This window comes from Planctomycetaceae bacterium (genome assembly GCA_041398785.1).
Lineage (GTDB): Bacteria > Planctomycetota > Planctomycetia > Planctomycetales > Planctomycetaceae > JAWKUA01.
The window spans coordinates 1-57,671 of the sequence record JAWKUA010000006.1; the positions used below are offsets into that span (position 1 = coordinate 1).

Genomic DNA, 57,671 nt, shown 5'->3' on the forward strand with positions numbered 1-57,671 from the left:
TCACGATCGGACGATTGTCAGCCCTGGCGTGATCCTGCCGTTTCTGACACCACCTGCCTCGCATCGCGCATCCAAAGTCCCGCGAACAGCGGGATCAGCGCCAGTGCGGCCCACTGGTAACCGGTCAGTCCCGCCCACATCCGAGCTTCCGGTCGGATGAACTCCGTCGCATAGCGGTACGCGAGGTAGGCGATGATGTACAGCTTGATGAGTTGACCTTTCAGCAACTGTCGCCGCCACATGACGAACAGAATTCCGGCGGCCGTCAGATGAAAAATCGCTTCATAAATCTGAGTCGGGTGACGTCGTAGTGCATCGGTCGCGGGAAACACGCACCCCCAGGGAAGGTCGGTCGGTGTGCCGAAACAACAGCCGCCGGCGAAACACGCCAGCCGACCGATTCCCACACCAACAGCGACAGGAACAGCGAACGAGTCACCTGTTTTTGTGCGAATGTTGAGGTGCTTTTTGGCGAGTTCGACGCCGAAATACCCACCAACAAGTCCACACAGAATCGTCTTGCCGCTGGAAAACCATGCCGTTCCGGACAGCAGGCCGTCGACGTCCGACAGCAGGAACGGCAGCTTCGCTCCCAGCATCGCGCCACAGAAGCCGCCGAGTCCCACGAAAATCCGCTGCGAACGAACCAGCGGCAGGTCTCGCTGAGTGAACCGGCTGATGATTGCCGCGCTGCCGACGGCGGCCAGCATGATCAGCGGATACAGAGGGCTCACGCGACAGGCTCCGGCAGTTGGATCAGTTCCACCGGGTCGCGATTCAGAGCCGGCAGCGGGACGTGACCACTTCGATACAGCACGTTATACGCCGAAAACGGAATCACGTGCCCCGACGGAAGCACATGATGCACGCACGACTTCATCAGTTGGCGAATATCGAAGTTGTAGGCGTCCATGAACGATGTTGTCGTGATGCGAAACATATCTTCCGGATCGAGTGTCTCGGTCATGGCTCGCTGAAGAAAGTCCGCCGCCAGGCTCAGTTCCGTTTCGGAGATGTCGCGGTCTGAAGCGGAACGCGGGGTCGCGGCGCTGCGAAGAGAGACGGATTCTCCGCAGCCGCCCGCCCCGCAGCACTGGCGAGACAGATATTCGCTGATCAGCTCCTTCGCGCGCGGGCGATTGAAGGTGATTCGGCCGGACAGCAGGTCCAGGTGATTTTCGAAGTCAACAAAGCGAGCCAGCGGCAGCACGTGGTCACCGCTGCGGTAGGCATAGGCCAGCGTGTGGCCGTTGGGGTGAGCACACGGCAGCGGTGAAAAATCCGTTTCTCGCCACTGGCCTTCTGTCTGCGCCGCGACGCCGCGGATGACGTCGGGAAACGTGATGCGGCGTTCCAGAATTTCGGGCAGCACATATCGGCCGGAATACGTGGCCGGCTGAAAACTGACTCCCGTGATTGCCGGGCGAGCCGTTCCGAACTGCACCATCCGCCCCATCTGGTCTGCGTTGATGTCGGGTTGCAGCGTACAGACCAGGGTTGTTCTCAAGCCGGCTGATCCCAGAGCTTCGATGGCCCGGAGTTTCACGTCGACCAGCGGTTCTCCCCGAAGCACTTCGCATCCGGCATCGTCGAAACCGTCAAACTGAAGGTAGATTTCACACCGATGCCGCAGCGCGGCCAGTTGTTCTACGAATCGCGGATCTTTGGCGATGCGAATGCCGTTCGTGTTGATCATCACGATGTCGATCGGCTGTTCGCAGGCATATCGAAAGATGTCCAGGAACTGCGGATGAACGGTTGGTTCGCCGCCGGAAAGCTGCAGGATCTCCGGCTGACCTTCCACTTCCACCAGCCGGTCGATCGCCGCTTTGCATTCATCGAAGGTCAGGTGAGTGCCTCCCGGCCCGCTGACCGCGAAACACATCGGACATTCCAGGTTGCAGCTCGATGTGATTTCCAGCAGACCGATGCAGGTGTGCTGTTCGTGCTCAGTACACAGCCCGCAGTCGAAGGGGCAGCCGAGCTGCGGTTCGACGCCGAACGAGACCGGCACTTTTCCGGGAAGGCTGTAATCGGTGCGATCGAACCAGTTGACGTCACTGCAGACAAAGTCTTCGCGAGCCCCGTGCTGAGAGCAGTTCTTGCGGAAGTAGACACGCTCGCCGCGAGTCACGATCTTGGCGGGCACAAGCGTCAGACAATCCGGGCAGAGACTCTGCGTCGTGCCGAGAAACGTGTAGTCGCGATACTTCATTTTGAGTAGGCCCTCCAAAGTGCCTTGCGGACCGCCGATGTCACAAGAACCCCGATGACAGGTGATATCGCCGCCACCAGAGCGGCGGCGATTTCTGCTATGGCCCACCCGGAAATCACGCCGCCAACAAGACATGTGGCTCCGAATGCGAACAGACCGGCAATGATCGAAACCAGAGCGATCCAGATGACCGCGATGGCTCCCGGCTTCCGCGATTCGTCGACCGGAGTCGTTGTCTCGCGGGGCGCTTCGTAGGGGTTACGGTCGTTGGTCATGAGAAGTCCGCCTGCCGCCGGGATCTCGCTGCAGGGAAAACTGTCTGCTCAGCAGGCGTTCCGTCGTCTCACCGACACGCCACGCGATTGCGACGCCGACAATGAACGCCACAGCGTTGGATTCCCAGCCGAGATGCTCGATCAGGTCGATGCCAAGCCACGCGCATACTATAAACGTGAGCACTGCTGTGCACATCGAACTGACTTCAACCACGAAAATCTCGAACGCAGACATTGTCGCTGAATCCTGCCCGGCAGTCGGTTCAGTGTCCGGCGCTTCGAATGGTGCTTTGTAGGGATTGTCGGACACTGTGCGAATTGACTCCCGGCGAAGAAACGGCAGACTGAACGAGGCCCGCGTTCATGGAATTGGCACTCAGTGCGGGCGTCATTCCGGCACCGGACGCGTCGGATGCCGCCATGATCCGGCAAATCCGGATTCCATCCAGGCCCTGAGTGAATCGACAATTCGATAGTCGGTGCGATCCTTCATGACGGCATCGTCAGTGAGTGATACAAACAGGACCTGCGCGTCGAGCGGATTCGAAAAGTGTTCGTAGATGCTTCGCTGCTGATCCGGCGTCAGTTTCCAGACAGCGCGACCCGGCAAGTCGAAGTTGTCACCCACGCCAATCGTTTGTCCGTAGAAGTTGACAAGTGCCATCGTGGCACTGGGCGACCAGACGTGATCGTGCGATCCTTCAACGTGCGATTGATACCATTTCGAGCATGACGTTTCGTTGTAAGTGCTTGCAGATGACCGAAGCCGCGACCTGTAATCCGCGCGCTCAAGCCGGCAAACGACGCAGGTGAATCGATGGCGATAGCCGTTGTAAGACCCCAGCAGCAGGTGACCGATCGCGACCAGGGTGACTGCGGCGATCGCGTATTCGAGGCGTTTGCGACGAGACGGCATCTGGTGCAGTGCATCCTCGTTCGTTGCGGTCGCGTTGGTCAAAGCAATTCTCATGGCGTGACTCCGGCTGGAAACTGTTCCACGCCGCGGCGACAACCAACGATCGATCAGAAGACCGCCCGACTGTGCCGCTCCGGCTTGATTCCGTGAATCTGATGTCGCGGCCCGGCATCGGTCCCTTGAGTCTACCGCGGAACGCGGGGGTTGAGAATCGGTTCCTGGCCGGTTCGATGTTCACGGCGGGGTGGCCAGTTGACCTTCAGGAATTCGCCCCGCGCAGCTATTGTCCGTGGCTTCTCTGATGCTTAGTTTGGCCACGGAACGACAGACGACATGACGGAACCAGCTTCCACCGAACGCCGCGATTTCGTGCGGCAGATTATCGAAGAAGACAATCGCACGGGAAAATGGGACGGGCGTGTTCACACGCGTTTTCCTCCGGAACCCAATGGTTATCTGCACATCGGGCACGCCAAGTCGATCTGCCTGAACTTCGGCATCGCTCAGGAATACGGCGGCCTGTGCAATCTGCGGTTCGACGACACCAACCCCGAAAAGGAAGACACCGAATACGTCAATTCCATCATGGAGGATATCCGCTGGCTGGGTTTCGACTGGGAAGACCGGCTGTTCTACGCGTCCGACTACTTTCAGCAGATCTATGACTGGACGGAACAGCTCATTCGCGACGGGAAAGCCTACGTCTGCAGCCTTCCGCTGGAAGAAATCCGCACCGGTCGGGGAACGCCGGCGGAACCGGGGACCGACAGTCCGTACCGCAGCCGTTCCGTCGAGGAGAATCTGGACCTGCTGCGGCGTATGAAGGCCGGTGAGTTCCGTGAAGGCGAACACGTCGTCCGCGCGAAGATCGACATGGCTCATAAGCACATGCTGCTGCGCGATCCGATCATGTACCGCATTCGCCACGCCGAACATCACCGGACCGGCAGCGACTGGTGCATCTATCCGACCTACGACTGGGCTCACGGGCAGTCGGATTCCATTGAAGGCATCACGCACAGCATCTGCACGCTGGAATTTGAAAACCACCGTCCGCTTTACGACTGGTACTGCGACGCTCTGGGAATCCACCATCCGCAGCAGATCGAATTCAACCGTCTGAATCTGACGTACACCATGATGAGCAAGCGGCGCTTGCTGCAGCTTGTGAACGAAGGCCACGTCACCGGCTGGGACGATCCCCGAATGCCGACGCTCAGCGGATTGCGCCGGCGCGGTTATACGCCGGAGGCCATCCGAAAACTTTGTGCCTACGTCGGTGTGACGAAACAGAACGCCGTTACGGACATGGTCGTGCTGGAAAACCATATTCGCGACGATTTGAACAAGCGCGCCGATCGTCGGATGGCCGTGCTGAATCCGCTGAAAGTTGTGATCACCAACTATCCGGAAAATCAGACGGACGAGCTGGATGCCGTCAACAACCCGGAAGACGAATCCGCAGGTTCGCGTCGGGTGCCGTTCGGCCGCGAGTTATTCATCGAACAGGACGACTTCATGGAAGACCCGCCGAAGAAGTTCTTCAGGCTGGGGCCGGGCCGTGAAGTCCGGCTGCGGTGGGCCTACTTCATCACCTGCACCGATGTCGTGAAGAACGCCGACGGCAGCGTTGCCGAAATTCACTGCACTTACGATCCGGAAACCAGAGGCGGAGACGCTCCGGATGGCCGCAAAGTGAAGGCGACACTGCACTGGGTCAGCGCGGCTCACGCGGTTGACGCCGAAGTGCGGCTGTATGACCACCTGTTCGTGAAGGAAGACCCGGACGATGTCGACGACGAATCGCTCGACTGGAAGAGCAACCTGAATCCGAATTCTCTGCAGGTGGTAACCGGAAAGCTGGAACCGGCGCTCGCAAATCCGGAAATCGGTTATCGCTGCCAGTTCGAACGACTGGGCTACTTCTGCGTCGACCCGGACAGCACGAACAAAAAGCCAGTCTTCAATCGCACGGTGACGCTGAAGGATCAGTGGACGAAGCAGCAAAAGAAGGGCTGAACGCAGGAGGTCCCGCTCAGATCCATCCGGCGCTCTCAGTCGTTGACGCCCGGTCTGCGCCGCGACTGTTTCTTTTCTGACTGCTGCCGCTTGTTTTGAAGTCGGCGCTGCTGCGCGCCTTTGCCGGGTTTCGTCGGCCTGCGTTTTTTGGGAGTCACAGCCGCTTCCAATATCAGTGCCCGCAGCTTTTCCATGCAATCCAATACGTTGCGGCCCTGGTCGCGATAGCGCTGGCTGTTCAGCACCAGGATTCCGTCGGTTGTCAGTCGACGGCGGAAGCGTTCCAGAAATCGTTCCTTCACCGCCTGTGGCAGCGACGGACTTTGCGTGACATTCCAGTGCAGGATTGCCTTGGAATTCACCTTATTGACATTCTGACCACCAGGCCCGCCGCTTCGTGCGAACGAAAAGCTGAATTCCGTATCGGGAATCTGAATCGTATCGGTAACCGTCAGCATGAATGGACTTCTCCGCCAGTCGAAAATTGCATCAGCGGCCAGACTGGGCAGAGCCGACGCGGGACGCTATGGTAGCCGCCGCGCGCCGGGAAGGCGCTTGAGTCACGTCCGCAACAGCACTCAAAGGAACGAATCCTATGGCTCAATCGGAAGAAAACCCCTTCGCCTATGATCCTGATCGGCAGGAACCACATAATCCCTATGCGGCACCGGCGTCGATGGGTGACGTCGCCACGGAATCCGGACCGCCGCTGGCAGATCGCCTGGCCAGGTTCGCGGGTGCGTTTGTGGATGGACTGACGATGATTCCAGGCATTGCGATCATTTTTTACTTGTCATTCATTTCCGGGGCGGAACGCTGGTTCGTCGAAGATTCCCTTGTTGCCGGCTTTATGCTGGACATCGCCGGTGCCATCATCGCAGCGGCGATGTACCTGCTGATCAATGGTTATCTGCTGGCAAAGCGAGGTCAAACCGTTGGAAAACTGGTGGTCGGCACTCGGATTGTCGATTCGGAGACCAACCAGATCATTCCGCTGGGACGTCTGTTCATCAAGCGGTTTTGTACATCCAGTTGTTCGGGCTCATTCCGTTTGTCGGAGGGTTCATTGTACTTGCCGATGTGCTATCTCATCTTTCGTGAAAACCGTCGGTGCCTGCACGATGACTTTGCCGGCACGAAAGTGATCAAAGTCTGACGAGAGCGAAACCGCACCCGATCGTCTGGTTCCTGCGATTCCACCTGGTGAACCCGGATTATTCACGGGTTTGTGGACGGGACTGCGATCCCATCGATATGCAGCGACGGGATCGGAGTCCCATCGTAAAGTGTGGAGTTCGCCGACTCGACATGACCACCATCTCCAAGACGCCTGACGTCGGGAAATCCTGATCGCGTAAATAATCCGGGTCAGCCGCTTGCCAGTCCGGAGCCCAGTTTGAATGCAAGGACGACGGAACCGATTGTGATCAGAATCGGTCGGAACGGCATGAGCAGGCTGAGCAGACCCCAGACCACTGCCGCACCCAGGCGAAACTTCCCGGATTCGTCCCTGCGTTCATCGAGACTTACGACCTGGTCGCGGATTTCCTGTTCGACGGCAGAGCGTCGGCTGGCCTTTTCGTCATCAGGCATTTCGGCCCACCGCTTTGACGCCTCGTCGCGGACCACCGGGTGAATCCGTTCCAGGGGATTTTCTGCCGTGTTGGTCTGATGATAATGAAGATTGATCTGGTCGTAGGTGACACCGGCCGTGGTCAGCCAGGCCTCGTTTTGTTGAAGTTCGTGCGACAGCGTCTGAGTCATGACCGTATCGGACGTCCGCCGCTGAATCAGGCTGGCCAGTGATTCTTCGTCGATGACGCCTTCGTCAAGCAGCAACTGCAGCCGACGGTCTTCCGTCCGATCTGCCTGGATTTCCGGCGGCAGTGAATTCCATCTTCGTTCGCCTTCGGCCCAGACAATCGGGCTGTACATATCCCGTCCGGGGACGTCTTCCCAGTCCTCGTCCTCGTCAATGTCCAGGTCAGCATAGAAGTTGTCTTCCGAGATTCCGTTTCCGCGCTGCCATTGGTCGTCATAGGCAATCTCGTCCTCGATGATCTGAGTGATCATGCCATCGGGAGAGATGCGGGAATCTATGTCCTGCCGGATTTCGTCGGATGTGCGATTGCTGTCCGCGGTGATTTCCGCGATATCCGGATCGACATAATAGGCTCCGATGCGGCCCAGAAAGATGGCGGGAACGGCGATGGCCACGGCGACCAGTCCTGGTCCCCAGCCGTCGGTGGTGCCAGCCATCGCGCGGATAGAACCGCCGATCAGGCCCGCGCTGACGAATGCCGACAGGATGATCAGCAGGGAGATTCCTGTGAACCCAAGTGCAACCGTGAGTCCAAAAGACAGGATTCCGGCGACCACTCCGGCTCCGATCCATGCGACCGGATGCCCGACGGCAGCGGCAACGCTCTTCCCGGAGGTTCGCTTCTGTTTCGAAGTCTGCTTTTTGTCGGATTTCGGTTTCCCGCCGCGGGCCGGCTGTTTTTTCGCGGAAGACTTTGGAGGTTTGCTCCAGTCGTCGTATTGCCCGGCGTCCTCCCGGCTGCCATCACCAAAATCATCGTCCAGCCAGTTGTCGCCGTAGTCTTCGTCGTAGCCATCGTCGTACGCGTCATCCAGGGCGTATGCGTCATTGGCGGCAGGCGCTCCGACATTTTCGTCGGGCTCGCTGTCGGCGGAGTCCCAGTCATCGTCCAGAAACTGTGCCTGGTGTTGCGGACGATTCTTTCCCGAAGTTCGCTTTGGAGGAGCGGTACTTTTGCCGGATCGACGGTTGCGCGCGGCAGTCTTATCCGCCGGTGTCGAGCGGGTTGCGTCGAGATGCGATGCGGGATCGTCGGCGCGTGCGGACTTCTTTCGGGACGGCGCCGGCGCTGCTTTCGGGGTCGGCGACGGCGCGGTTGTGTTCGCATTCGACCGGAAGGAAGTACCGCATTCCGGGCACCTGAGTCCATTCAGCAGTGCCGGCCTGCCGACCCTCAGCTTCCGTTGGCAGCCCGGACATCGAATCACGACACGCTCGGTCATGGTCGAATCACTTTCGCTGAAGTTCCTGGACGGCCCGCTTGGAAACCTGCGCGATTCAGAATACCGTTGCCGTGCCGCCGTGCAACTGACGCGGCACGAGAACCGGAGTCGCGGGATTCCGGTTGCAGACGCCCGATGCAGATTGGGGCTCGGGTCCCGGAGCGGCATCGAGCGCCGTGCGGACTGTGCTCACCCGGAACCAAAAAAGGGAGCGATCGCTGCGGTGTGGGACGCAGATGTGCCGATCGGCGTCAGCAGCGTCAGACGTTGAACAGGAAGTGGCAGATGTCACCGTCGCGCATGACGTATTCTTTGCCTTCGACACGCAGCTTTCCGGCGGCCCGGATTTCCTTTTCACTCTTGTACGTTTCCAGATCCTGCAGGCTGTAGACTTCACAGCGAATAAAGCCTCGTTCGAAGTCGCTGTGGATGACGCCGGCGGCCTGGGGCGCGGTGGCTCCGATGGGAACCGTCCATGCCCGCACCTCCTTTTCGCCTGCCGTAAAGTAGCTTTGCAGGCCGAGAGTCTTGTAGGCGGCTCGGGCAACGGTGCCGAGAGCGGGTTCGGTCAGGCCGGCGGACCGCAGCATTTCCAGGCGGTCAGCGTCATCCAGTTCGGCAAGTTCGGCTTCGAACCTGGCGCAGACGGGCACCACGCCGGCTTCCGACTTCGCGGCGTAATCCTTCACCTTTTGCACCAGCGGACCGTTGCCGGCGACATCGTCTTCGTCGACGTTGGCGATGTACAGGACCGGCTTGGCCGTCATCAGCCCCAGTCCGCGGACGACGCGTCGTTCATCGGCGGGAAACTGCAGTTGCCGCAGCGGCTGTTCGGTATTCACGTGAGCGATGCACTTGTCGATCACGGAGACTCGCAGTTTTGCATCCTTGTCGCCGCCCCGCGCGGCTCGATCGGCTTTGGGACGGGCGTTGTCGAGCGTCTGCATGTCGGCCAGCAGCAGTTCGGTTTCGATGATTTCAATATCCGACAGCGGGTCGATGCTGCCGGAAACGTGGGTCACGTCTTCGTCTTCAAAGCACCGCACGACCTGCAGGATCGCGTCGACTTCCCGAATGTGGCTCAGGAACTTGTTTCCCAGACCCTCGCCTTCGCTGGCGCCCTTGACGATTCCGGCGATGTCCACAAGTTTCAAAACGGCCGGAATGACCTTCTGCGGAGGAATGTACTTTGTGATCGTCTCCAGACGGCTGTCGGGAACGCTGACGATGCCTTCGTTGGGCTCAATGGTGCAGAACGGGTAATTCGCACTTTGAGCCGCAGCCGACATCGTCAGAGCGTTAAACAGCGTACTCTTGCCGACATTGGGGAGACCGACGATACCGGCGTCCATGGAATTGTTCCGAATCGAAAGAGGAGAATTCACGCGGCATGACGAAAGGCTTCCTGCCGCGAGGAGCGTTTGACCGCGATTCGGCGCGTAACGTAGAGTCAGCCTGGCGGGATGGCAACGAACCCGCCGCCGTCTCTGCCGGGTACCTCGAAACGAGAAAAGCGGGGCATCCACCGGCCCAACCAGCCGAACTCGCAGTGGTGTCGCGGGCATTTCCGAAGCTGGTTCGGAATGCGAGGTTGCCGTGGGACTCGCGATGGCCGAAGTCGCTTCGGTCCCGCTGCGGTCATTGAGAGTTGCGACGATTCTGCCCGGTCAACTGGAACGGAGATTCTCGGCAATGTCTGATCAGCCGGCGCTAACCCGCACACAGACGATCGTCCACGACGTGACGGCCGGACTGGTGGTGTTTCTGGTGGCTCTGCCGCTTTGTCTTGGCATCGCTCTGGCGTCGCGACCGAACCTTCCCGATCAGCCGGAACTGACAGTGCCACTGTTTGCCGGATTGCTGGCGGGGATTATCGGCGGACTGGTCGTCGGCGCCATCAGCGGGTCCCACACCAGCGTCAGCGGTCCGGCGGCCGGGTTGACGGCTGTGGTTGCGATGCAGCTTCAGGCACTGGGTTCATTCGAAGCTCTGCTGCTGGCTGTGTTTCTGGGCGGTTTGCTGCAAATTGGAATGGCCGCCGCCGGAGCGGGCTCGATTGCCGCGTTCTTCCCGACGAGTGTGATCAAGGGGCTGCTGGCTGCAATTGGGATCATTCTGATTCTCAAGCAGATCCCTCACCTGTTCGGCCACGACACGGACCCGGAAGGAGAAATGTCGTTTCAGCAGCCGGACCATGAGACCACCTTTTCGGAACTGGTGTCGACCATCGGCGACCTGCATGTGGGAGCAGCAACGATCGGCATTATTTCGCTGGGAATGCTGGTGATCTTCGGGCGAAGCCAGTTCCTGGACAGATTGAACATCCCGGCGCCGCTGGTGGTTGTCGTCGCGGGCACGCTGTTGAACATGAGTTTCCAGCAATTTGTGGCGGCCGGCTGGCTGGATTCGAAGTTTAGTATTGTGGCCGACGTTGAATCCGGAACCGCCAGCCATCTGGTGCAGGTTCCCGTGGCGAACAACCTTTCGGAATTCACGCAATTTCTGACGATGGCAGATTTTTCGCAGATGCTGAATCCGGCCGTCTACCTTGCCGCAGTCACAATTGCTCTGGTGGCTTCACTGGAAACACTGCTGAATCTGGAAGCCGTCGACAAGCTGGACCCGCAGAGGCGTATGTCGCCACCGAACCGGGAACTGCTCGCTCAGGGCGTCGGCAACGCCTGCGCCGGAATGGTAGGCGGACTTCCGGTGACATCGGTGATTATCCGCAGCTCGGTCAACATCAACGCCGGCGGCAGGACAAAGCTGGCCACGCTGGTTCACGGACTTCTGTTACTGGGCTGCGTTCTTCTGCTGCCAACGGTGCTGAATCGAATTCCTCTGTCCTGCCTGGCGGCGATTCTTCTGGTCACGGGAATCAAGCTCGCCAGTCCGTTTCTGGTTCGTCAGATGTTTCGTGACGGCTGGAATCAGTTCATCCCGTTTGCCGTGACGGCACTGGCAATCGTGTTTACGAATCTGCTGCAGGGGATCCTGATCGGTCTGGGCGTGGCCCTTGCGTTCATCCTGCACAGCAACCTGAAACGGCCGCTGCGGCGAATCATGGAAAAGCATGTGTCCGGCGACGTGATGCGGATTGAACTTGCCAACCAGGTCAGTTTTCTGAACCGCGCCAGCATCGAACAGGCACTGAACGACATCCCGGAAGGCGGCCATGTCCTGCTGGACGCAAGAAACACCGTGTACCTGGATCCGGACGTTCAGCAACTGATTCACGACTATGCCCGGAATCAGGCACCGGCTCACGGGATCAGAGTCAGCCTGCTGGGTTTTCGAAAAAAGTATCAGATCGAAGATCAGATTCAGTACGTCGATTACACGAATCAGGAGATCCAGGAGAAGCTGACTCCGGATCAGGTGCTGCAGATTCTGGTGGAAGGCAACCGGCGATTCCGGACCGGACAGCAGCTGACCCGAAATCTGTGGCGGCAGGTTGAAGCGACGTCTCAGGGACAGTTTCCGATGGCTGTCGTGCTGAGCTGTATCGATTCGCGGACTCCGGCTGAGCTGATTTTTGACCTTGGACTGGGTGACATATTCAGTGTCCGGGTCGCCGGCAACATCATCAGTGCCAAAGTTCTGGGAAGCATGGAATACGGCTGTTCCCAGGCCGGTTCGCGACTGGTTCTGGTGCTGGGCCATACCCGGTGCGGGGCGGTGACGGCGACCGTGAATCTGGCGTGTCAGGCAACAACGGCCAGGCAGGCGACCGGGTGCGAACACCTCGACAGTATCGTCAGCACAATAGGCGAATCGATCTGTGACCAGGATCGCCGAATCCTTGCTGAGTCGAGTCCCGAAGAACATGTCCGGCACATCGACGATATTTCCGGTCGCAACGTTCTGCGAACGGTACAGTTGATTCGGCAGCGCAGTGCGACGCTGCGGCGGCTGGAGGACGAGGGCCGGATTGCGATCGTCGGCGCCATGTACGACGTGGAGAGCGGGAAGATCCGCATTCTGACCGGGGAGACTCCCGTCGGAAATGCCGAATGATTCTGTGCCAGCCGGTCTTTCAATTCTGATTTGGCGGCGGTATGATCGTCGCCCGCTTCCCGGGGGGTGAACTCCGGAAGCCCGTTGACGAGGTTCGCTTGAACCAGGTTTGGCACCACTACCGGCCGTGCATGATCTGTTCCGCCTTACGATGCAGCAGCCTGACAACTGTGCAGAAGTATGACGAACGTTTCCAGGTTTCCGCGTGTGGTTAAGGTGGCTCCCGTCAGGTTGTGTTTTCTGCATTGCTGATGTGATAGCAGTGCTTCAGTGTGTGTGCTGAGCCATGTAGCTCGAGGGTTTTGATGAGTAAGAACATCTTTGTGGGAAGCCTGTCATGGGATACCACGTCTGAAGGTCTGGAAAGGGCCTTCAGCCAGTTCGGAACGGTGACTTCCGCCAAAGTCATCAGTGATCGGGACACTGGTCGCTCAAAGGGATTTGGATTTGTCGAAATGGACAGCGGTGGTGATGAAGCCATTGAAGCACTGAACGGATCACAGCTCGACGGTCGTGAGATCGTCGTGAATGAAGCTCGCCCCCGCGAGAACCGCGGCGGTGGCGGCGGGCGTGGTGGATACGGCGGCGGCGGTGGTCGCGGCCGTTATTGATCAGAACGGCTGAAGTCAGTCAGTTGCGGGACGGTCGCTTTGCAGCCATCGACGTGACAGAAAATTGAATTCGCCACCAGAACGCGACGGCGTCGGGCTTCCCCGCGCCGCCGCGTTGTTTGCTTTTGGTTCGAGTTTTCCAGCCTCATGTGTTTCTCAGGAACTGCCCGTGTTTCGTTGTCAAGTGTGTAAGACTGTTGTGCCCGCCGGAACCAAGTCGCAAAAGCTGACGGTGCGGGTGCGACAGAAGCTGTATCGCGGAACCGTCGAAGAGATGCCTCGCCGACGCGGCCGCGGCCGGTTTCCGGAACCTCGCGTGCCGCGCGATCGCGGCGGCAGCGGCCATGAAATCGTTCGTGAAATCACCGTCTGCGATAGCTGTGCTCGCAAATACGCGGAACGTCAGGAAGCCATGCTGCAGGCGGCCCGCGCGGACGCCTCCGCCCATCACCGTCGCGACGATGACGACGACGACTCCGACGATTGATCGCTCCTGATCGCGACAGTCCGATGGGCATTGACAACAGCGTGCGCCGGCCGCACTGCCAAATGTCAGTCGGTTTTGCTTGCGCTCGCGGTGCCATCCTTCGACCCTGGCTCACGCGTCAATCCACAGTTCGGCCAGCCGCAGCACAACAATTGTACTGGCCGAAAAGACCAGCAGGCTGAAGCCGATCTTCAGCTGCCGGCCCGGAAGTCTCATGCCCACTTCCGTTCCCAGCCGGGCTCCCAAAGTGCCGCTGACCAGCAGTGACAGCACCAGCAACAGATCGATGTGCCGGTGCAGACCGTGCATCACCGTCGCCTGCAGTGAGACCAGCCAGACGGTGACAATAGTTACCGTCGCCGCATCATGCACCTGCAGGCCCAGCAGAAAGACGGTCGCCGGAATCAGGACGAGTCCTCCGCTCATTCCCAAGAAGCCGGACAGCACGCCGACGGCATACCCGGTCCCTGCCAGCAGCACAATGGAATACCGGCCGGGGTGCAGGTCGGGAATTTCAGCAACCGGCGGCAACAGCCAGGAACTCAGCAGACCTTTCCTCCGAGTTCTTTCCGACGCCGAACGCCGCAGCGCATCTGTCAGTGATACGACAAAGATGGTCATCATCAGCGCCGCGTAGCTGGTCAGCACAATCAGGTCGACGGCAGGAAGCGCGCGGCCGAACACGTTAAGCTTTGGAAGGACTTTCAGATGCGCGATCGCGTAAGTGCCGGACAGCACGCCGGCAAACATGCCGCCTGAAAGGATCAGCGGAAGTTCAATGAAGCCCGCGGTCGGCCGGCGTGCCAGCATCGCTGTCGTCGCCGGCCCAAGCGTGTAGCACGCCGTCGAACCAATCGCTGTCGGCATGGGAACTCCCAGCAGGGCATTCAGCAGCGGAACCAGAAGGAAGCCGCCGCCGATACCGAACATCCCGGACAGAAATCCGACGACTCCGCCGAACGCGATCGCAAATAAAACGGTGGTGGATGTCCAGTGCATGAAATCTGGCGGACCTGGTGCTGAAACAATCGATCTTTCCGAGTGAAATGGTTCAGCACCGCTTTGGTTTTCGAGGAATCGCCGGACGTCGTGTGATCGTCCGATTCACCGGAAGTCGCAGGTTCCGTGAAAAGGAAAGCGGGTACAAGTCGCTACATTCCAAAGACGCCGCTTGATTGAGGCGGTCGGCAGAAGCTTCGCACCTCCGGACATCGGTCGCAGATCTGCATTCACCGATTCACGGCTGACGGAGTATTTGACCCCGAACAAAACTCAGGGCGCGCGTCAAATCGGGTGCGGAAACCGGTGTGTACCGATTTTCGTGAATTTGACATGCTCCGGCGATGCCGGATGCGCAGTGGTTCATTAGATTCGAACGAAGATGTTGACCTGGTCGATGTACTCGACGAGCGGGGTCGTCGGCGGTGGGCCGCATCCTGAAGCAGCTCGGATACAGCCTGCAATCGTACCGCAAGACACGTGAAGGAAAACAACACCCCGATCGTAATGCCTGGTTTGAACACATCAGCCGCCGGGTGAGGACCCGACAACACCGGAACGACCCGTCGATTTCGGTCGACACGAAAAAGTAGGTACCGCTCGGAAACCTGAAAACTCCGGGGAAATCCTATCGCCCGAAGGGGCGGCCGCTGGAAGTAGACGGGCACGACTTTCCAAACCCCGAAAAAGGAAAAGCCGTTCCCTGCGGCGTATACGACATTGGAGCCAGCCAGGCAGGCGTTTTGGTGGGGATCAGTCACGACACCGCTGAGTTTGCCGTCGCCGGCATTCGGCGCTGGTGGCAGAAGCTCGGACGCAAACGATACCCGCGCGCAAGACGCCTGCTGATCACCGCTGACAGCGGCGGCAGCAACAGCTCCCGCAGCCGATTGTGGAAACTCGAACTCCAGCGTTTCGCCAACGAAACCGGCATGACTCTCGAAGTCTGCCACTATCCGCCGTGAACCAGCAAATGGAACAGGATCGAGCATCGTTTGTTCTGCCACATCACGCGCAACTGGCAAGGCGAGCCGCTGGAAACTTTCGAGGTCGTCGTCGAGCTGACCGGCCACACAAAAAAAGTGAAGGCCCGGAGATGCATGCCCGGCTCGACGAATCAATCTATCAAAAAAGGGATCAAAGTCACTGACGCGGAACTGGCCGAATGCAGGATCAAACGAAACAAGTTCCATGGCGATTGGAACTATGAAATCCAGCCTCAGCCACAGTTTCACGCACGATATTTTGACGAGACTCTCTATTAGCCGCCGAAACACACAGCGGCCCGCTCTCACGCGACGGCTTCTTGCTTGAACCAGTGCTCGGGCACTTCACGCATCTGCGGTGCCGTACGCATCGCCAGGCGGCCCGGGATCTGAGTTCGGCGCCTACGTGCCGGCGCCGTGCCGCCCGCGGCGAAGCCTTGCGAACACAAAAACCGTTGCTCCCAACATCAGCCATAGTGCTTGCGGCTCGGGGACAGCAACGACGTTCAACGTGACGGAACCGTAGGCGGATGTATCGCCGACCTCCGGATCTGCAAGATAGGTCCCCACGTTGAGATCGCTGAACTGGAGTCCCGGAAGAACCGCAGCAGCAGGAATGCAACGGAGTTCGGCCCTGGATGGCTCATCGAGTGAATGGACTTGGTCCGATCCACTGATTCGATTCCGAATTCGACTGGCGTTCAGGCGTGATGTCGAAGTCAGTTTCCGGTGGCGACGGGCCGGTTGGTCGACGCCGGTTGGTCGACGTCGGTTGTGTCGGTGCGGATTCAGGTCAGTGAGATGTGCAGTTTCATGCCGCGACCGTTGGCGAGTGTTGCGACGCATTGTTCCAGACGGCTCAACTGCTGGCGGGCCGCTTCGCTGGTGCCGGTTGATCTGCACGCACCGCGCGGAGTGCGATTGCTGTCGTCGCTCTCCGCCATGTCGGCTCGACGTGTGGCGTCCAGGACCATTTCGCGAGCTGTATGGTCCCGTCCGGCGCTTCGTGAGCGTTTGAAGACCAGCGGAAGGTCCGGACTCATGATTGCTGATTGCAATAGTTGAGCCTTGAAGACAAACCATCTATCGAGTGAATCGTCACCAATTGCATTCATACATCCGCGGTCGTCTGCAACATACAATGGCTGGCGGGAGAACACATCGAGAGCAATGATGGCCGTTTCATTGGACGGTTGCCGTCGGCCGATCAAATGCTGCCTTGGTTCGCGGCAATCGGTCACTTCAAATCGCAGGCCGGCACCGCCAAGCTCACGGTTGTATTTCGACACTTCAAACAGCAGCAGGCCGATTTGCAGAGAACTGCATTTGGCCGGAATCAGCAGCAGGCTCAGCGGCGATCCTCCGGCGGCAACAACTTCGTCCGGCACGTGAACCGGCTGCCGTCGAATTTCGGTCCGGTTTTCGGACAGTCTTCGCAGCGCCGCCGGAGTCTGTCCGGATACTCCCGAAAGTTCGTCCCACAACGCCTTCAGCACTTCCGCTTCACGCGCCTGCTGCCGTCGCCATGCGGACTGTTCCGCCTCAAATTCGTCGATCGCCTGCTGTAGCTGCTGCAACTGCTGCGTGAGAAATCGCTCCGTCCGTCGACCGCAGTCGTCCAGGTTTCTTGCGAGTTCCAGAAGCTGAAGGCGGTGCGGTTCGGGAAGCGATTCGCACGAAGCCATCGGCGTCGGCTGACGACTTGCCGGACGTATTGTTGTTGCTGTTGTTGTTCCGAGCGGAATGCCTGTTTCTAGTCGACCACGCATGGGAAACGCCGGGGGGTTAGGTGTTGAGTTGTCAGTTGTCAGTTGTCAGGGGTCAGGGGTCAGAGCTGAGGGATTGGGTGTTGAGGCGGGGGGACGATTTGGGCTGGAGCCGTGATGGGGCCTTATCGTCCTTCAAGTCGTTGCCAGAGTCTTGACAGGCGGCCGGAAAGAGATCGTTCCTGTCGCTCGCGTTCTTCCTGTTCATGAATGTCCTTCAGGTGCGAACGCAGTGCCTGAAATCGTTCCGTGGAATCCTTTGCGGCAACCGGTTGAGCCTTTTGTTCGCACTGAAGCTGGAGTTCCTGTCGCTGCCGAGCCAGTTCCGCTCGCTCCTGACAAAGACGCACGGCTTCTTCGCGGGACACGGACTTGCCAAGATCATCGAGTTCTCGCTGCAGTCGTTTGTTTTCGCGTTCAGCAGCTTCCAGATTTCGGTGCAGCGATTCCGCTTCTTCGCGCTGAGTCTGCAGAGACCGCTGCAGGACTTCCACCTGTGCATTGGACGCACTTGACGTCAGCGACGCTTCCGCCTGGTTGCGTTCGATCGTCAGTTTCGCGATCGTCTGCTGTTGCCGATCTATTGCGGCCTGCCATTCCTGTTCCCGATCGCCGAACCGTTTCTCGATGTCGCTGATCCAGGAATCCAGGTGGCTGCGTTCCTGTTCCTGAGCGCTATTGGCTTCCTCCGCCGCCTCCAGCAATTCCGTCAGCATGGCGGTCTGTTCATCTTTCTGCTGCAACTCCTGAAGCAACTGTTCAAGTCGACACACCAGTCGTTCGGCTTCATCGCGGTCAATCGTATCCGCATCGTCGCGGGTAACGGCCGAAGCGGAAACCGCCGCCTGGTCGCGCGCGGCGAGCGCTGCCTGAAGCTCCACGACTTCTTCTCGAAGCAGAGAAATCGTTTCGTCGCGTTCCGGGTCAGGTTCCGCGACGACGGCATGAGAAGCCGCAAACTGCAGCCGGTCTCTCAGAACTTCAATTTCGGCATTCGCGCGTTCCAGCTGTTCCTGCAGCACTTTCGCAAGAGTCTTCGCTGCCGGCGCTGACGTCTCTGGCAGCGGCGTGTCCTTCACATGCATCCGGTTTTCTGCGGCTTTCGGTTCGCCAGCCGGAGCCTTCGCGAGCGCGGAACATTGCGGCTCTGCATGGACGGAGCCATCGTCGAATGGCTCATCCGCGGAGTCACCGGTGGATGCCAGATTGCTAAATCGGACCAGCAGCCGGAAGTCACCAACACGAACCTCCGCGTGCGACCGAAGCTGAACGTCGCTGACTCTTTGACCGTTGACGAACGTGCCGGATTCCGAATAACAGTCCTTTACGCTCACACTCGATTCATCCGCGCGCAGCATGCAGTGAGCGGCGGAGATCCCTGGACCGTCAATGCATAATTCCGCGGATGGTTCCGATCCAACGAAAATGCTCTCACCCGTCCGAAGTTCGCGGGTTTCGCGCTGGCCGTTCGGATCGATCAGCGTGAGCACCGCGACGGTGCTTCTGTCGACAGTTTCGGAAGTCAGCATTGCGGACATGAGAAGTGCCTTGTCAAGAACCGGTCAGTGACGCGGCTTTCTGAAAACGACCAGACCAGGCGCGGCTTCAAATTCGTCCCGCCGCACACAGTCCATCGCGGTGAACGCTGTGACGTCGCCGTGAACAATTCTTTGCATCGGTGCCGGTCCGTCATCGGGAGACGGCAAGTTCCTGTTCGAGTTCCTCCAGCATGGTTTCGGCGGGACTGACGGCTTCGGCGGCGTTTCCGTCAATGGCTCGCAGAATGTCGGCTCGCGAATACGGCCTGCGAATCTGTGGATAGGATTTCAGGCCGTCCGCCAGCGGCCTGTCATCGCCGTGTTCCGGAAGAATCAGAATCACCGAATCAACGCCGGCCAGCGCCTCCGGTGATCGCAGTTTTTCGGGGATATTCAGTTCATCGTCGCCATCGACACTCAGCAAAATGACGCTTGGTTGTTTTCGTTTCAGCATGAGCTGAAGCACGAATTCGTCCTTCACGACGTTGCCTGTCCACGTGTTGCCGGAATCTGCCACGATGGAACGCAGCATGTTGGCTCCGGTGGGTTCGGTTTCGAACGCGAGCAGGACCCTGCTTTCCGACATAGCCTGCGGCTGCACCCATTCGGCCAGACGGAAGCCTTCAAAGACGCGACGGACTTCGTCGATGGGCAGCCCGGCGCTGGAGGCCAGCTGCTGCGTGCTGACGGGCGTCGTGTCGAGCTGCGACAGCATCTGAACGTGCCGGGCCGACAGTCCGGATCGGTCCAGGTTCTGACCTCGCAAAACGTGTCGCACCCAGCCGCGTCCGTCGGCCGGCAGTTCCGATTCGTCACAGTGCAGAGCGCCTTCCACCAGCAGAGCGGCCAGGCACGTGTCCAGTGAGCTTCGCGCAATCAGGGACGGAGCGGCTCGGTCGGGAACAAAGCTGAAACTTCCTATCGGGTTGCGAAAACAGTAGCGAGTCAGAACGGCTGCCTGATGACGCAGCAGCACTCGCAGCATCCGCGGATCAAGCACTTTTCTGTCCAGCAACTCGACGATTCCGTCTACCTGCGACGACGCTCCGCAGCTCATCGTGAACTTCAGCAGCGGAGCCAGTTCCTTCATCGATTCCGGCAACTGATCCGCAACGTCCTGTGGATTGAAGGAAGCCGATACGACTCCCTGAATGCGTCCATCATGCAGAAAGAACCAGATGCGATGCCGTTCCGATTCCACCTCCAGCATTCCCGACTTCTGACCGTTGTTCAGAAAGTCCAGCAGTTCCCGCAGACCAACCCAGCGAAAGTCACCGGACATGGCCGGCTGGCCGTTGTCGCCCACCGTTTCCGGAACCGCTGTTCCATCGGTCTGCGACGCAACGATCATCGCTCCGACTTCCAGGGCATTGGCCACGGTTGTTTTCAGCAGTTCCGGCTTGAACGGCTTGGGAAGCGAATCAACGACGTTGGCGACGTCCATGTATTCGACGTAGGCCTGCTTTCGCAGTGTCGAAGAGACCACAAACGGCGTATGGCAGCATTCCGGGAACTCGATGATCTGTCGGCACACGTCAATTCCCAGCATTCCGGGAAGCTGGTGATCCAGCAGAATCAGATCCGGCTGAAGCTCGCGAGCCAGCCGGATTCCGGTTTCACCGTTCGGAGCCAGCACGACTCGATAACCTTCCTGCGACAGATGGCTGTCCACCATCTTGCGAATGGTGGCGCTGTCGTCGATGACAAGAATTGTCTGCGTGGTCATGGCGGGTTGCTTTCAATCGGTCCGAAGTATCGCCGACGGCACGAAGGTCGTGCTTCGCTGCAAGTCTTTGCTTCGAAAGTCCGTCGCGGAGGAATGGATCTACCGGACGTTTCGGGATTCCTGTGACGTTTGAAGTGTTCGAGAAAGAAGTTCAACGATTTGTGTGACGGTGGTTTCCGTGACCGGCTTGTGCAGCAGGGCGGCAGCCTTCAGATCCTGAATGGAAGCAGCCGTTTCGGCGTCATCCCGGGAGCTGACAATGATGACGGGAATCTCAGCAAAACGTTCGCTGGCTTTGATTTCGGCCAGCAATTCCAGGCCGCTTGTGCGAGGCATGTCGATGTCGGTGATGACGGCGCTGATTCCACCGGCTCGCAGACGTTTCATGGCCTCGAAACCGTCGTCGGCTTCGGCCGTCGAGTATCCGTGAGCGGCCAGTTTTCGCGATAACGTGCGGCGGATCGTGACGGAATCGTCGGTGATCAGAATCGTGTTCGTCCGAGTCGAAGTCGGCACAGTGCGTTCCGATGCCGGTGAGTCGATCGGCAGAAAGCCGGACTTCGACGGGGCCGTCTGAGCCCGTTCGATCAGTCTGGGCACGTCCAGCAACAGGACCGTTTCGGCCTGCCCGGACAACGTGACTCCCGCAAACAACTCGTGTCCCGTCAGCATGGAAGGCAGCGACCGCACGACAACTTCTTCGACGCCGACAACTTCGTCGACGGCAATCTGCACACTGCGAAGCGACAGGACGGTCCGTCGCGTCGAAGATGCCGGCGGCAGTCCCAGCAGTTCTCCCAGTTGAAGAACCGGCTGCCGCTGATCGGTTTGTCCCGTTGAGGTCTGTTCCACGGCATGCATCGGCAGCGCGAACAGTTGACCTCCCACGCGCACCACCATCGCATGTTCGATCGCCGAACGCAGCGGGATCTGCAGTCGAAACGTCGTCCCCTGCCCGGTCGTCGATTCGATATCAATCCTGCCGCGAAGCCGGCGCACCCAGGAATCCACGACATCCATTCCGACTCCGCGGCCGGACACGCGGCTGACACCCGTGCGAGTCGAAAAGCCGGGATGAAAGATCAGTTTCCAGAGTTGTTCGCGACTGACTGTCTGTCCGACCGGCAGCAGACCGAGTTCCCGGCCGCGATGTTCGAGCTGTTCGTCGTTCAGTCCGCGGCCATCGTCGTGAACTTCGATGTGCAGATGCGACATGTCCGATCGTGCCTGCAGAGTCAGAGTTCCCGCTGCCGGTTTGCCGCAGGCCGAACGTTCGTCAGGCGATTCAATTCCGTGACTGACGGCATTGCGAACAATGTGCATCAGCGGTTCGAATAAACGTTCCTGCAGCGATCGGTCGACTCGCGTTCCCTGCCCGATCATGCGCAGTTCGACGCTTCTGCCTTCCGTTTTCGCGGCGTCGCGAACGGAACGCTGCAGCCGCTGAAACAGTCCGCTGACGGGAAGTCGCCGCAGGTCCATCAGTTCCTGCCGGAAGCGACCGATGAGGTGCTTGACCGCTGAGTTGTCTTCGTAAAGCGGTTCGCTGACTTCGTGAACCGAACGGCCGAGTTCCGTGACGTCGTTGGCAAGTTCCGACAGTGATCGCGACAGCCACATGCTGCTGGCCGGCGACGGCCGGGACGGTAGAATTGCGGACTCCTGCGGAACCGCGGTCAGTCGATCGCGAAGCCTGCTGAAGGGACTTGCGCTCACGAATTCCGTGCTGGCGTTCAGCGACCGCAGCCGTTTCGCGCAGCCGTTCAGTTCGCGCTGCAGATCCCGCAGAGTCGTCACGTAGGTGTCGCGCCGGTTGCGCAGCATCACCAGTTCTGCCAGCAGATCCATAAGCTGGTCGAGCCGAGACGCTTCCAGCCGAATGAAATGCTCCGGTGCCGATTCCGCGCGGCGAGCATCCGGAGTTGTCACCGTGGTAGAAGACGGTAACTCCGGCTGTGCTGCGGTTGCCGGCTCACCTGTCCGGGCCGCTGAGCAATGAACTTGCGGTCGTTCGACGGGACGATTTTCGGTTGCAGATTCCGATCTACCCGACGCAACTGTTAATGAAGGTAACGATGCGGCGACTGCGCTTCCCTGCTGCGATGACGTGCCGGTCAGTGTCGTAAGCTGTTCGCGGACCACGTCGATTCCGCCGAGCAACAGGTCGACGTCCAGCGCCCGGCCGGCGGCAGCCATCGCTTCAATTCGATCCTCCAGTCCATGCAGCCACGCCGCAAGATTACTGAGCCCCACCGTACCGGAAGCACCTTTCAATGTGTGCAGTTCGCGGCAAAACTGGCGAGCCAGTTCGGCCGGCTGCTGACCGGAATCGAGATCCAGCAGCGTTGCCTCCATTCCCTGCAGACACTGCTGAGCGTCGTCGATGAAAGCGGCCAGCAGTTCCGGGTCATCGATAGCGTCAGTCGCATCCGGAGCAGGCAGCGCTTCGGCCGACGTTGCTGGCGTTCCGGGACCCTGACTCCGCTTCGCCGTCGTTTTTTCAGAAGAACTCTGCGGCAAGGCGGCCGGAACGGGTTCCTTGTTCTTCGGCACCGAAGTATTTCCCAGCGATGCCAGCACCGACGCCAGGTCAATACCTGCGACCGCTGCTTCTTCGTCGAAGGATTCCTGCGTCGTTTCGGAAACCAGTTCGTCCCACCGCGGATCATCACCGCCTGCGGCGAATGGAGACGCGTTCACATTCGAAAAACGTTCATTCGGCGACAGCAATTCCAGAAAGTCGCCCCAGTTTGCAATGGCCGTGGATCGAATGTCCTGCAACAGATCCTGACTTTGTCCGCCGCAGTCACGCAGTCGCGGCAGGGCGTCGGTGCGACAAAACTCGACAATCTCATCGGCGCGGGAAGCGGCGTCTTCTTCACGGCGGAACGATTCGGCCAGCTTCAGAAGATCGATCAATGTTCCAAGCGTGGCGGAAAGAGGTTCGTCGCGCGTATCGATAGCGCATTCGGCCAGCGGTGTCAGTTCTGCAAGCAGGACTTCGATGTCAGCGGAACCGGACACCGGTTGACCGGGTTGTTCCGTGTGTGTTGCGGTGTCGCTCATCGACTGAACTCCCCGCGTTCAACGGCCGTGACGAGTTCATCAGCGGCGGCTTCCGCGTCCAGCGACGGATCTCTGCCGGAAGATCGCGGAACAACCGAGCGCTGCGCGGTGACGGACATTTCCGCGTGGTCGTAATGGAACAGCGGTGACAGCCGTTCCTCCAGATCCTGCGCGGCGGAGACCAGATCCGTTGTCGTGTAACGAATGCCCTTCGCCTGTTCCTGAATCCGGTCGGAGAACTCCGCCATCTGCTGCATGGCCTGCACAATGTTTTGAGTTCCCCGAAGCTGTTCTGTGCTGGCCTGGGAGATTTCGCGAACCCGGTCAGCGGAATCCGTGGACGTCCGGCTGATGCGTTCCAGCGTGGTTCCGGCTTCGCTGACTCGCAGAACTTCCTGATGGACCTGCGCTCGTTCGTCGGCCATCGTGGAGATCGTGTCCTGGGCTTCCAGTTGAATTGATTCCACCAGTCCGGCAATTTCGCGAGACGCGGTGGCGGTGCGTTCGGCCAGTTTTCGGACTTCGTCAGCAACGACGGCAAATCCGCGTCCTTCCCGCCCGGCTCGGACGGCTTCGATCGAAGCGTTCAGCGCCAGAATGTCGGCTCGCGACGAAATGGCCGTCATGGTTTCGACAATCGAACCGATTTCCTGCGACCGTTCTCCCAGCGACAGAACTTTCTTTTCTCCGACTTCGACGTGCGCCCGAATTCGGTCCATGCCGCCGATCAGTTCCCGCACAAGTTCCAGCCCCGTGGCAGCGGCATGGGAGACTTCCGCGGCGGCGTTGCTGGCCGCTTCGGCGTTGCTGGCCACGCGATCAATGTTCTGAGAAAGCTGTTCCACCGACGTCACCGTGCGGCCGACATTGCTTGCCTGCTCCTGTGCTCCCCAGTGAGCATCGTTGGCCGACTGCACGATGTCGTCGCCCGATGTCAGAATGCGGCCTACATCGCGCGCCGCCATCCTGACCAGCCGACTGAGCGCCGAGCGCAGCATTTCGCCGTTGGCGTTCGGTCGGAGCCGGTCGACATCGGCGGATTCCGGTTCCAGCCTCGCCAGCAGTTCATTGACGTCGCGAACCAGACAGCGCTGCACGGCGAACGCCGACTGAACTCTGGAGGTGACGTCGCTGAGTTCTGCCATGGCCGGCGGTTCCGCCGCCGCGTCGACGGCCAGCAGCGCCGCTTCCATTTTCTGAAGCGAGCGAGCGAACTGCCGAAACGTCAGCACCGCAGTCGCAGCCGCCACCAGCAAACCCACCGTCGCCGCTGTCACAACAACGGAGGCAGAAATTCCGGCGGCAAAGCTCAGCAGCGAGCCGGCAACAATCGCCGTCAGCAGATGACTGATTAGCAGAGTTTGTCGAAAGCTCATGGTTTCACCGATTCCAATTCCTGTTCAACCAATTCGCGAAAGCGGACCGGATCCAGAATCTGAACAACGTTGCTGTTGTGCGCGGCCCAGCCAATGACGGCCGTGGTCGCAGCGGTGTCCGACTCCGGCGCGTCGGAAAATTCCAGGTTCGCCAGCGACGAAACCTCGTCAACCAGTACGGCCCAGCAGCCGTCGGAATCGTCCACCACCAGCATCAGACGGTCCTGCAGGTCACTGCCGTTCTGACCTTCATCATTCAGGTTCAGGACGGGAATGAATTCGCTTCGCAGGTGGCAAAGTCCGGCGAACCGTGCGGGCGTGGCCGGAACCCGAACCAGCGGTGGACTGGGAAGCGCTTCACGAACACTGGTCGCCGGCAGTGCCAGCCACTGACTTCCGTGACGAAAGACACAGTGTGTTCGGCGATTGGCGGAGTCGGTGTTCATCGCGAGGTCGCTACCTGTCGAGTGACTATTGCTGCGGAGATTGCTGCTGCGGCTGCTGTGAAGGTTGCTGTTGCGGAGAGCGCGAGTCCGCGGCCCGAATTCGGTCGGTGATCTGACTGGCCAGCTTCGCCAGCCTGTTCGGCGGCTGAGCGGATGACGGAACGGACTGCTGACCGGTGCGGCGGGCTTCCGGTCCCGCCGTTTGTTCTGTGGGAACAGGCTGCGTTGCTGCTGAACTTCCGGCGGGATTCCAGTCAGGCCGCGCCGGCGAACCTGCGAGGCCGTCGGTCGGCGGCGGCGAATACGGCGCAGTCGGCGGCTGCTGAAGCTGCTGTATCAGCTCCTGAAGCCTGCTGAAGTCGCGTTCGAAGAACGAGCGCACCTGCTGCTGCAGTTCCTGAGTTGTTTCCGCCGCGTGGCCAGTGCAGCGTTTTTCTGGTGTGATCTGGATGACCATGGTGCGTTTGCTGTTCGTCTATTTCACAAGACCGCCGCTCACGTAACCGTCGTCGCCGAATCGGCGGCACCACTTGAAAGTGACTTCGAACTGTTCCGGAAAATGCTGACACGGTCTCCGGGTCAGACACAGAACCGGAGAACCGACGGGCAGCGGGCTGTGGTGCAGCACCGCGATTCCCATCCGGTGCGGGCGGATCGACCGGTCGATCGAAATGTCTCTGACGATGCCTTCAACAGTCCGATGGCCGACGTGAATTTCCAGCTCCGCGGGATACGGCACTCGTTCGGCACTTCGGCGGTTGTCGAACGTCGCATCGGAAGAATGAAATCCGGCGACAGGAGATTCCGGCAGCAGTTGCGGCAAAGTATCCAGCATCGTTTCAGAGCCCTGGGATGTTCCTGACCAGCGAGTGTGCGTCGCTGTTCGCGTGATTCGCGACCTTCGAAACGTAGGTCGCAAATCCGCGACGCGACGACGAAAACGGAGGGACCGGTATCGCACACACGTCAGCGCCGTTGACGAATCGCGACGCGCCGCAGCGGATGATTCGCGAGGTCAACGTTGGTTCGGGAAACGGCGGGAGTTCCCGCGTGCTCGAACCGCTGCAATTCGCACGACCGCATGGGAACCGCGCTGGTGGGATTTCCCCGCGATCGGATCATGTCGCCGGCAGGAACGCTGTTCCGTTACCTTCGCGCGGCGCGGCGGCGCTGGCGTTCCGGAAACTGACCGGATACGCTCGCCGCGCGCATTCGGCGTCGAAACGGCATCCCCTCTGGCGAGACATCCCGTATGAACAACCGCGTAATCCTCTGGGCTTTGACTTCGGCGCTGGCCGGATTCCTGTTCGGCTTTGATACCGTGGTCATCTCCGGCGCGGAAAAGACGATTCAGGCGCTGTGGAAACTGAATTCCTCTCAGCACGGCTGGGCGATGAGCATGGCTCTGTGGGGCACCGTGGCCGGAGCCTTCATCGGCGGCTGGCCGACGGATCGCTTCGGCCGGAAGCTGACGCTGCTGGGAATCGGAATCCTGTACTTCGTATCGGCGGTCTGGTCGGGACTGGCGACCGACGTGTATTCGTTCATGATCGCCCGCTTCATCGGAGGCGTCGGCGTGGGCATTTCGACCGTCGCCGCGCCGCTGTACATCTCCGAAATCTCTCCGCCGGAAAGCCGCGGTCGTCTGGCGGGGATGTTTCAGTTCAACATCGTGTTCGGAATTCTGATCGCCTATCTGTCCAATTGGATGCTTGGCGAAATCGGCGAACACGCATGGCGCTGGATGCTGGGCGTCGAAGCGATTCCCGCGCTGGTCTACACGCTGCTGTGCTTCAGCCTTCCGGAAAGTCCCAGGTGGCTGCTGACCAGTCGCGGCGATCGCCGGAAAGCCGTCGAAGTGCTGCGGCAGGTCATGCCGACGGCATCCGATTCCGATCTGGAATCAAAAGCGTACGAAATTGCGGCGACGGCAAAGCAACCGGAAGAATCCCGACGGTTCTGGACACAACGGCTGCGCATTCCCATTCTGCTGGCGATCCTGCTGGCGTTTTTCAATCAGCTTTCCGGCATCAACGCCGTGCTGTATTTCGCTCCCCGAATCTTCGGACTGACAGGTCTCAGTGACAAAGCAGCTCTGCTGAATTCCGTCGGGATCGGATTGACGAATCTGGTGTTCACGTTCGCGGGGCTGTACCTGATCGACCGGCTGGGACGCCGTTCGCTGCTGTATATCGGATCGGTGGGCTACATCGTGTCGCTGGGAATGGTGGGCTGGGCGTTTGTGACGTATGCCGTTCCGTTCAATGTCGGCGCCAAAGCGATCGACCTGAACTCCGCCGCGGACCGACTTGAAAAAGAAGCCGAAACGGACGAACTGCAGAGAAACCTGAACACCGCAAAACAGGACTTCCTGACAGCCACATCCTCGCAGGGTTTCACGGGCACCGCGGTTGACGAAGCTCAGCTTGCGACGCTTCCCGGCGCGCGAGCCGCCGCGGATCAGGCTCTGAATGAAGCGTCGGCCGCATCCCGCATCGGCGGCCTGATGGTGTTGATCTTCATCTTCGGCTTCGTGGGAGCCCATGCCATCGGCCAGGGAGCGGTGATCTGGGTCTACATCGCGGAAATCTTCCCCAATCGCGACCGCGCGGCGGGACAGTCGCTGGGCAGTTCCACGCACTGGATCTTCGCCGCTCTGCTGACGAAGTATTTCCCGCAAATGGTGACTTCATTTCCGCCAGGCTATGTCTTCTTTTTCTTCTGCGGCATGATGGTGCTGCAACTGATCTGGGTGAAGCTGATGGTGCCGGAAACCAAAGGCGTGTCGCTGGAAGACATCGAAAAACAGCTCGGGATTCGGACCGAGTAGATTCCGTCCCGGGAATCGCCTGCCGACCGCGTCGTTTGTCCGCTTCCGGAGGCGCGCCTGCCGCGCGGACGTTTTTTGCTGGCCGCGGCGAACACTGATGCTTTCAGCACGTCTTAACCCACGAGCCCGAACGCCTCATTCTTACCCGTGAGCGGTATATCTGTCGCCAATTCCGGCGAATCGTGTACTCGCCGCCGGACGCTCGATTACACTGAAGCGTCATTGCGTCTCAGTTCCGTCGGGAATCCGTGATGTCGGCAGCCGCAACTCCATCAAGTCGAACGATCCGCTGGATCGCAAACCTTCCGTTTGATTCAGCGCTGTTTATCGGAACGCCGCTGTTGATCGTTCCGCTGATTCTGGGGATTGCGTTCTTCGTTGCCGACGAAAACGTGTTTCTGGTGATTTCCACGTTCGGAGCGATGGGCCATCACGCTCCGGGCCTGATGCGGGCCTACGGCGACCGAAAGCTGTTCCGGCGGTTCTGGCTGCGGTTCACAATCGTTCCCGTCGTCACGCTGTCGACGTTTCTGATGTTCTCGCTGCAGCAGTTGCCCGGCGTCACACTGATTCTGGTGTTCTGGTCAATGTGGCATTTCATGATGCAGACGTATGGCTTTGGACGGATCTACGACGCCAAGGTCGGAGCCACGGAAGTTCGCAACCATCACCTGGACTTCGCGTTCTGCGTCGCGTGGACGGGACTGTGTGTGCTGTATGCTCCCGGGCGGGTCAGCGACATTGTGGCTTTGGCGCTGAAGTCCGGTGTGACGTCTACCGCCAGCATTCCGGTTTCGTCGTTCCGACTGCTGTGGACGGTGGGGACCGCTGCGATCACCGCCATCTTTCTGGCGGATCTGTCACGCCGAATGGCAACCGGCCGACCCGTCAATCCGGCGAAGCTGCTGTTGTTTACCGTGACGTTTTCCTTCTTCTGGCTCTGCGATGTCGGGATCAGAAATCTGGTCCTGGGCATTGCCATGCTGGAACTGTTCCACGACGTTCAGTACCTGGCGATTGTCTGGCTGTTCAATCGCAGCCGAGCGGACAAGGACCCTTCGGCCGGCACGTTTACTCGGTTTCTGTTCCGCCCGGGATTCGCCGGTTTGTACATCGGAATCGTGGTTGCCTACGGATTCGTGGCTTTCGCCGGGAAGACGCTGGCGTCCGACACGTTTCAACATGTGCTGCTGAGCGTGATCGCGACGTCCAACGTGCTGCACTTCTATTACGACGGGTTTATCTGGAAGGTCAGAGAACCGGAAACTCGCGAGGCGCTGGGCGTTGACGAATCCGGCGGTCCCGTGACGTCCGTCCGACAAAGAATCAGCAGTCTGAGACAGAAGCTGGCCCATCCCGCAAAGTGGGCGGTGCTGCTGACCATTCTGGCGGGACTGATGGCCGCGGAACGAAGGTCTCCGATGACCGAACTGGATCAGGCGCGAGCCGTCGTCGATCGCGTTCCGGATTCGTCATCAGCACGCATCGCCCTGGCTCAGCGATTGCTCGAAGCCAAAGACTACGACGGCGCCATCGCCGAATCCAGGGCTGCCAGCCAGCTTGGCCGGCCGGATTATCGGATTCACAAATGTCTTGGCATCGCACTGGCTGCCACCGGTCAGCCGGCTTCCGGACACCGAGAACTGGAGCGCGCGTTTGAACTGCATCCCGATGATCCGCAGCTGCGATTCCATCTGGCAATGGGCTACATTCGTACCAATCAGCGCGATCTGGCGCTGCAGCACCTGACAGCTTCCGTGGAACTGGATCCGGAAGACCCGATCACTCGGTACAACCTTGGCGTGCTGTACATTGCTCTGGGAAATGAGCGGCAGGCTGTGGACGCACTTCGGACGGTCATCCGACTGAACCCCGACTTCGCCGAAGCGTACCGTCCGCTTGGCGAAAGCCTGCTGAGTCTCGGCGAAACCGAAGCCGCGCTGCAGGCCTTTCGCGACGGTGTGAAACGCAATCCCGACGACCACGACCTGGCTCAGCGACTGAAGGAAGCACAGGCCGCACCCGCAGTAGAAGACGGCTCCCGCGCACCGTCCGACTGACAGCCACCATTGCGGAACTTCGTTGCCGATCACACGGGTTCCGGATGTTCCCAGCCGCTGCGGTAGGACCGGCGAAGTCGCTGGTTGGCTTCCGGGTCGCCGATGACTTCGTGCTTCACCGGATCCCAGTGCAGAGTTCGCCCGAGTTCCAGCGACAGGTTCGCCAGGATGCAACTGGCCGTTGAGATATGGCCCTGCTCAATATCCGCCACCGGCCGTTCGCGCGAATCGATACATTCCAGGAAGTTCTTCATGTGAGCACGGATGGCCGGCGCGACATGCTTTTCCAGATCCTTTTCGGTCTTGTCGACGGGATACTGGTCAAGTTCCATCACGACGTCACCGTGAATTGGTTTGCCGCCGCCGGAGGGAATGAAGTCGTACTTGTGGACGCTCAGCTTCAGCGTTCCCTTGCTGCCATAAATCGTCGCTCCCCACGGATATTCGGGATCCGGAGCGTTGCCCCACGTGCGATGCTGCCAGATCACGGGAAAGTCCGGATGCTGAAACGTTGCCGTCTGAGTATCCGTGGTGTTTGCCTTCGCATCGGTCTGCACCAGAATGCCGCCGTTCGAACTGATGTGGGTCGGCCAGCCAAGGTTCAGCATCCAGCGAACCATGTCGTACATATGAATGCACATGTCGCCGACGATGCCGTTGCAGTATTCCATGAACACTCGCCAGCTTCTGGGATGCACCAGTTCGTTGTAAGGCCGCAACGGAGCCGGACCGGTCCACATTTCATAGTCCAGGTATTCCGGCGGCGTGGAATCCGGTGGGTTCGCCTGAGACCGCATGTGGTAGTAGCAGTAACATTCGACAAGCCCGATGTCGCCCAGCAGACCCTCATTGATGATGCGGTCCCGCGCTTCAATCAAATGCGGCGTGCTGCGGCGCTGAGTACCGACCTGAACGACTCGCCCGGTCTTGCGCGCCGTCGACAGCATCGCCTGCCCTTCCACGACATCGACGCTGATCGGTTTCTGAACCCAGACATCGAATCCTTTGTTCATCGCGGCAATCGCAGGCAGCGCGTGCCAGTGGTCGGGAGTCACGACCAGCATGATGTCGAACGGCTCCTGTTCCAGCATCTGCCGATAGTCGGAAAAAGTGCGCGGCGACTTTCCGGATTTCTGTCGCTGCGACGTCAGTTCTGCGGCTTCCGCCAGCATTCTGCTGTCGACATCGCACAGTCCGGTGACTTCCACGTCTTCAACCTGAAGCAGCCGGAACAAGTCACACTTGCCGTACCAGCCGGTTCCAATCAGCCCGACTCGCCGCGGAGCCGTTGCGGAACCTGCAAACAACCGAGGTGCCAGTCCCGCCACCGCCGCCGCGGAACCCGCCTGAAGAAATGTCCGTCGCTGCATGATCGATGGTCCCTGAATGAACGTGTGAAGATCGGTCGCCGCCATTCGCCGGTTGAACGCCCAAAGCGCAAGCAGAATCCCGAGCGGAACCGACTCTCGCATCGTAAACGCGCTACAGCCGGAATTCACGTCCGCCGGACGTTCGCTGGCCGGGAGTGTGTTCACGCGTCCGGCGAATCCGTCGAGCTCTCACGGACGGGCTGTAACTCCAATCGTGCGGTCGGCGACATTTTCGCGACCCGCAGGGACACAACTTCGCTTGTCACCGACGAGAAACCGGAATTCACCCGAAAAAACCAACGGACGATTCGCTGCGTTACTCGTACTGAATGGCCGTGACGATTATGCCCATTCAGTCAATGTGCGTTGTTGGATTCGGAAAACGGGTGGCACCGGAATACGACATTCCATGCGGTTGCGGAATCTGCGTCACCGACGCCCAATCACAGTCGACACCGGGAGGAGTGCCATGCAGCGAGATTTCCGTTTCGCGAGTCGAACCGCCGTTCCGGACTGACATTGTTGGAGTTGGTTGTTTGTATCTGTGTGGTGCTGGTCCTGCTGGCACTGTTGCTGCCTTCAATGAACCGGTCAGTCATTGATGCCCGCCGAACACAGTGTCTGAACAACCTCAAGAACATCGCCTTCGCACTTGAACCTGGCAACATCGCGCAACGGACGTCTGGCGGCTCAGGGGTACTATCCGAAAGTCGCGATTGACTCGTCCGGCAACATCACGGTGCTGAACGGACGAAGCTGGGTCGTGGAGTTGCTGCCACATCTTGGTCGCCAGGATCTGTTCGACAGTTGGAATCTCAATAGCGCGTGGGACAACGGCGTCGTTCCGGGGCCTGATGGAAGTTCCACGAACCGAGAGATCGCGGCAACTTACCTCCAGGTGCTGATATGTCCTCACGATGAGACAGTATTCCAACAGCCCGGCGGACTGAGCTACGTGGTGAACTGCGGCATCGGAGATCGGAACTTCACCGCGTTTTCGCGAGGCGACTTTTCCGATCGGTCGGATCTGGGTCACGCTTTTCAGATCGAACCATTTGACTGGGACGGAGACGGGATTCTTCCGCCCAACGATCCGGACGACATCGCGATCACTCGCGAGATGGGCGTGTTCTGGCCGGAATTCGGATTCTTCAGCGCCAGCTCCGACGACACAACAGAAACCGGCGACATATCCGGGAGTGCGAATTTCCAGGACATCCACGACGGGGCGAGCAATACCATCCTGCTGACCGAAAACGTGAACGCCGGCATGGCACCTGGCTCAACATTCAACTCGTGGGCGAATCCGCAGTTGTCGAATTGCGGATTTCTGTGGCCGGTCAAGCCCGCCGCGGTCAATCCGGCGATTGCCGGAACGGGTCTGCAAACAATCGTGGACGAATCGGCCGGCGATCCGCGAATCAACGCCATGAACGATGGTCAGCACGATGGCCAGGCTCCATTTCCGAACTCCATGCACTCCGGGATAGTCGTCGTCAGTTGGTGCAGCGGATCCGTCACGACGCTCAGCGAAGACATCGATCCGTCCGTCTACGTGCGTTTGCTGACTCCCGGCGGAATCCGGCCGCGAGATATTCCCGGATTCATGCCCGAAGCACCCGTCAGCGAAACCGATTTCTGACGCCGCATCCGCCGTGGCGCGGTCTTGCCGGTTCGGTCGACGGCAGCGGTGAAACGAAAAGCCCCGGCGTTTGTTGTGGACCGCATCGTTTCCCGGGCTATCCGATCGCGTTGCGGAAGCGGTCCAGTGCGGCTTCGACATTAGCGCGGCTGTTGAAAGCGCTGAGTCGGAAGTAGCCTTCGCCGGAAGCACCGAAGCCGCTGCCTGGTGTGCCGACCAGATGGCCTTTCTCCAGCAGCAGATCGAAGAACTGCCAGCTTGTGAGGTTACCGGGAGTCTTTAGCCAGACGTAGGGCGCGTTCTCGCCGCCGAACACCTCAATGCCGACCGCCTGCAGTCCCTCCCGCAGCAGGCGCGCGTTGGTCATGTAGAACGCAATCAGGTCCTTCATCTGTGCTCGCCCGGCTTCCGAATACGCGGCCGCCGCTCCTTTTTGAACCACGTAAGAAGCTCCGTTGAACTTGGTCGACTGGCGTCGATTCCACAACTGGTGCAGCGAGACGGAACTTCCGTCCGACGCCGTGACTTTCAGATCTTTCGGCACCACCGTGAACGCACAGCGGACGCCGGTGAAGCCGATGTTCTTGCTGAAACTGCGGAACTCAATCGCCACCTCCCGCGCACCATCGATTTCAAAAATCGAATGAGGAATCTCCGGGTCGGAAATGAACGCTTCGTAAGCGGCGTCGAACAGGATGATCGCCCCATGGACCTTCGCGTAGTCGACCCACTTCTGCAGCATTGCGCGCGACGCGACGGTGCCCGTGGGATTGTTGGGATAGCACAGGTAGATCAGATCGACCGGTTCCGACGGCAGTTCCGGCACGAAGTTGTTTTCCGCGTTGACCGGCAGATAGACCAGCCCGGAGTAACGGCCGTTGTCGTCGACCGGTCCCGTATGGCCCGCCATCACGTTTGTGTCGACATACACCGGATAGACCGGATCCGTGATCGCAATGCGGTTGTCGTTGCCGAAGATGTCCAGGATGTTGCCGGTGTCACATTTGGAGCCGTCGGAAATGAAAATCTCGTCGGCCGACACGTTGATTCCGCGAGCCTGATAGTCCTGAGCGGCAATCGGGTCGCGCAGAAACGCGTAGCCCTGTTCCGGTCCGTAACCGTGAAAAGTGGATCGGCTGGCCATGTCGTCAACGGCCGAATGCATCGCGTCGATGACAGCCGCCGGCAGTGGTTCCGTGACGTCGCCGATCCCCAGCCGAATAATCTGAGCATCCGGATGAGCTTCCGAAAACGCTTTGACGCGACGGGCAATCTCCGGAAACAGATATCCGGCTTTCAGTTTCAGGTAGTTTTCGTTGATGTGGACCATGTCGGACTGGTTTCAGGAGATGTTTCGGAGATGTGCGGCCGTCGAACCTGACTTCCGCTGCCTGCGGTCGTTTTCGCATGTTCGCGCGACTCGCCTTTGCGAGTCGAAGCGAATCCTGTCGCATTCACCGCTGAGAATGATGAGCACACGCTTCGCTTCGACGAACCGGCACGACTCAATTCGGAACCGTGACCGGAGCGACGCGTGCGCCGGGACGCTGGTACGTCGCAGTTCGGGACGCGGAAGTGTGAGCCACCGCACGTCCAACTTCAAACCCGGCGCATAAAAAAGCGAGGATGCCGATCAGACATCCTCGCTGAGAGAAGCTCAATCCGATTCTCGGCGACTATTCCGGCGCGGCGGTGTCGTCGCCGGCATCGTCAGCAGGAGCCGCGTCGTCAGCAGGCGCTGCATCGTCGGCTGTCGGAGCAGACACTTCAACACCACCCGGAGTCGCGGCGCCGCCTCCGGTGTCAGCGCTGCCGGAACTGCCTTCGGGAGCCTTTGCTGCCCCGCCAGTCGATTCACCCGCCGGCTGACAACCCAAAACGAATGATGTTGTCGCGGCCAGCACAAATACGCTTAACCATTTTCTTAGTTTCATAACCCAGCCTTTCAAAACACGCGCGGAATGTGAGTTTCACCCAGAACCTCGATATCCGCGGCAAATTCACGTTCATCGAATATTCATCGATGGCACAGGGTTCAATTTTCCAGATCCACAGCGAATTTCAACCGTGGTCCGGGTGCAATGCCGCGAAGTATCAGATTTGCGAAAATTGCGTTACGTCCCGCGTTTCCCGAAGCAGGTAGCAGGTGGCCGTTAGTCTCGCAAATCCGATATTGTGCCAAATCGCGACATCTGCCACATTCTGAAGTGAGCCTCGAGCGGCATTCGCGAGTACGCGTGCTGACCAGATCCTGTTGCCGGCGACCGGGAAACGGGGGCGTCGTCCTGCGGCTGGCGGAAGGAACGGAACTGCCGCTTGCCGTCTTCCCGATACCTGTTCGTTCTGCAGACTCATGCAACAGATCTTTCTGCTGGGCACATTCATCTGGCCGTACCGCCGGCGACTGATCCTGTCGGTCATCTGCGCGATGCTGGTGTCCGTGCTGTGGTCCATGAACCTGTCGATCACGTTTCCCGTGGTCCGCGTGCTGTTTGTCGACGACAGTCTGCATTCGTACGTTGACGGGCAGATATCGTCCTACAAGGCGGACATCCGAAAAAACACGACGATCCTGGACGGGCTGCGGGACGATCAGATCCCCGAACGCGCGCGGATTCAGCGCCGGCTGAACGATGCTTCGCGGAACCTGCTGTTCAATCAGTGGCTGAAGGATGTCGTGATGCCGCTGGTGCCCGACAACAAGTTCCGGACGGTGCTGCTGATTCTGGCGGTCGTCGTGCTGGCGACGGCCGTCAAGGGTGTGGCCATCTATGTTCAGGAACTGCTTGTCGGCGCGGTGGTCCATGCTTCCGCGAATGACATCCGGGCCGCAGCCTTCGACAGCGCTTTGCGGCTGGATTATCAGTCGCTGAACGCACTGGGCACGTCCACTTTGACATCCCGCCTGACGAACGATGTCACGGAACTGAGCGTGGGCATGCGAATGTTCGGCGCACAACTGGTCCGCGAACCTCTGAAGGTTGCCTGCTGCATCATCGCGGCACTGTGGTTCAACTGGAGGCTGACGCTGGTCTCGCTGCTGGTCCTGCCGCTGATCGGCCTGCTGTTTTATCGGTCGGGACGCATCCTTCGCAGCGCCGCGCGAGACACGATGGAGACCATGTCCGGCATCTACCACCGGGTGTCTGAGACGTTCGAGTCCATTCGCGTGGTCGTGGCGTTCGACGGAAGGCCGCACCATGAACAGCAGTTGCGGAAGGCCAACGACGAGTACTTTCAGCATTCCATGAAGATGGTGAAAGTCAGCGCCCTGATTCGGCCGGTGACGGAACTGCTGGGAATTGTCGCATTCAGTGCGGTTTTGATTCCCGGAGCTTACATGGTGCTTAACGACACCGATCAGATCTGGGGAGTCAAGCTGGCCAACGGACCCCTGGGAATCGCGGAACTGACGACGCTGTATGTTCTGCTGGCTGGAATCCTGGATCCGGTTCGCAAGCTGTCCGGCGTGTTTCCGCAGTTCAAGCGATCTCTGGGTGCTGCGGACCGCGTATTTGAAATTGTCGAGCAGCGGACGGAAATTCCCGAACCGGACGTTCCGACACGTCTGACGAAACACGGCGGAAGTATCACGTTCGACAACGTCTCGTTCCATTACCGAAACGCCTCGCCGGACCCGTCCGGCAACCTGTTGACGCTGCAGAACATCGATCTGGAAATTCCGTTCGGGCAGGTCGTCGCTGTCGTCGGCGGCAACGGGTCCGGCAAGTCAACTCTGCTTAGCCTGCTGCCGCGACTGATGGATCCCACGCAGGGCGAAGTCCGCATCGACGGCGTTGATACCCGAAAAATGCCGCTGCACGATCTGAGAAAACAGATCGGCCTGGTGACGCAGGACACGATTCTGTTTGACGAATCCATCTACGACAACGTCCTGTACGGCTGCCCGGAGGCCGACGCGGCTCAGGTCGAGGCCGCCATCCGCAATGCTCACGCCGCGGAATTTGTCGCGCTGCTGCCGGAAGGGCTGAACACGCGAGTCGGGCCCAGAGGACAGAAGCTGTCGGGAGGCCAGAAACAGCGGCTGGCGCTGGCGCGGGCCATCGTGCGGGATCCGTCGATCCTGATTCTCGACGAAGCGACTTCCGCCATCGACGCGGAAAGTGAAGTATTGATTTACAGGGCGCTGAAACGATATGCCCAGGGACGCACGGTGTTCGTGATCACTCACGTTATCAGTCAGACGTTTCTGGACCTGATTGACCGCGTCGTGGTGCTGAATCATGGCCGTGTGATTGCCCACGGCACTCACGACGAATTAGTGCGGACCTGTCCCGAATACGGCCGGCTTGTGCAGCCGGACGGCGGCACTCGAAAGGCCGCCTGACGGCGAAACGGGTGGGTTTCCGGCCTGCCTTGGTCGGCCAACAGTTGAACGACATCGGACTCGGTGTTCCGCACTTTTCCCGACACCGTTCCGCCTTCGGGCAGAGATGCCACCACGGAGACTGCGAAGATGGAAACTTCAACGCCCTGCGACCTCTGTCAGCAAAACGACTTCGCGACGGTTGCCGACCGCGATCGCCACGGTCGACCGCTGCTGACAGCCATCTGCCGTCACTGCGGTCTGGTGAGGCACGCGACGGTGCCGACTGAGTCCGAACTGCAGCAGTTCTACTCGACGATTTATCGCGAGGAATACAACGGCGAACGCACTCCGGGGCCGCGGCGAGTCATGCGGGCCTGGAACAACGGCGAACGGATCTGTGGCCAGGTGGCTCCGCTGCTGCCAAGGAACGCTCGCGTTCTGGAAGTCGGTGCCGGCATCGGGTGTACAGTGAAAGTCTTTGAACGAGCCGGTTTTCGCGCCGAAGGCATCGATCCCGGCGGTGAGTTCCTGAAGTTCTCACGCGATCAACTGCATACCAATGTGCGAATCTGCAACCTGTATGATCTGCAGCCGCAGCACCAGTACGACGCCGTATTGCTGGTGCATGTGATTGAGCATCTGAGATCTCCGTCAACCGCCGTGAAACAGATCGCCGGCCTGCTGAAGCCGGGTGGAATGCTGTACGTCGAGTGTCCGAACCTGCAGGCTCCGTTCGCCCGTCGGAGTCAGCTCTTCCACGCTGCTCATATCTTCAACTTCGTGCCGGAGACGCTGCAGTGTCTGGCACAGGCATGCGGATTTCGGCTTCGCAAACGCTTTGGAGACCAGCAGGACGTTAATCTGCAAATGCTGTTTCAGCACACCGGCGAATGCCGCCTGGACATCGATTCCCGCGTTTGCGGCGAAACGGTCGAGGGCCTGAATCGTGCGAACCCAGTGCCCTATCACCTGCGGTGGCGATATCTGACCGAACGATTTCAAAAGGTCGCCGGGTATGCTCGCGAGCACCTGTCGTCGAAAACGTTTGTGAGCGACCTGATCGAAGAATGCGGCTGCGGTCCCGAGGATCACGAACACCAGCCGCCATCATCACGAGCGGCGTAGCAGACTCCAAACGGCGATCTGCCCCGAGCCTGCCTGCTTCGTTCGTCCGACTTCTTCCCTTTGGCCTTTGGCCGGGAACAGAGCAACGCCGCGCGACGAGACTCCTGCTGGTTGAAGTCGCTGCAATAACAGAAACGGGAAATCATTACCTCACGAGCAATTCCAGAGGGGAGCACCAGGATGATCGGTCGGATCGGACAACTGTTGATTGCCTCCGCGCTGCTGAACGGGACAGCCTGCGCCGACGACTGGGCTCAGTTTCTGGGACCGCATCGCAACGGCCATTCCGCGGAAAAGGGATTGATCGACACGTTTCCACAGGATGGTCCGGCCGTCGTCTGGCGGACTGCACTGGGAGTCGGCATGTCGGGAATCGCGATTGCTGACGGCACCGCGTTCACGCTGTATCAGGACGACGACGACCAGTTCGCGGTTGCTTTAGATGCCGCTTCCGGCAAACCGAAGTGGCATAAGAAGCTGGCGGCGGCCTACATGAACGGAATGGGCAACGGTCCGCGAGCGACGCCGACAGTCAGCGACGGCAAGGTGTTTGTGTTCACAGGCGAAGGTATTCTGTCAGCGCTGAACGCGGAGTCCGGTGAAGTCGCCTGGTCCGTGAACGCCGTCTCCGAAGCAGGCGGCGAGCCCGCGGAGTACGGCATGGCTTCGTCGCCGCTGGTCATCGACAAGACCGTGGTCGTCCATGCCGGCGGCGAAACGGGATCGGTCGCGGCGTTCAACGTCACGAACGGAAAGAAGATCTGGCAGGCCGGTACCGGGGCCGCCGGCTATTCGGCACCGCTGGCAATGACATTGTCCGGCCGAAAGCAGGTCGTTTCGTTCGTCGGAACGTCCGTGCTCGGCATCGATCCGGCTTCCGGGAAGGTGTTGTGGCAGCATCCCTGGATCACCGACTACGAATGCAACATCGCCGGTCCCGTTGCGTTGTCTGCGGATTCGCTGCTGATTTCCTCCGGCGAAAATCACGGTGCGGCTGTGCTGAAGATCGCCGGATCGGGGGATTCCCTTCAACCGGAAGTCGTCTGGCAGTCGGAAGGCCCGGACAGCGTTCTGCGAGCCGAATGGCAGACTCCCGTTCTGATCGACGGCTACCTTTACGGCATGGACAACATCGGCAGCGCGGGACCGATCACCAACCTGGTGTGCGTGCGAGCGTCCGACGGTGAACAGGTCTGGCGAAAAGACCGCTTCGGCAAGAGCAACCTGATTGCCGCTGACGGAAAGCTGTTTATCAGCACGATGAAGGGAGAACTGGTGATTGTAAAAGCCACTCCCGACGGCTTCACTGAATCCGCGCGAGCTGAAGTGCTGGGGATGACGCGGCAGGCGCCGGCGATCTCGGGCGGGCGGCTGTATCTGCGTGACGATCAGGAAGTCGTCTGTCTGGACGTCCGCCGAAAATGACCGCAGAGCCGGCATGATTCCCGTTTGCCCGTTGAAGCCTTGGGGCGAAAGTCCGGTTTACGGGTACCCGGGCACACGTTCGCTGCCGCTGCAGAATCGGGAATTTTCGGATTCCTGTTATGGAGCACCGGGATTCGTGGCCGATGAAATCCGCGCCGCGCTGCGTGACGGTGCCCGACACGTGTCAGAACGCGTGATGCGACCGGAACTGTCGATTCGATCGTCACAGTTCGCCGGAATTGTCCCGCCGGACGTTGACAATTCGCAACGAATTCCGGCAGACGGTACTCCTGTCGGCAATCCTGCGATTAAGGAAATCCTCCAGACCGTCTCCCGCCAGATTCTCTGACCCCGGTGCCATGCAGAATCCTTCTTCTGAACGTTACTTGCGAGTGGATCCGCAACACGAATTGCAGCAGATGCTGCGCCGGACGGCTGTTCGGTTGTTCGGAAACGCCGTGGACGTTTCCCTGAATGATGATCACGTGCTGCTGACCGGACGCGTTGCCAACTGGCACGAAAAGCAGCTCGCTCAGGAGACTGTCCGTCCACAGGCGATGCCGCGACCGATCCGCAACGAAATCGTCGTGGCCTGATCGACACGTCGTCGCGGCTGCAATCGCAACCGCTGCCTTTTCGGATCGAACGAAAGACGCGCTCCGCGCTCAAAACGCCGGATAACCGGTGATTTTTGACACTGCCGGGGGCCGCTGCCGGTTCACTTTGGACCGCCGTTCTGCTATATTTCGTCGCGTCAAGTGCGGATGCGTAACTTGATTTCAGCCAATGCTTTATGGCACGAAGCGACTGTTGCCGGGGTGGCCGGTCGGTGCTGATGTCAGGCCGGCAGCGGCAAGTCGGCGGAATGCCCGCGGATGGTCTGATTTTCGACGTCGGGCAGCTCGCCCAAAGGAGTAATTCGGTTGTCCACTGACGATCCCACTGGTGAGATTCCCGTTCCCGGTGACCCTCGCATTCTGCGGACTGACATTCAGGACGAGATGCGGAACAGCTATCTGACGTACGCGATGAGCGTCATCATCAGTCGTGCGCTGCCGGACGCTCGCGACGGCCTGAAACCATCACAGCGCAGAATTCTGGTCGCGATGAACGACCTGAATCTGGGGCCGGGAGGCAGTCGGAAAAAGTGTGCCAAGATCGCCGGCGATACCAGCGGCAACTATCACCCTCACGGCGAAGGAGCCATCTATCCGACGCTGGTCCGCATGGCTCAGGAATGGACCATGCGCGAAGTTCTGATCGACAAGCAGGGCAACTTCGGGTCGCTGGCCGGACTGCCTCCCGCAGCCATGCGTTACACGGAAGCCAGGCTGTCCGGCGCCGCGGCCGAAATGCTGCGGGATCTGGATCGCGACACCGTCGAGTTTGCTCCGACCTACGACAACGACCGCTTGGAACCTGTCGTCCTGCCGTCGCGGTTTCCTAATCTGCTGGTCAACGGTTCCACGGGTATCGCCGTGGGAATGGCGACCAGCATGCCGCCTCACAACATGGCCGAAGTGTGTGCCGCGGTGATTCAGATCATCGATGAACCGGATTCGTCGATTGACGACATCCTGGAAGTTCTGCCCGGTCCCGATTTTCCAACGGGCGGCATCATCTGCGGCCGGATGGGCATTCGTCAGGCGTATCTGACCGGACGGTCAACGATCACGCTGCGAGCCCGCACTCACTTTGAAACCGAAAAGAACGCCGACGTCATTGTCGTCACAGAGATTCCATACCAGGACACGCGCGACCGCATCCGGGAAAAGCTGGAACTGCTGGTCCGCGACGAACGCATCAAGGGCATCGCCCGCATTGTCGACCTGACGGACCGCACGATTCCGCAGTGGCAGGTTCGTTTGCACATCGTGCTGAAACGCGACGCCGACAAGGACGTGGTGCTGAATCAGTTGTTTCAGTTTTCTCCGCTGCAGACAACGGTCAGCATGATTCACCTGGCGCTGGACGGCAATCGTCCGCAGTTGATGAACATTCGCATGCTGCTGGACGCGTTCGTGCGGCATCGCGTCGACGTGATTCGGCGGCGGACGGAATTTCTGCTGCGGGAAGCTCGCCGGCGCAAGCACACCGTCGAAGGGCTGCTGCTGGCGCAGGTCGATATCGACCGTGTGATCCGGACAATTCGCGAATCCGCCAGCCGAGCCGCCGCGAAGGATGCTCTGCAGAAGATTCCCGTACCGGCGGAGATGGTCGCGAGGGCCCTCGGCGAAAAAGGATTCGCCGACTATCAGCAGGAACAGGGAGTCGCCGATGAATACTTCCTGTCAGCGAACCAGTCCGAAGCGATTGTCTCCATGCAACTGGGTTCGCTGGCCAACCTGGAACGCGAAAAACTGCAGGGCGAACACGCCACGCTGCTGGACAACATCGCCGATTACCTGCACCTGCTCAGCGACGAAGCCAACATTCGCGCGGTGATCCGGCAGGACATGGAAGAGCTGAAAGCGAAGTACAGCGACAGGCGCCGCACGACAATCAGCGATGAAGAACTGGGCGAATACGACAAGGAAGCGCTGATCACCGAAGAATCCATGGTGGTGACGCTGTCGCAGCGCGGATACATCAAGCGGACTCCGCTGCACACGTACGAAGCTCAGAACCGCGGCGGCAAGGGAATTCGCGGAGCCGCCTCCGACGAAGAAGATGCCATCGAGCACCTGTTCGTTTCCAGCACGCACGATTATCTGCTGTTCTTCACCGACCGCGGTCGCGTTCACTGGCTGAAGGTGTATGACCTGCCGCTGCAGGCGCGCACCGCGAAGGGCCGGGCTCTGGCGAATGTCATCACGCTGGATGAAAACGAAGGCATCTCCAACTGCTTCAGCGTGCGGTACTTCCCCGACGATCAATACCTGATGATCGCAACCCGCAAGGGTCTGGTGAAGAAGACGTCTTTGTCCGCGTACGGCCGGCCGATGAAGGGCGGTATCATCGCCATCCGTCTGGATGACGACGATGCTCTGGTCGACGTCAGAATTGTTCAGGGTGACGACGACGTCGTGATCAGTACGTCGGGAGGCATGGCGATCCGGTTTTCTCACGAAGACGCGCGGCCGATGGGCCGGGCCACCCGCGGCGTGAAAGGCATCAACCTGTCGAAGGACGAAGTTGTCGTCGGAATGGTTGTCGCCGAGGAAGACCACACGCTGCTGACCGTCTGCGAAAAGGGCTATGGCAAACGGACACCCTTCGGTCCGGGCGTGACGGCGACCGATGACGAAGACGAATCCGGCACGGAAACGGAAGCTGACGCCGACAGCGAAAGCGCCGTCAGCAGCAGTGCTCAGTATCGTCGTCAGCGACGCGGCGGCAAGGGGCTGCGGGACATCAAAACGACCGCTCGCAACGGCAGCGTCGTCGACGCGCTGTCCGTCCGCGATGATGACGAAGTGCTGATGGTGACGTCGAAAGGCAAGATTCAGCGACTGAGGGCTTCCGACATCAGCACCATCGGACGAAACACGCAGGGAGTGCGAATCATTCGTCTGGACGACGACGATACTCTGGCATCCTGCGCCGTCATTGCCAGCGAATCTCTCAAAGAACCGCCGGCCACCTACGCGACCACGCCAGCCGCAACCGCCAGCGCCGCGACCGAACCCGCAGTTCCGCCGGCAGCGGCGCCGCCGATCGATGAAACGGCCACTGACGACGCGACCGGCGACGATTCGGAGTAGCTTCCTGTTGCCGGTTCACCATAGTCGATCACGCTCCCTGGCGAGCGATCTCGGCCGCGTCGCGCCAGAGTTCGTCGCTGAGTCGAATGATGTCGATGACCGTCCAGATCGCCAGTCCGGCAGAAAGCAGTTCTCCCACAGGCAGCGGACCGTCCGCGGCGGACATCAGCGCCGCCGCCGCTCCTCGCGCGGCGAAGCGCTTGGCAACAGCCTTCCAGAAATACTTCCAGCCAACAGTCGCCGTCGCCGCCACCGCCAGAGAAATGCCGAGAGCTTTGGCAAGATCACTGAGCTGCCGATTGGACTGAAAGGCGGGCGCCAGATCGATGGGACGAAATCCGCCGGTCCCCTTCTGTTTGTTGATTTCCCGCACGATGTAGGCCAGCAGCAGAGCCAGAGTCGCCAGTTCAAGTGTGCCGTTGGATTCCAGACACAGCTTGTAAACAATCAGTCCCGGAAGCACTCTGCGGACGCGCAGAAAGACTCGCAGTGCCGTGCCATACGACGCGATGTTGTGATCGCGTGGCGTGAAGACGCTGCCCGCGCGATAGGGCAGCCGGTAGTGCAGATAAACGGCGCTCAGTTTGCCGACCTTGTCGGCACCTTCCTTCATGCCGTTCGTGGACTCCGGCTTGACTTCATAGAATGCCTTTTCTGATGGCTTGTGGACCAGGAAATCGGGAATCTTCGCCAGCTTCTGCGCCCACGCTCGCGCGAAGTAATCCCGCTGCATCTGTTCGGTGAAATGCGGATTATTGGCTGCCAGAAACAGCAGGTACGCGGCGGGATTGTGGTGATCCCGAAACACCTCCGTGCCCTGCCGAACGTACGTTTTGAGAAAATCCGCGTAGATCAGTTCTTCCGCGATGGCACCGAAAACGGACGCCTCGGTGCTGGAGATTCCCGGGATCTCGCTGGGAGCGATACAACCCTGCATGTCAGTGCCTCCTGTCAAAAGTCGATACCGTCAGAATCCGGCGGTGCGTTGTCGAGGCCCGACAGTTGGAATTGCGGACATCGCCGGCGGCTTTGCTTCCTGGAAATGAATGCCGCCAGCCGCGAAGTTCCGCGACCGGAAGATCATCGCACGCGGCGCCGGCCGGATCAAGAACCACCGCAAAGCCTTCCTTCCGCGGGAGTGCGAAGGCCATGGCGGTGAATTCTGAGATAGGCTCCGGGACGATCCGCGACGCCTGAGTTCCCGGCGCCATGCCTTGACGTTCGCGTCGTGAAAAGTCCATGCTGCAGCCGCGAAACCGAAAGCGACTGAAACAGATTCTGCATATCCCGGAGACCTGTCATGACTGAGCATTACCCGAGCCCCGACAAAGCACCGTACGCGGCGGTTCGCTTACTGGCTGTGATCGCTGCCGTCGTCGCTGTGATCGCCGGCGTCGCAGGTCCGCTGAATGCGCAAACTGCAGTTGGCGGCGATCTCGGCCCGTTCACGGATCGTGCGGACGTAGGAGCGGTGAAGCATGTCGGCGGCGTGGCGTATTCCCCGCAAGGGCAGACGTTTGAGCTTTCCGGTTCCGGCAGCAACATGTGGGCGGCTGAAGATCAGTTTCAGTTCGTGTGGAAGAAACTGCAGGGGAATTTCATTCTGACCGCGCGGGGTGAACTGGTTGGTGAAGGTGTCGATCCGCACCGCAAGTTCGGCTGGATCATTCGCACGTCGCTGGATACCGATTCGCCTTACGTCGACGTCGCCGTCCACGGTGACGGCCTGACATCCATGCAGTTCCGGCGGTCCAAAGGCGCAAAAACGGAAGAGGTGAAGTCCACAATCACGAGGCCCGATGTGATTCAACTGGAACGCAGAGACGGGCGGTTTACGATGTCGGTCGCTCGCTTCGGAGACCTGCTGACGAGCGAAGAACTGACCGGCGTCGATCTTGGCGATGACGTCTACGTCGGTCTGTTTGTGTGTTCCCACAACGCGGATGTCGTGGAACAGGCCCGGTTCAGCAACGTACGAATCACCATTCCCGCGCCGGACGATTTTCGACCTTACCGGGACTACATCGGCAGTCGTCTGGAAGTGATGGACGTGGAAACCGGCACCCGTCGCGTCGTCCATACGGCTTCTGATTCTCTGCAGGCACCGAACTGGACGACGGACGGTGGGGCGCTGATCTTCAATCGCAACGGGAAGCTGTACCGGTTTGGCCTGGCGGACCGGCAGGTGACTGACATTGCTACAGGAAAGGCCGCCCGAAACAACAATGACCATGTGTTGTCTTTCGACGGACAGCAACTGGGAATCAGCAGCCACAGTGCGGACCACGACGGCAGGTCGATGGTGTACACACTTCCGGCGACCGGCGGTGAACCAAAGCTGGTGACGCAAAACGGGCCGTCGTACCTGCACGGCTGGTCGCCGGATGGCAGGTATCTGATTTACACGGGAGAACGTTCCGGCCGGTTCAACATCTACCGGATTCCCGCCGCCGGAGGTCAGGAAGTTCCACTGACCGACACCGATGCGCTGGATGACGGATCGGAGTACTCACCGGACGGAAAACACATCTACTTCAATTCCACTCGCAGCGGTCGAATGCAGATTTGGCGCATGAACGCTGACGGCAGCGATCCTCAGCAAGTGACTGACGACGAATTCAACAACTGGTTTCCGCACGTTTCGCCGGACGGTCAGACGATTGTCTTCCTGTCGTTTTCAGGGGACGTCGAACCGACCGACCATCCGTTTTACCGGCAGGTCTATCTGCGTTCGATGCCTGCCGGCGGTGGTGACGCCAGGGTTGTGGCCTATTTGTACGGCGGACAGGGAACGATCAATGTCCCGTCCTGGTCGCCCGACAGCAGACAGATTGCGTTCGTAAGCAATTCCGCGCAGTAGCCGCGCAACGGCAGCGCGGGGCTCCAGGGCCGGCGATCCGCAGTGGATCAGTGAAAGGGAGCGCCGTGACCGTTCGCCGGCGCGTCGTGTGTGCAACGACGGAGAAACATTCGTCAGGAGTTTTCCAGGACCCAGCGGACGGCGTAGCGGTTGAGTTCCGCTCCGTTGGCCACCTGAAGCTTGATCTTCAGCTTTTCGCGGTAGGTATCGATCGTGTGAACGCTGAGAAAGAGTTCGTCGGCGATCGCTCGCGTCGTCTTTCCCTGTCCGATCAGTGTCAGGACCTCCAGTTCGCGGTTGGAAAGATTTTCCACCGGGCAGTCGCCGGGCTCGATCATGCCACCGATGCGACTTCTGAGAATGCGTTCCGTCATTTCCGGGCTCAGATAGGTTCTGCCGGAAAGTACAGTGCGGATTGCCGTGATCAGCGTTTCGCGGGCCGTCTGTTTGCAGATGTATCCCATCGCGCCGGCCTGCAGGGCACGTTCGGAGTAGATCGATTCCTCATACATCGAGTTGACCAGCATTTTCGTCTTCGGATGTAGCTCGCGAATCTGCCTGACCAGGTCCAGGCCATGCCCCGACTTGAGAGAGATATCGATGATGACCAGGTCCGGACGCAGTTCACTGACAAGCCGAGCACCTTCAACCGCGTCGTCCGCCTCGCCGCAGACTGCAAGGTCGGCTTCGTTACCGATCTGCGTGGCCAGACCGTCCCGCATCATGGGATGGTCGTCAACGATCAGAATCCTGGCACAGACCATTTGATTTGGCACTTCCGTTACCTCCGTCCGACTTTACAAGTGACAAGTGTACCTCCGGTCCTGACGGGACTGACCGCCAGTTGACCCCCGATCAGGCTGGCGCGGTAGTGCATCGTATCCAGCCCGACACCTTCGGTCCTGTCCGCTGCATCGAAGCCGGTGCCGTCGTCCGCTATTTGCAGAACGATCTCGCCGCCGGCGTGCTTGAGTTCGATCAGAATATGTTCCGGCCGCCCGTGTCTGATGGCATTCGTGACAGCCTCCTGAGCAATGCGATACAGATGCGTGCGAGTCGGGCTGTCGCTGACTTCGACCGGCTGCCTGCACTTAAAGGCGCAGATGACACCGTCCGTGCTGTCTGTCCGAACAGCAAGTTCGCGAAGGGCCTCCGTCAGCCCCTGCCGGTCCAGGTGAGCGGGCACCATTCCTCTGGCGATCGCCTTCACGTCCTGCTGAGCTCGGGAAAGTCCGTCCAGAATCTTCTGCGCCAAACGGCGGGGATCCCGCGGACTGCCGCTTTCTGTTTCCTGGGGCGGCTTCGCCAATGTCGCCAGCAGCGCATGTGCCAGCATTCCAAGTCCCGCCAGTTCCTGCTGGACACCGTCGTGCAGGTCCTGACCGATTCGGCGCTGTTCGTCGTCAGCGGCTGCCAGAACCTCGCGCTGCAGCGCCCGGCGTTCGCTGATATCGCGGATGATTCCGGTAAACAGGCCCAGATGATCGACTTCGCTGACGACCAGGTCAGCGGGAAACGTGGAACCATCTTTGCGTCGGCCCGGCACCTCGCGACCGATGCCAATGATCCCCGCCTTCCCGGTTTCGAGGTAGCGTGCAATATAGCCATCGTGTTCATCACAATACGGCGGCGGCATCAGAATGCTGACGTTTTCGCCGATCAGCTCATCCTGAGCGTATCCAAACATCCGTTCTGTCGCCGGATTGAGGTTCCTGATCGTTCCCCGTGAATCGATCGTGACAATCGCGTCGGCGGCAGCATTCAGGACGGCTCGCAGTCGCTGCTCGCGGTCATAGATGGCCTGTTCGGCGAGCCGCCGTTCTGTCATATCCGTCACCAGGGCCACCAGATGTGCCGGATTCCCGACGTGATCGTGCAGAATGGAAGCGAACTTGCGAACGACGATCGCATGCCCGTCCCTGTGCAGATAGCGGACTTCAGTGTCGATGAACGACAACTCCTCGGCCCGCAGACGATGCACTTGTGCCTGGTTGCTTTCGCGTTCGTCCGGGTGAACGAGTGACGAAAAGTCGATGTCGCGCAGCTCTTCTTCGCGGTAACCGAGCAATGTACAGAAGGCCGGGTTGCACTGTTGCAGCCGGCCCTGAGAATCCGCGATGGCGATACCGACGCCGGCATGCTCGAAGACCTGCCGAAAGCGTTCTTCGCTAATTCGCAGACTTTCTTCCGCCTGCCTGCGATCGGTAATGACTTCGCTAAACAGAATGACGCCGCCTATCTCACCGGTCGCCGTGTGCCAGGGCAGCAGTTCCCACTTGACCCACTCCACGCGGCCGTCTGCCCGAACAAAGGAATCTTCGTCATCATGCAGCACTTCGCCGGCCAGCGCGCGGCGGTGCAGTTCTCTCCAGCGTTCGGGAATCGCGGGAAACACGTCGTAGTGACAATGACCAATGATTTCCCGATCTCCCAGCCCGTAGTCCTCGCGCCAGCGCCGGCTGGCGAACAGATAACGCATGTCACGATCGAACATCGCGACGGGCGCGGGCACGTGTTTCACGAACAACTGCAAAAGCTGCTCCCGCTGCTGTAATTCCCGTTCGGACAATTTCCGTTCGGTGATGTCTTCTGAAAAATCCGCGATGCAGGCCGGCTGATTATGCTCGTCGGTCAGCAGAGAAGACGTCAACAGCACTGGCAGAATGTGGCCGCTCTTGGTGAGACGCCTCACTTCAACCGCCCGAACCGCTTCACCGCGAATACAGCGAGCCCTCAACTCGTCACGCAGTTGATGCTCGTCCGGCGGAACAAGCATTGTCATTGACCGCCCGATCAGCTCATCGCGCGACCACCCGTATTGACGTTCCGCGGCGGGATTCAGATCGATGATCTTTCCGGAAAGGTCCTTCAGAAAAACAGCTTCGCTCGCGTCGAGAAAAACCTTCGACATTCGGCGCAATTCACGCTCGGCCCGCTTTCGCTGAGTAATGTCGCGGTAAATCGAGACGAAGTTCGTGCGGCGGCCGTCGGAATCGAACAGCGGCGTGATGAACAGCTCGGCATCGTACGATGTGCCGTCTTTGCAGTAGTTCGTGAGATCTGCGAGAACCGAGCGGCCGGAGGACAGTTCGGACTTGATCCGCTTCAGCGTCGCGCGATCGGTGGCTTCCCCTTGCAGGATGCGCGGTGATTGGCCGATCAGTTCTTCGCGCGAGTAACCCGTGATGCGGCACATCGCATCGTTGACAAACACGATTTGAGCCCCGGGCCAGTCCAGGTCGTCGTCAGTGATCAGCACGCCTTCGCCAAAGCTTTCCGTCGCTTTCGCGAGCAAACGGATCTCGCTGGTCTGTTCCACAACTCGCTGTTCCAGCGCATCGTTGAATTGCCGCAGTGCTTCTTCGGCTGAGTTTTGTCGGGTGACGTCGATCAGCGCTGTTCGACACTGCCGCTGGCCATCCACATCAAAGGCCACGCAATCCAGACGCACGAACAGAGGACTGCCGTCCGCCCTGCACATCTCAATTTCGCAGGTCTGCTTCGTCCCGAGAGACGAAGACGTGGCCGTACCGTCACCGTCGCCCTTCTCCGATGGACTCTCGGAGAAGACTTGCCGGCGATGCCGACGAAACGCATCCAGAGATCCACGGTTCACGAACTGCTCCAGACTCGACTTCAGCAGTTCCGGTCGAGTGACGCCGAGCAGCGTGGCGGCAGTAAAGTTGCCGTCAAGAATCCGGCCGTGTTTGTCCAGCGTGACGTAACCCACGGGGGCGAATTCGTACAGAGCGACGTACTGGTCGCGTGTTTGAGCCAGCTCAATTTGGGCCTCACGGAGTTCCTGGTTTTGGATTTCCAGTTCGATCTGGCGGACGCTCAGGTCGTGGACGAGTGCCTGAACATCCTCGGCCCGCATCGTCGACACCTCGAACGGCTTGACGCACAGCAGTTCTTCCGCACGCTGGCGGAGCGTTTGATGCGGAGAGCGGTCGGCGGATTCTTCCCGATCGTTGGTCATCTGATTTTTCAAATCCGATCTCCGTCGGCTCCAGACCGGTGCGACGTATCACCGCCATGCCTGTGCCAGCCCGGCGATTTCGCACTTTCCAATTGAACACACGCAGGCTGATTCAAAGCGAATATCGCCGGGTATCGAACCTTTTGGGCCTGCGGCCGATGAGAACATACCCTCCCGTTTCAACGGGAGGGTGAAGCGATTGTCGATTTGCATTGGCAAATTCTTATCTGCCGCTCGCCTTACACGATGGCTGTCGGCGACATCTGTGCGGCGGGCGGGCACTCTCATTCGGGAAGCAACAGCCATGCCAGTCAACGAACACGGATCGGTATTTCTACGAATCGGAATGGCCATGCGGAAGCCTTTCGATTTCGCGGCGGTACGCCCATTCGCCCACAGAGCCGTGGCGAAATCTCCTAACCGAAAACAGCAATCGCCGCGAATCGCCGGCATGGTGCCAGAACCTAAGAATGGATCCGTTCGCGACAGAGTCGAGGCGATGCATTGGGCTTCGCTCGGTCTGGTCGTTGTCACAGTTCAACAGGAGTGATGTCGATGTTGATTCTTCTTGCGGATTCCGATGCAACATTGTCAGGAATCTACAGGTCGTACTTTTCCCGACAGGGTTTTGACGTCGTCGCAGTGACGGATGGTCTGCAATGTCTTGCAGCGATCCGGCGAATGGTCCCCGATGTTTTGGTGCTGGAGTACGAGTTGCTGTGGGGAGGAGGTGCCGGCGTGCTGGCCAGCCTGCGCGAAGATTCGCGCACACCGCTGATCGATGTCGTGTTGATCTCGTGCGACTTCGCACAGGACGAACTGGCCCACGAATTGATCTCACCCGTGGCAGGATACCTGCGCAAGCCGTTTGGTCTGGGTCACCTTTTGAACCTTGTACTCACCGTTGCGCGGAACTCCGACACGCGGACAACGGCAGGGGTTCCGACGAATCTGCAACAAATGGCTGGTGACATTTTCAGCAGGGATATTGTCGGACGAGAACCGGCACCTGCATGATCCCGGAACAACCATGGTCGAACAAGGAATCGCAAGCCAATGAAGAACCACTACGAGCGGGCTGAGCAATCGGGTGGCAACTGGCCGGCAGAAACCTGGCGTGTCGGGCGTCGGATGGCGGAAACCACCATCCTGGAATCAGATTTGGCTCGATGGATACCACAGTCGAGCCTCCAACAATTTCCCCCGAACGCGGCAACTCACAAGTATCTGGGGGCCCTCCAGTCACGCATGTTGAGTCGCCGTGAATGGACAAGCCGCCTGCCGAGGCATGGCCCGGAATCGTTCCGGGCCGACAGGCGGCACAGTGTGCAAAACTGCACAGAGGAGGTTGGGATGAGAGTTCACAGTCTTGCCGGCGTGGCGCTGGCGCTGTTCGTGTCGCTCGCGCTGGTCGGATGTTCCGAGAGCGCAAGTTCCGCAAAGACAATGGCAAACAAAGAAAAGTCGGCCACCGCCGGGACAACGAAACATCAAGCAATGATGTCCGGTACAGCAAAGCACCAGACGTCACGTGTGACTGAGCAAAAGGTCATGAAGCCGGTCGCTCCGATTGCCGAAACGACTCCAGCCGCCGAAACGAAGCAGGAGACCGTCCCGGTGATCACACTTCCCGCGAAGACGGAAGCACCAACGGAAAAGAAGACAGAAACGAAAGCGGGTGCCGCCGGGGTGGAGACGAAGCCGGCGACTGTCCCGGCGAACGCGCCTCCCACAAAGACGGACGCGCCTCCGGAGAAGAAGTGACATCCCTAACTGACGCGTGGTGTTGGTTTTGAAGCGGGACTCACGTTTTCGCACATTCACAATCCAATTGAGGAAGCTGAAATGAACAAGCTGATGAAAGTCATGGCCCTTGCCGGTCTGACCATCGCGACACTGGCTGGTCGGCACGTATTCGCCGATGACACGCAAAAACCTGCAGGTACTGACAAAAAGACGGCCACTGTGGAAAAGAACGAGCCACAGCAGTTCGCGTATCTGGGAGTCGCTGTGGAATCGCTGCATCCCGCGTTCTGGGCGCATATGAAGGATGTCCTGGAACACAAGCAGGGTCTGTTGGTTGCCCAGGTCGCAATGGACTCGCCGGCAGAAAAGGCCGGCCTGAAGCAGCACGATATCCTGACGATGTACGCAGACCAGAAGCTGTTCTCACCGGAACAACTGCTGGGGCTTGTCCACGCTGACAAGGCCGGAAAGCAGGTCAAACTGAGTGTCACACGCGACGGCAAGCCTCAGGAGATCACTGTGACGCTGGGCGAGCATGCTGTCCCGGTGGTCGCTCAGTCGCTTCGCCCGATGTGGCATATGCCCGAATGGCGGCATCGAAGCACGCCGCTGGTACCCTCGTCGCCGGGGCCGGCGGTTTCTGAAAAGGCTGAAGAATGGACCAGCTTCGATTCACTCGCGATGAAGAGCCTGGGAAATGACCGATTCAAAGTGGACATCGGCTATGAAACGAAGGAAGGCAAGATTGAACATCAGGAGTTTGAAGGGACGCGGACAGAGATTCGCGAGAAGATCCTGACCCGCAAGGACCTGCCGGACAATGAACGCAATCATCTGCTCCGCGCGCTGGACCTGCCCGTCGAAGACCTGGATTTCGAATTTCCGGCCGTGTACTCGACACCGGATGGTCGAGTGATTTGGGACTTCGGTGCCCTGGACCGCGCGTTTTGAATTGGTCCTTCACAGTTCAACGATGGAATCACAGCACCTCAGAATAAGCAATTCGGGAGAATCACATATGAAATTTCACAGAATGGCAGTTGCGGGCTGGATGCTCGCGACAGTGGCGTCGCTGGCGGTCGCCCAGGACGAAGAAACCAGGGCAAAGGCTGAAAGCGAACGGCCCGCCGACAAGCCGGGCTGGGTCGTTGTCGAGGAAACTTGGTGGTATCCGCTGCGGTTTGAGTCCGCCGAGGCACTGGAAAGTGCACGTTACCACTTTCGTCGCAATGAAGAGAAAGCCGCCGCCACCGAAGTGCGGAAGGCAATGAGCTGGCTGAAATATGCCGCGGGCCACGCGATGCCGATCACCCGCGAAAAGCTGAACTCGGCGATGGCTGAACTTTCTGCAGTGGCCACGGATCTGGATGCGGGTGCGATAACGGACGCGGCTCGCATGGATAGCGCCCTGGCCGCTGCTTCTCACGCCCTGGCAGAGTGGCACTACTTCAAGGCGAAGGAAAGTCTTGGAAAAGATGAAGCCGGCTATGCTGCGCAGCACCTGGAAGCCGCTGCTGAACATCTGCGGCACGCCGCCGATTCTGCGCACTACGAGTACGGGCCTGACACAATTTCACTGTTTGAGCAGGTGGATGAGAACGGCAGGCTGGCGTCCGAGCAGCGGACGGTCGACAACAATCTGCTTGGAAAGCACCTGGATGGAATCGAGATGGCTGTGAAGGAATTGGGTGAGACGCTGAAGAGCGCCTCGGCAAACGTTGCTGCCAGCCCGCCAAAGTCGTCACCGAAATCCACGACAACCCGACCAGCAGAATCGCCGGGATGGGTCATTGTCGAAGAGGACTGGTGGCATCCGCTGCGGTATGACTTCCTGGACGCGCTGCAGCGCGCTCGTATCCACTATCGGGCACAGGAGCAGAAGAAAGCGAGTGACGAAATCGAAAAGGCTGTGACCTGGCTGAAATACGCTGAGAACCACGCTGAAGCGGACACCGCGTCGGATCTGTCCACGGCTCGTGCCGAGTTGAATGACTTCTCGGAAGCTCTTCAGTCCGGCCAACCGGTTGCTGCGAAAAGTCTGGATGCTGCGTTCGCGCGCGCTTCGGCCGCCCTGGCAAAACACCATCACTTCCGGGCGAGCAAAGCGCTGGCCGTCAGCGACCTGAAGACCGCTGCCATCCATTTGATGGCCGCCGCCGATCACGTCCGCGCCGCGGCCCATTCGGCCAACCATGAGTACGGACCGGAGTTCAGCACGATCTACGACCGATATGCACCGTATGGCCACTGGGACGAGACGATAGAGTTCACACCGGACCAGATCGCGTCCAACCTGACGGCGATCGAACAGGAGCTTGCGAAACTGGCTGAAAAGCTAAGATCGCCGCGATAGCCGAAGCCCTGGTCGGTCGACCGTCAGGTGAGTTCAGGTCCGCGTTTTCCGCGGCAACCCTGAAACGGCAATCCGGCGACAACACCGCCGGGTTGCCGTCTGCCGGGGTGCGACGCTCTCGCGGAGCATGGACACGCCACGCCGCCGACGTGGGCATCTCGGTCGATCAGGCGGTCGATGTCGCGAAGGAGGCCGCCGATATCGTGTTGCTGGAACACGATCCAGGAGTGCTGGCTGAAGGCGTGCGGGAAGGCCGGCGAACGTTCGCCAACACCATGAAGTACGTCTTCATGGCGACCAGTGCAAACTTCGGCAACATGTTCAGCATGGCGGGCGCGTCATTGTTTCTGAATTTCCAGCCGCTGCTGCCGAAGCAGATTCTGCTGCTGAATCTGCTGACCGATCTGCCGGAAATGACCATCGCTCGCGACGCCGTCGATGATGCCCTGGCTGTCATGAACCCGCGTGCTGGGCTTGTCCCCGGTTCTGCCTTCGCTGGCCGTTGCGATCGCGCTGATCGTGCTCGGATATGTGGTTTCCGCGGAGATTGCCAAGTCGCTCTTCTATCGAAATCCACCATCCGGCCGGCGACCGTCGAAGCGGAAGTTTTGGCGGGCCTTCAGCATTGCAGCGATCTCGCTGCTTGCCGCCGGCAGGATTGCATGCGGAGCATTGCCTCGTGGAGTTTCAGGGAGTCCGGCTGAATCATTCCGCCGGGTGCATCGCGCGGTCCAGGTATTGAACCGAAATTAGCGCCGTGTGCGGCCAAATGGCGTCGCTGATGCGTGGTGAAATCCACCAACCGGAAATAGCACACTGCTCGATATACAGAACGCGTACCACGAGCAGAATGGTGAGATCGTGCGTCGCATTCCAATTGGAAATCGCGACGGTCTCCCCCGTGTCCCGGTTTCGAAAGGAGCTCCCAATGGACCGACGGCGAATGTTGACAACTGCGGGTACTGCCACAGCGGCAGCGCTGGCTTTGGCGAGTATCGCAGCATCGCAGGAGAAGAAAAACGGCAGCTCTCCGCAGGCGACTGCCAGAAATGCGATGCACCAGGATTGTCTCGACCGGTGCCTGCATTGTGAAACGATGTGTAATGAAACGGCGCACCATTGCCTGACGCAGGCCGGCAACGGAATGAAGGAACATGTTCGCGCCGCCGAAATTGCGCTGACCTGTGAGGAGATCTGCAGTTTGTCGGCCAGGCTGATCGCGCGGTCCTGTGAAATGGCAAACGACACTTGCCAGCTTTGCGAGAAGGTGTGTGGTGCCTGCGCTGCGGAATGCGAAACAATGAAGTCGGACAAGCAGATGATGGCATGTGCGGAAGCCTGCCGTGAATGTGCGGCAGCCTGCCGTAGGATGGCCTGACGTTGTGTGTATCAGGAAACGAACGTAGCTCCGTTGCTGCGCAACCGGGATTCTGAGTAGTGACAGTTCAAAAGGAGAATGACATGAAAACAACCAGTCTTTTGTCGCGTGTAGTTGTCGGCACAGCAGCAGTTCTGTTGTCCGTCATGGTTTCGTCGGGAGCCTGGGCTCAGGCAACGACCGCAAAACCAGACAAGCAGGGTGAAAAGCTGACCGAGAAGGTCAAGGCCCACCAGGAAGGTCCGCCACCCGCCGTGGGTGAGATTGTGAGCCTGACCAGCGATGCGATCGGCATCAAGGATCACGCTGGAAAGGAGCACAAGTTCAAGGTCGATGCGCACACGAAGTATGGAACCGCTGCCCATCCGCTGAAGTGGAATAACTTCAAAAAGGGCGAGCACGTCATGGTGACATACCATGGGTCGGAAGCTCTGGTGATCGCCGAAGTGCCGCCCCACGGGCACACGCTTGCAAATGCGACGAAATCGCATGAAGAAGGTACTCCGCCGGTCGCCGGTGAAGTCGTGAGTATCTCAAAGGATGCGATTGAGATTAAGGACCATGCGGGTAAGGATCATAAGTTCAAGATCGACGCCACAACCAAATTCGGTACGATCAAGGAACCGCTCAAGCTTGACCATTTCAAGACTGGTGAGCATGTGCTGGTCAACTACAAGAACGATGTCGCCACGATCGTACGAGATGCCCCGGCCCACGGTCACGGGCACATCGATGCTCTGACAAAGGGAAAAGGCAAGGCACCTGTTTCGTAGGCTGAACCCGCCAGGCGACTGCCAAATGAATTTCTGATATCGGCCGCGACCTCGCAGGAGACTCGCGGCCGTTTCGTTTGATTCCCGAAGTGCGCCTGAACGTCTCTGTGTGGCCGCATTTTAGACGCTTGCGGATCCTACTCACCGGCCTCAAGCCGGACCCACAGTTTCAGAGATTCTTCGTTCCGCAGGATGGTCAGTGCAACATCTTCGCCGGGCTTGTGTTTGTCAAAGGCATCCAGCAGATCGCTCGTCGACCGGACAGGCTGGTCATTCACTGCGGTGATGATATCGCCCAGGTTGACGTTGCCGGCGGCGTCGCGTGAAGTTGGCCGCAGCCCGGCGCGTTCGGCGGTACTTCCCTTTTCCGCCGCCAGTATCAACACACCCGCTTTGCCGGAATCTCTGCCGATTTGTTCCATCCAGCTGTCCGGAGCCACCGTAACTGCGATGCCCGGGCGGACAATACTGCCATGGTCGATCAATTGCGGCACGCCCCAGCGAATGATGTCGGCCGGGATGGCGAACCCGATGCCGGCATACGCGCCGGATGGACTGACGATGGCCGTGGTCATGCCGATCAGTCGTCCGGAACTGTCCAGTAGCGG

General features: G+C 59.5%; 47 protein-coding genes (1 of these 47 running past the window's edge). 20 read left to right on the forward strand and 27 right to left on the reverse strand.

Annotated features, from left to right (window positions below; translation table 11 throughout):
- Positions 1-17 precede the first annotated feature (17 nt).
- The 4 genes from R3C19_08505 to R3C19_08520 all read right to left on the reverse strand — a co-directional run bounded on the left by R3C19_08505 (position 18) and on the right by R3C19_08520 (position 3,460).
- Complete coding sequence (locus tag R3C19_08505) at positions 18-734, reverse strand: prolipoprotein diacylglyceryl transferase (protein ID MEZ6060387.1); 717 nt, start codon at positions 732-734, stop codon at positions 18-20.
- The gene (locus tag R3C19_08510) at positions 731-2,215 is read right to left on the reverse strand and encodes a radical SAM protein (GenBank protein MEZ6060388.1); all 1,485 of its coding nucleotides are present in this window, start codon (positions 2,213-2,215) and stop codon (positions 731-733) included. Before R3C19_08510 ends, R3C19_08505 begins: the two co-directional genes overlap by 4 nt.
- Positions 2,212-2,490 (reverse strand): hypothetical protein, encoded by a 279-nt coding sequence (locus tag R3C19_08515; GenBank protein ID MEZ6060389.1) that lies wholly within the window; start codon positions 2,488-2,490, stop codon positions 2,212-2,214. Before R3C19_08515 ends, R3C19_08510 begins: the two co-directional genes overlap by 4 nt.
- Positions 2,491-2,878: 388 nt before the next feature.
- Positions 2,879-3,460, reverse strand: a complete 582-nt coding sequence (locus R3C19_08520) for a hypothetical protein (protein MEZ6060390.1) — start codon at positions 3,458-3,460, stop codon at positions 2,879-2,881.
- 279 nt (positions 3,461-3,739) lie between these two features.
- Here R3C19_08520 and R3C19_08525 point away from each other — a divergent pair, with 279 nt between their 5' ends.
- Entirely contained in the window at positions 3,740-5,425 is a 1,686-nt protein-coding gene (locus R3C19_08525; protein ID MEZ6060391.1) for a glutamine--tRNA ligase/YqeY domain fusion protein, read from the forward strand.
- 35 nt (positions 5,426-5,460) lie between these two features.
- On the opposite strand, the gene arfB is transcribed toward R3C19_08525, so the two are convergent.
- Positions 5,461-5,883, reverse strand: a complete 423-nt coding sequence (gene arfB, locus R3C19_08530; protein MEZ6060392.1) for an alternative ribosome rescue aminoacyl-tRNA hydrolase ArfB — start codon at positions 5,881-5,883, stop codon at positions 5,461-5,463.
- 137 nt (positions 5,884-6,020) lie between these two features.
- Between arfB and R3C19_08535 the strand changes: the two genes are divergently transcribed.
- Positions 6,021-6,581, forward strand: coding sequence for an RDD family protein (locus R3C19_08535; protein MEZ6060393.1), 561 nt, complete (start codon positions 6,021-6,023; stop codon positions 6,579-6,581).
- 212 nt (positions 6,582-6,793) lie between these two features.
- Here the strand turns inward: R3C19_08535 and R3C19_08540 are convergent, their stop codons facing one another.
- Together R3C19_08540 and ychF are read right to left on the reverse strand one after the other, a co-directional pair.
- A complete protein-coding gene (locus R3C19_08540; GenBank protein ID MEZ6060394.1) occupies positions 6,794-8,470 on the reverse strand; it encodes a hypothetical protein in 1,677 nt (558 codons plus the stop codon).
- Positions 8,471-8,730: 260 nt separating this feature from the next.
- The gene (gene ychF / locus R3C19_08545; GenBank protein MEZ6060395.1) at positions 8,731-9,822 is read right to left on the reverse strand and encodes a redox-regulated ATPase YchF; all 1,092 of its coding nucleotides are present in this window, start codon (positions 9,820-9,822) and stop codon (positions 8,731-8,733) included.
- A gap of 340 nt (positions 9,823-10,162) precedes the next feature.
- On the opposite strand from ychF, the gene R3C19_08550 reads away from it, so the two are divergent.
- The 3 genes from R3C19_08550 to R3C19_08560 all read left to right on the forward strand — a co-directional run bounded on the left by R3C19_08550 (position 10,163) and on the right by R3C19_08560 (position 13,585).
- Positions 10,163-12,487 carry a SulP family inorganic anion transporter gene (locus R3C19_08550; protein MEZ6060396.1) on the forward strand — a complete coding sequence of 775 codons (2,325 nt, stop codon included), beginning with the start codon at positions 10,163-10,165 and terminating at the stop codon, positions 12,485-12,487.
- Between the two features lie 305 nt (positions 12,488-12,792).
- On the forward strand, positions 12,793-13,098 hold the full coding sequence (locus tag R3C19_08555) for an RNA-binding protein (GenBank protein MEZ6060397.1): 306 nt from the start codon (positions 12,793-12,795) through the stop codon (positions 13,096-13,098).
- 169 nt (positions 13,099-13,267) lie between these two features.
- A complete protein-coding gene (locus tag R3C19_08560) occupies positions 13,268-13,585 on the forward strand; it encodes a hypothetical protein (protein ID MEZ6060398.1) in 318 nt (105 codons plus the stop codon).
- 111 nt (positions 13,586-13,696) lie between these two features.
- Here R3C19_08560 and R3C19_08565 read toward each other — a convergent pair whose 3' ends face one another.
- The 10 genes from R3C19_08565 to R3C19_08610 form a co-directional block, all read right to left on the reverse strand.
- Positions 13,697-14,584, reverse strand: a complete 888-nt coding sequence (locus R3C19_08565) for a sulfite exporter TauE/SafE family protein (protein MEZ6060399.1) — start codon at positions 14,582-14,584, stop codon at positions 13,697-13,699.
- A gap of 230 nt (positions 14,585-14,814) precedes the next feature.
- Complete coding sequence (locus tag R3C19_08570; protein ID MEZ6060400.1) at positions 14,815-15,777, reverse strand: hypothetical protein; 963 nt, start codon at positions 15,775-15,777, stop codon at positions 14,815-14,817.
- Between the two features lie 581 nt (positions 15,778-16,358).
- Complete coding sequence (locus tag R3C19_08575; GenBank protein MEZ6060401.1) at positions 16,359-17,255, reverse strand: hypothetical protein; 897 nt, start codon at positions 17,253-17,255, stop codon at positions 16,359-16,361.
- A gap of 206 nt (positions 17,256-17,461) precedes the next feature.
- Positions 17,462-18,874, reverse strand: a complete 1,413-nt coding sequence (locus R3C19_08580) for an FHA domain-containing protein (GenBank protein ID MEZ6060402.1) — start codon at positions 18,872-18,874, stop codon at positions 17,462-17,464.
- 151 nt (positions 18,875-19,025) lie between these two features.
- Positions 19,026-20,600, reverse strand: coding sequence for a response regulator (locus R3C19_08585; GenBank protein MEZ6060403.1), 1,575 nt, complete (start codon positions 20,598-20,600; stop codon positions 19,026-19,028).
- 99 nt (positions 20,601-20,699) lie between these two features.
- Positions 20,700-23,666, reverse strand: coding sequence for a response regulator (locus R3C19_08590; protein ID MEZ6060404.1), 2,967 nt, complete (start codon positions 23,664-23,666; stop codon positions 20,700-20,702).
- The gene (locus R3C19_08595) at positions 23,663-25,042 is read right to left on the reverse strand and encodes a methyl-accepting chemotaxis protein (GenBank protein ID MEZ6060405.1); all 1,380 of its coding nucleotides are present in this window, start codon (positions 25,040-25,042) and stop codon (positions 23,663-23,665) included. The genes R3C19_08590 and R3C19_08595 overlap by 4 nt, the downstream gene beginning before the upstream one ends.
- Positions 25,039-25,488 carry a chemotaxis protein CheW gene (locus tag R3C19_08600; GenBank protein ID MEZ6060406.1) on the reverse strand — a complete coding sequence of 150 codons (450 nt, stop codon included), beginning with the start codon at positions 25,486-25,488 and terminating at the stop codon, positions 25,039-25,041. Before R3C19_08600 ends, R3C19_08595 begins: the two co-directional genes overlap by 4 nt.
- Before the next feature lie 25 nt (positions 25,489-25,513).
- The gene (locus R3C19_08605) at positions 25,514-25,945 is read right to left on the reverse strand and encodes a hypothetical protein (protein MEZ6060407.1); all 432 of its coding nucleotides are present in this window, start codon (positions 25,943-25,945) and stop codon (positions 25,514-25,516) included.
- 18 nt (positions 25,946-25,963) lie between these two features.
- Positions 25,964-26,323, reverse strand: a complete 360-nt coding sequence (locus R3C19_08610) for a PilZ domain-containing protein (GenBank protein MEZ6060408.1) — start codon at positions 26,321-26,323, stop codon at positions 25,964-25,966.
- Between the two features lie 417 nt (positions 26,324-26,740).
- Here R3C19_08610 and R3C19_08615 point away from each other — a divergent pair, with 417 nt between their 5' ends.
- Entirely contained in the window at positions 26,741-28,318 is a 1,578-nt protein-coding gene (locus R3C19_08615; protein MEZ6060409.1) for a sugar porter family MFS transporter, read from the forward strand.
- 251 nt (positions 28,319-28,569) lie between these two features.
- Complete coding sequence (locus R3C19_08620) at positions 28,570-30,378, forward strand: tetratricopeptide repeat protein (GenBank protein MEZ6060410.1); 1,809 nt, start codon at positions 28,570-28,572, stop codon at positions 30,376-30,378.
- A 29-nt stretch (positions 30,379-30,407) separates the two neighbouring features.
- Here R3C19_08620 and R3C19_08625 read toward each other — a convergent pair whose 3' ends face one another.
- Positions 30,408-31,913, reverse strand: a complete 1,506-nt coding sequence (locus tag R3C19_08625) for a Gfo/Idh/MocA family oxidoreductase (protein MEZ6060411.1) — start codon at positions 31,911-31,913, stop codon at positions 30,408-30,410.
- A gap of 487 nt (positions 31,914-32,400) precedes the next feature.
- On the opposite strand from R3C19_08625, the gene R3C19_08630 reads away from it, so the two are divergent.
- Complete coding sequence (locus R3C19_08630) at positions 32,401-33,390, forward strand: DUF1559 domain-containing protein (GenBank protein ID MEZ6060412.1); 990 nt, start codon at positions 32,401-32,403, stop codon at positions 33,388-33,390.
- Positions 33,391-33,487: 97 nt separating this feature from the next.
- Here R3C19_08630 and R3C19_08635 read toward each other — a convergent pair whose 3' ends face one another.
- Complete coding sequence (locus R3C19_08635) at positions 33,488-34,720, reverse strand: LL-diaminopimelate aminotransferase (protein ID MEZ6060413.1); 1,233 nt, start codon at positions 34,718-34,720, stop codon at positions 33,488-33,490.
- 346 nt (positions 34,721-35,066) lie between these two features.
- The gene (locus R3C19_08640; GenBank protein MEZ6060414.1) at positions 35,067-35,324 is read right to left on the reverse strand and encodes a hypothetical protein; all 258 of its coding nucleotides are present in this window, start codon (positions 35,322-35,324) and stop codon (positions 35,067-35,069) included.
- A 419-nt stretch (positions 35,325-35,743) separates the two neighbouring features.
- On the opposite strand from R3C19_08640, the gene R3C19_08645 reads away from it, so the two are divergent.
- From R3C19_08645 to gyrA, 6 genes are all read left to right on the forward strand, one after another.
- Entirely contained in the window at positions 35,744-37,738 is a 1,995-nt protein-coding gene (locus R3C19_08645) for an ABC transporter ATP-binding protein (protein ID MEZ6060415.1), read from the forward strand.
- Between the two features lie 129 nt (positions 37,739-37,867).
- Positions 37,868-38,845, forward strand: a complete 978-nt coding sequence (locus tag R3C19_08650) for a class I SAM-dependent methyltransferase (protein ID MEZ6060416.1) — start codon at positions 37,868-37,870, stop codon at positions 38,843-38,845.
- A gap of 180 nt (positions 38,846-39,025) precedes the next feature.
- Positions 39,026-40,270, forward strand: coding sequence for a PQQ-binding-like beta-propeller repeat protein (locus R3C19_08655; protein ID MEZ6060417.1), 1,245 nt, complete (start codon positions 39,026-39,028; stop codon positions 40,268-40,270).
- Between the two features lie 13 nt (positions 40,271-40,283).
- Positions 40,284-40,619 (forward strand): hypothetical protein, encoded by a 336-nt coding sequence (locus R3C19_08660; protein ID MEZ6060418.1) that lies wholly within the window; start codon positions 40,284-40,286, stop codon positions 40,617-40,619.
- 10 nt (positions 40,620-40,629) lie between these two features.
- Positions 40,630-40,866 (forward strand): BON domain-containing protein, encoded by a 237-nt coding sequence (locus tag R3C19_08665; protein MEZ6060419.1) that lies wholly within the window; start codon positions 40,630-40,632, stop codon positions 40,864-40,866.
- A 327-nt stretch (positions 40,867-41,193) separates the two neighbouring features.
- Complete coding sequence (gene gyrA / locus R3C19_08670) at positions 41,194-43,974, forward strand: DNA gyrase subunit A (GenBank protein ID MEZ6060420.1); 2,781 nt, start codon at positions 41,194-41,196, stop codon at positions 43,972-43,974.
- Positions 43,975-44,002: 28 nt separating this feature from the next.
- On the opposite strand, the gene R3C19_08675 is transcribed toward gyrA, so the two are convergent.
- Entirely contained in the window at positions 44,003-44,911 is a 909-nt protein-coding gene (locus R3C19_08675) for a hypothetical protein (protein MEZ6060421.1), read from the reverse strand.
- Between the two features lie 363 nt (positions 44,912-45,274).
- On the opposite strand from R3C19_08675, the gene R3C19_08680 reads away from it, so the two are divergent.
- Positions 45,275-46,834 (forward strand): hypothetical protein, encoded by a 1,560-nt coding sequence (locus tag R3C19_08680; protein MEZ6060422.1) that lies wholly within the window; start codon positions 45,275-45,277, stop codon positions 46,832-46,834.
- Positions 46,835-46,947: 113 nt separating this feature from the next.
- On the opposite strand, the gene R3C19_08685 is transcribed toward R3C19_08680, so the two are convergent.
- The 3 genes from R3C19_08685 to R3C19_08695 are packed head-to-tail and all read right to left on the reverse strand — an operon-like array spanning position 46,948 to position 51,266.
- Complete coding sequence (locus tag R3C19_08685) at positions 46,948-47,610, reverse strand: response regulator transcription factor (GenBank protein ID MEZ6060423.1); 663 nt, start codon at positions 47,608-47,610, stop codon at positions 46,948-46,950.
- Between the two features lie 5 nt (positions 47,611-47,615).
- On the reverse strand, positions 47,616-50,813 hold the full coding sequence (locus tag R3C19_08690) for a PAS domain S-box protein (GenBank protein MEZ6060424.1): 3,198 nt from the start codon (positions 50,811-50,813) through the stop codon (positions 47,616-47,618).
- 48 nt (positions 50,814-50,861) lie between these two features.
- Positions 50,862-51,266 carry a hypothetical protein gene (locus tag R3C19_08695; protein ID MEZ6060425.1) on the reverse strand — a complete coding sequence of 135 codons (405 nt, stop codon included), beginning with the start codon at positions 51,264-51,266 and terminating at the stop codon, positions 50,862-50,864.
- 102 nt (positions 51,267-51,368) lie between these two features.
- Between R3C19_08695 and R3C19_08700 the strand changes: the two genes are divergently transcribed.
- From R3C19_08700 to R3C19_08715, 4 genes are all read left to right on the forward strand, one after another.
- A complete protein-coding gene (locus tag R3C19_08700) occupies positions 51,369-51,830 on the forward strand; it encodes a response regulator (protein ID MEZ6060426.1) in 462 nt (153 codons plus the stop codon).
- A 336-nt stretch (positions 51,831-52,166) separates the two neighbouring features.
- On the forward strand, positions 52,167-52,577 hold the full coding sequence (locus R3C19_08705) for a hypothetical protein (protein ID MEZ6060427.1): 411 nt from the start codon (positions 52,167-52,169) through the stop codon (positions 52,575-52,577).
- A gap of 81 nt (positions 52,578-52,658) precedes the next feature.
- Positions 52,659-53,510 carry a PDZ domain-containing protein gene (locus R3C19_08710; GenBank protein ID MEZ6060428.1) on the forward strand — a complete coding sequence of 284 codons (852 nt, stop codon included), beginning with the start codon at positions 52,659-52,661 and terminating at the stop codon, positions 53,508-53,510.
- Between the two features lie 67 nt (positions 53,511-53,577).
- Positions 53,578-54,912 carry a hypothetical protein gene (locus R3C19_08715; protein ID MEZ6060429.1) on the forward strand — a complete coding sequence of 445 codons (1,335 nt, stop codon included), beginning with the start codon at positions 53,578-53,580 and terminating at the stop codon, positions 54,910-54,912.
- 338 nt (positions 54,913-55,250) lie between these two features.
- On the opposite strand, the gene R3C19_08720 is transcribed toward R3C19_08715, so the two are convergent.
- Both R3C19_08720 and R3C19_08725 read right to left on the reverse strand, forming a co-directional pair.
- Positions 55,251-55,466: a hypothetical protein gene (locus R3C19_08720; GenBank protein MEZ6060430.1), complete on the reverse strand. Its 216-nt coding sequence runs from the start codon at positions 55,464-55,466 to the stop codon at positions 55,251-55,253.
- A 151-nt stretch (positions 55,467-55,617) separates the two neighbouring features.
- The gene (locus R3C19_08725) at positions 55,618-56,226 is read right to left on the reverse strand and encodes a hypothetical protein (GenBank protein MEZ6060431.1); all 609 of its coding nucleotides are present in this window, start codon (positions 56,224-56,226) and stop codon (positions 55,618-55,620) included.
- A 147-nt stretch (positions 56,227-56,373) separates the two neighbouring features.
- Between R3C19_08725 and R3C19_08730 the strand changes: the two genes are divergently transcribed.
- On the forward strand, positions 56,374-57,063 hold the full coding sequence (locus R3C19_08730) for a hypothetical protein (GenBank protein MEZ6060432.1): 690 nt from the start codon (positions 56,374-56,376) through the stop codon (positions 57,061-57,063).
- Positions 57,064-57,200: 137 nt separating this feature from the next.
- Here R3C19_08730 and R3C19_08735 read toward each other — a convergent pair whose 3' ends face one another.
- Positions 57,201-57,671, reverse strand: partial view of a trypsin-like peptidase domain-containing protein gene (locus R3C19_08735; protein MEZ6060433.1) — the end only. 486 nt of this gene lie beyond the right edge of the window; 471 of the gene's 957 nt are visible here — the last part of the coding sequence; its start codon lies off the right edge, out of view; the stop codon is at positions 57,201-57,203.

Excerpts from the sequence above, each read along its gene's own strand:
- R3C19_08640 (MEZ6060414.1), bottom strand. The coding sequence starts at position 35,324 with ATGAAACTAAGAAAATGGTTAAGCGTATTTGTGCTGGCCGCGACAACA.
- R3C19_08635 (MEZ6060413.1), bottom strand. The coding sequence starts at position 34,720 with ATGGTCCACATCAACGAAAACTACCTGAAACTGAAAGCCGGATATCTG.
- R3C19_08575 (MEZ6060401.1), bottom strand. The coding sequence starts at position 17,255 with ATGGCTTCGTGCGAATCGCTTCCCGAACCGCACCGCCTTCAGCTTCTG.
- R3C19_08695 (MEZ6060425.1), bottom strand. The coding sequence starts at position 51,266 with ATGCCGGCGATTCGCGGCGATTGCTGTTTTCGGTTAGGAGATTTCGCC.
- R3C19_08550 (MEZ6060396.1), top strand. The coding sequence starts at position 10,163 with ATGTCTGATCAGCCGGCGCTAACCCGCACACAGACGATCGTCCACGAC.
- R3C19_08610 (MEZ6060408.1), bottom strand. The coding sequence starts at position 26,323 with ATGCTGGATACTTTGCCGCAACTGCTGCCGGAATCTCCTGTCGCCGGA.
- R3C19_08570 (MEZ6060400.1), bottom strand. The coding sequence starts at position 15,777 with ATGGAACTTGTTTCGTTTGATCCTGCATTCGGCCAGTTCCGCGTCAGT.
- R3C19_08515 (MEZ6060389.1), bottom strand. The coding sequence starts at position 2,490 with ATGACCAACGACCGTAACCCCTACGAAGCGCCCCGCGAGACAACGACT.
- R3C19_08650 (MEZ6060416.1), top strand. The coding sequence starts at position 37,868 with ATGGAAACTTCAACGCCCTGCGACCTCTGTCAGCAAAACGACTTCGCG.
- R3C19_08520 (MEZ6060390.1), bottom strand. The coding sequence starts at position 3,460 with ATGAGAATTGCTTTGACCAACGCGACCGCAACGAACGAGGATGCACTG.
- R3C19_08690 (MEZ6060424.1), bottom strand. The coding sequence starts at position 50,813 with ATGACCAACGATCGGGAAGAATCCGCCGACCGCTCTCCGCATCAAACG.
- R3C19_08580 (MEZ6060402.1), bottom strand. The coding sequence starts at position 18,874 with ATGTCCGCAATGCTGACTTCCGAAACTGTCGACAGAAGCACCGTCGCG.
- R3C19_08715 (MEZ6060429.1), top strand. The coding sequence starts at position 53,578 with ATGAAATTTCACAGAATGGCAGTTGCGGGCTGGATGCTCGCGACAGTG.
- R3C19_08525 (MEZ6060391.1), top strand. The coding sequence starts at position 3,740 with ATGACGGAACCAGCTTCCACCGAACGCCGCGATTTCGTGCGGCAGATT.
- R3C19_08510 (MEZ6060388.1), bottom strand. The coding sequence starts at position 2,215 with ATGAAGTATCGCGACTACACGTTTCTCGGCACGACGCAGAGTCTCTGC.
- R3C19_08705 (MEZ6060427.1), top strand. The coding sequence starts at position 52,167 with ATGAGAGTTCACAGTCTTGCCGGCGTGGCGCTGGCGCTGTTCGTGTCG.
- R3C19_08605 (MEZ6060407.1), bottom strand. The coding sequence starts at position 25,945 with ATGGTCATCCAGATCACACCAGAAAAACGCTGCACTGGCCACGCGGCG.
- R3C19_08600 (MEZ6060406.1), bottom strand. The coding sequence starts at position 25,488 with ATGAACACCGACTCCGCCAATCGCCGAACACACTGTGTCTTTCGTCAC.
- R3C19_08700 (MEZ6060426.1), top strand. The coding sequence starts at position 51,369 with ATGTTGATTCTTCTTGCGGATTCCGATGCAACATTGTCAGGAATCTAC.
- R3C19_08585 (MEZ6060403.1), bottom strand. The coding sequence starts at position 20,600 with ATGACCACGCAGACAATTCTTGTCATCGACGACAGCGCCACCATTCGC.
- R3C19_08675 (MEZ6060421.1), bottom strand. The coding sequence starts at position 44,911 with ATGCAGGGTTGTATCGCTCCCAGCGAGATCCCGGGAATCTCCAGCACC.
- R3C19_08620 (MEZ6060410.1), top strand. The coding sequence starts at position 28,570 with ATGTCGGCAGCCGCAACTCCATCAAGTCGAACGATCCGCTGGATCGCA.
- R3C19_08680 (MEZ6060422.1), top strand. The coding sequence starts at position 45,275 with ATGACTGAGCATTACCCGAGCCCCGACAAAGCACCGTACGCGGCGGTT.
- R3C19_08655 (MEZ6060417.1), top strand. The coding sequence starts at position 39,026 with ATGATCGGTCGGATCGGACAACTGTTGATTGCCTCCGCGCTGCTGAAC.
- R3C19_08535 (MEZ6060393.1), top strand. The coding sequence starts at position 6,021 with ATGGCTCAATCGGAAGAAAACCCCTTCGCCTATGATCCTGATCGGCAG.
- R3C19_08595 (MEZ6060405.1), bottom strand. The coding sequence starts at position 25,042 with ATGAGCTTTCGACAAACTCTGCTAATCAGTCATCTGCTGACGGCGATT.
- R3C19_08730 (MEZ6060432.1), top strand. The coding sequence starts at position 56,374 with ATGAAAACAACCAGTCTTTTGTCGCGTGTAGTTGTCGGCACAGCAGCA.
- R3C19_08645 (MEZ6060415.1), top strand. The coding sequence starts at position 35,744 with ATGCAACAGATCTTTCTGCTGGGCACATTCATCTGGCCGTACCGCCGG.
- R3C19_08565 (MEZ6060399.1), bottom strand. The coding sequence starts at position 14,584 with ATGCACTGGACATCCACCACCGTTTTATTTGCGATCGCGTTCGGCGGA.
- arfB (MEZ6060392.1), bottom strand. The coding sequence starts at position 5,883 with ATGCTGACGGTTACCGATACGATTCAGATTCCCGATACGGAATTCAGC.
- R3C19_08710 (MEZ6060428.1), top strand. The coding sequence starts at position 52,659 with ATGAACAAGCTGATGAAAGTCATGGCCCTTGCCGGTCTGACCATCGCG.
- R3C19_08590 (MEZ6060404.1), bottom strand. The coding sequence starts at position 23,666 with ATGAGCGACACCGCAACACACACGGAACAACCCGGTCAACCGGTGTCC.
- R3C19_08555 (MEZ6060397.1), top strand. The coding sequence starts at position 12,793 with ATGAGTAAGAACATCTTTGTGGGAAGCCTGTCATGGGATACCACGTCT.
- ychF (MEZ6060395.1), bottom strand. The coding sequence starts at position 9,822 with ATGGACGCCGGTATCGTCGGTCTCCCCAATGTCGGCAAGAGTACGCTG.
- R3C19_08660 (MEZ6060418.1), top strand. The coding sequence starts at position 40,284 with ATGATTCCCGTTTGCCCGTTGAAGCCTTGGGGCGAAAGTCCGGTTTAC.
- R3C19_08540 (MEZ6060394.1), bottom strand. The coding sequence starts at position 8,470 with ATGACCGAGCGTGTCGTGATTCGATGTCCGGGCTGCCAACGGAAGCTG.
- R3C19_08615 (MEZ6060409.1), top strand. The coding sequence starts at position 26,741 with ATGAACAACCGCGTAATCCTCTGGGCTTTGACTTCGGCGCTGGCCGGA.
- R3C19_08665 (MEZ6060419.1), top strand. The coding sequence starts at position 40,630 with ATGCAGAATCCTTCTTCTGAACGTTACTTGCGAGTGGATCCGCAACAC.